Consider the following 57671-nt stretch of genomic DNA (forward strand, 5'->3'; position numbering starts at 1 on the left):
TCGCCGCAGACGGAATTTGTGCTTGCCGATCCGGCCGGGTCGGTGCTGGCGGACCAGGTTGAAAACGGACGCCATCACGATGCCGGATCGTGGCTGGTTGAAGGGATTGGCGAAGACTTTATCCCTCCGCTGGCGCACATCGAAGGGGTTAACCGCGCCTGGCGCATTACCGATCGCGAGGCGTTCACCACCGCCCGCGATCTGCTAAAAACGGAAGGGATCCTGGCAGGCTCATCCACCGGCACGCTGCTGGCGGCGGCGCTGAAATATTGCCAGGCGCAGACTACGCCAAAACGTGTGGTCACCTTCGCCTGCGACAGCGGCAATAAATACCTCTCGAAGATGTTCAACGACGACTGGATGCGCCAGCAGGGGCTGATTTCGCGTCCGCAGGCAGGCGATCTCTCGGACTATATTGCCCTGCGCCACGATGAAGGCGCGACGGTGACTGCCGCCCCGGACGACACGCTTTCCACCGTGCTGGCCCGCATGCGCCTGTACGACATCTCCCAGCTGCCGGTGCTCGATAACGACAAGGTCGTCGGCATCATTGACGAGTGGGACCTGCTGCGACACATCGGGGGAGATGCCGATCGCTTCTCACTCCCCGTGACGGCAGCCATGACGCGTCAGGTCGAATATCTGGATAAGCAGGCCCCGGAGAGCGCCCTGTACGCCATCTTTGACCGTGGCCTGGTGGCGATTATTTATGACGAAGATCGCTTTCTGGGTCTAATCACACGCAGTGATGTACTCACCGCCTGGCGTAACCGCCTGACAAAATAAAAGGAGCAAAAGATGAAAAACCTGGCCACCCTCAGCGTTCACAGCGGTGAGTATCACGACCCGCACGGCGCCGTGATGCCGCCAATTTACGCCACGTCGACGTTTGCGCAACCGGCACCGGGTGAACATACCGGCTACGAATACTCCCGGAGCGGCAATCCAACCCGCCACGCGCTGGAGACCGCCATCGCCGAACTGGAAGGCGGCACGCGCGGGTACGCTTTCGCGTCAGGGCTGGCAGCCATTTCCACCGTGCTCGAACTGCTGGATAAAGACAGCCATATCGTCGCCATTGACGACGTGTATGGCGGTACGTATCGCCTGATCGAAAACGTGCGCAAGCGCAGCACCGGGTTACAGGTGAGCTGGGTTAAGCCGGACGATGTAGCCGGGCTTGAGGCCGCCATTCGCCCGGACACCCGCATGATCTGGGTGGAAACGCCAACGAACCCGCTGCTGAAACTGGCCGACCTGGAGGCCATCGCGGACATTGCCCGGCGCCATAATGCGATCAGCGTGGCGGATAATACCTTCGCCTCCCCGGTCATTCACCGGCCGCTGGAGGCGGGGTTCGATATAGTGGTCCACTCCGCCACTAAATATCTCAACGGTCATTCAGACGTGGTTGCCGGGCTGGCTGTTGTCGGGGCAAATAAGGATCTCGCGGAGCGTCTGGGCTATCTGCAAAACGCGGTTGGCGGCGTTCTGGATCCGTTCAGCAGTTTCCTGACGCTGCGGGGGATTCGCACCCTCTCTCTGCGCGTTGAGAAGCACAGCGCCAACGCACTGGCAATTGCGCAATGGCTGGAGCAGCATCCGCAGGTAGACCGCGTGTTCTATCCCGGGCTGGCGTCACATCCCCAGTATGCGCTGGCACGCAGACAAATGGCGCTGCCGGGCGGCATGATCTCCGTTGTGATTAAAGGCGATGTGCAACGCGCGGCAGAGGTGATCCGTCATCTTACGCTCTTTACCCTGGCGGAAAGTCTGGGCGGTGTGGAGAGTCTGGTGAGCCAGCCCTACAGCATGACCCACGCCTCCATACCTCTGGCGCAGCGTCTTGCAAACGGCATTGTGCCGCAGCTTATCCGCCTGTCGGTGGGGATTGAGGATGCGAAGGATCTGATCGCCGACCTTCAGCAGGCGCTGGAAAAGTGAGCAAAAAACGGCGGGCGTTGCGCCTGCCGTCATAAGATGACATTAGACCTTAACGCCTTGATAACAAACTTATGTGAATCTGCACAGATTGTTTTGAAACGCTGTTTCCATTTTCCTTTTTACTGTAAATCAGCGTATAATGCGCGCCAAATCCCTGGTGAATGGTTTCAGCGCTTGGAATACAAAAAACAACGTACAACTTCTCCTCTCCTTCGTTGGGCTGGCACTCAGGCACACTTTCTTCTGCACGCTCATTTGATGTCACCTATTCTTAGTGCGTGTCATATACTCTTTCGCAACACAGGTTTGACTCCGCGGCGGTGCGCCCCCGGAGCGAGATTTCCATATCCTTCCCAACTTAAAGACTAAGACTGTCATGAAAAAGACGAAAATTGTTTGTACTATCGGCCCGAAAACCGAATCCGAAGAGATGCTGAGCAAAATGCTGGATGCCGGCATGAACGTGATGCGTCTGAACTTCTCCCACGGCGACTATGCTGAACACGGTCAGCGTATCCAGAACTTGCGCAACGTGATGAGCAAGACCGGGAAAAAAGCGGCAATCCTGCTCGACACCAAAGGTCCTGAAATCCGCACCATCAAACTGGAAGGCGGTAACGACGTTTCCCTGAAAGCGGGCCAGACCTTCACCTTCACCACCGACAAATCCGTTGTGGGTAACAACGAAATCGTTGCCGTGACCTACGAAGGCTTCACCAGCGATCTGTCTGTTGGCAACACCGTGCTGGTAGATGACGGCCTGATCGGCATGGAAGTGACGGCGATCGAAGGTAACAAGGTTATCTGTAAAGTGCTGAACAACGGCGATCTGGGCGAAAACAAAGGCGTTAACCTGCCGGGTGTGTCCATTGCGCTGCCAGCGCTGGCTGAAAAAGACAAACAAGACCTGATCTTCGGCTGCGAACAAGGCGTGGACTTCGTTGCTGCCTCCTTTATCCGTAAACGTTCTGACGTGGTTGAGATCCGTGAGCACCTGAAAGCGCACGGCGGCGAGAACATTCAGATCATCTCCAAGATCGAAAACCAGGAAGGCCTGAACAACTTCGACGAAATCCTCGAAGCGTCTGACGGTATCATGGTTGCGCGTGGCGACCTGGGCGTTGAAATCCCGGTTGAAGAAGTGATCTTCGCGCAGAAGATGATGATCGAGAAATGTGTTCGCGCGCGTAAAGTGGTTATCACCGCAACGCAGATGCTGGACTCCATGATCAAAAACCCACGCCCTACCCGCGCTGAAGCAGGCGACGTGGCGAACGCCATCCTCGACGGTACCGATGCCGTTATGCTGTCTGGCGAATCTGCAAAAGGGAAATACCCTCTGGAAGCGGTCAGCATCATGGCGACCATCTGTGAGCGTACCGACCGCGTGATGAAAAGCCGTCTGGATTACAACAACGACAGCCGTAAACTGCGCATCACCGAAGCCGTGTGCCGTGGTGCGGTAGAAACCGCTGAGAAACTGGAAGCCCCACTGATTGTCGTGGCGACCCAGGGCGGTAAATCTGCGCGTGCCGTGCGTAAATACTTCCCGGATGCGACCATTCTGGCGCTGACCACCAACGAAACTACCGCGCGTCAGCTGGTGCTGAGCAAAGGTGTGATCCCACACCTGGTGAAAGAGATTGCCTCTACCGATGATTTCTATCGTCTGGGTAAAGAAGTGGCTCTGGAACTGGTTGATTGTGGCCTGGCCCAGAAAGGCGACGTGGTGGTTATGGTTTCTGGCGCGCTGGTTCCAAGCGGCACCACCAACACTGCATCTGTCCACGTGCTGTAATATTTCACGAACAAATTATTGTTTTGTTAAAAAGCGTCCTTCGGGGCGCTTTTTTTATTCCCGCCTTTAACCAGAACTATTCAAAAAGCAAATCGGGTTTTTCTATTTAATCGCGATTTATCTAAGATGAATCCGATGAAAAATGCCTTTTTTAACATAGCTTTTTCGTCAAAATTGCCGATTTCGTTGCTTCTTTGAGCGAACGATCAAAAATAGGCGTAATCCCATCAAAAAAATATTCTCAACCCAAAAAACTTTGTGTAATACTTGTAACGCTACATGGAGATTAACTCAATCTAGAGGGTATTAATAATGAATCGTACTAAACTGGTACTGGGCGCGGTAATCCTGGGTTCTACTCTGCTGGCAGGTTGCTCCAGCAACGCTAAAATCGATCAGCTGTCTTCTGACGTTCAGACTCTGAACGCTAAAGTTGACCAGCTGAGCAACGACGTGAACGCAATGCGTTCCGACGTTCAGGCTGCTAAAGACGACGCAGCTCGCGCTAACCAGCGTCTGGACAACCAGGCTACTAAATACCGTAAGTAATAGTACCTGTTAATAAAATGGCGCACATTGTGCGCCATTTTTTTTGCCTTCGTCAAACCTCTACTGAAGCGCTTTCTCTCCCTCGCCTTCCGCCACCGCCGCTGAGACACGACTGTTCTGTACCGACAGGACAGAATTGCTGGCTGACGAACCATTGCCTGCTGAAACGGCCACCGGGATCCCCGCTCTGCGCGCCAGGGCTTTATCGATAAGCGTTTTATCGCTACCTGATTCCGCTGCAAAGGCGGTAAACGCCGCCGAGTGCGTGAACGGCACCGTCTGTGGGTTTTCACCCTCAGCCTGCGCCAGCGGCCTGTGCACTTCGATATAACGTTTGCCGTCCGGCTCGACGGAGAACTTCACCGGCTCATTGATGATCTGCACCCGCGTGCCGACGCGCACTTGCTCAAACAACGCTTTGATATCCGGCGCGTTCATCCGCATACAGCCCGAGCTGACCCGCAGCCCTACGCTGTCCGGCGCGCTGGTGCCGTGAATAAGATATTCCCCATTCCCGATGCCCAGACGCAGCGCAAAGCGCCCCAGCGGGTTATTTGGCCCTGCGGGTACCACAGGCGGCAGTTTAATGCCCTGGGCCAGTGAGCGCGCTCTGATGCCCGCTGTGGGGGTCCAGGTAGGGTTAGGGATTTTCTGACTCACACGGGTGGTGCTGACCGGTGTTTCCAGCCCAAGCTGACCAATACCCAGCGGATAGACCTGCACGATATTTTCGCCTGGCGGATAGAAGTAAAGACGCAGCTCCGCCAGATTCACCACAATGCCCTCGCGCTCGGTGTCCGGCAGTAGCATCTGGGAAGGGATGGTAATGACCGTTCCTGGCGCAGGGTTCACCGGTGCAATGGTATTATTGGTTTCAAGGATGAGCTGTGCGGCGGTATTAAAGCGACGAGCGATAGACTGAAGTTTATTGTCACCTTCCTGAATGGTGTATGTCTGGTTTTGCCCAATCAGGCGGCTGCCTGCGGGCGGTAAAGGATAATCAACCGCCCTGGCTGAATTAACAGCACTGAGCGAACCAAGGAGTAATAGAGTTATTAGAGACGCGCGCTTCATGCTGAGATTCCTTATTCACTGACCAAACGTCAGAAAGCTGAAAAACCAGCGAGGTGGAAACCACCCCGCGAAACAGAATGAATGCTGTTCTGTCAGTTTAGCTAAGGATTGCGGCTTTGGCGCGTATGGCGCGGATCATCGCTTCCAGCCCCTGGGATCGGGACGGGGTGAGGTGTTGAGTTAAGGCCATTTTTTCAAACCACGGGCGAACGTCAAAGGCGACAATATCCTGCGCCGACATCTGGTGATAAAGAATAAATACGACGGCAATAAGCCCCTTCACAATGGCGGCATCGCTGTCACCCTGTAATTCAATTACGCCTTCATCCGTCTGCTGCATCAGGATCCAGACCTGGCTCTGGCAGCCCTGAATGATGTTGTCCGGGTTATGCGCCTCTTCGCTGAGCGGCGGCAGGCGCTGGCCCAGCTCGATAATATAAAGGTATTTCTCTTCCCAGTTCGCGCAACGCCCAAAGTTGCGCAGCAATTTATCTCTGTCCGGCAAATCTGCCATCTCTCGCCTCTCCGTTAGCCAAGCAGCTGGTGAATACGTTTTAGTCCCGCCACCAGTCTGTCGACCTCTTCCGTTGTGTTGTACATCACCAGCGATGCGCGGCACATAGCCGGTACCTGATAATACGCCATCAGCGGCATCGCGCAGTGATGCCCGGTACGTACGGCGACGCCGTAATTATCAAGGAAACTGCCCACATCATAGGCGTGATGCTTGCCGAGGTTGAAGGCTATCACACCCAGACGGTCAGCAGGGCCATATAAGGTCAGTTCCGGGACGCTGGCCAGCTCCTGCAAGGCATAATGCATCAGCTGCTGTTCGTACTCCTGAATCGCCGCCAGCCCCGTTTCAGAGACGTAGCTAATGGCCGCGCCCAGCCCGATGATCCCGCCCGTGTTGGGCGTACCCGCCTCGAAGCGCCAGGGCGCACGGGCGTAGGTTGTGCCGTCCGTCAGGCTGACGGTGGCGATCATTGACCCGCCCCCTTCCCACGGCGGCATGGCCTGGAGAATGTCCTCTTTCACATACAACACGCCGATGCCCGTCGGGCCATACAGCTTGTGCCCGGAGAAGACGTAGAAATCGCAGTCCAGAGCCTGAACGTCAACCGCATGGTGCATCACCGCCTGGGCGCCATCAATCAACACTTTCGCACCAACCTGATGGGCTTTGTCGACGATCAGCGCCACCGGATTTTCCGTCCCCAGCACGTTTGAAACGTGGGTCACCGCCACCAGCCGCGTTCTGTCGTCCAGCAGGGCGTCCAGCTTTTCCAGCTGGAGCGTGCCGTCTTCATTCAGGGGGATCACCCGCAGTTGCGCCCCCACACGCTCACAGAGCATCTGCCAGGGCACGATGTTGGCGTGGTGCTCCATCTGGGTGATGATGATGTTATCCCCCGCGTGCACCTGCGCATTGCCCCAGCTGTTAGCCACCAGGTTGATCCCTTCGGTGGTGCCACGCACAAACACCAGCTCTTCCGGCGAACGCGCGTTGAGGAAGGCCGCAACCTGCGTGCGCACGTTTTCCATGCGCTGGGTCGCCTCGGCGCTCAGGGTGTGGATCCCGCGATGTACCGCCGCATAACCGTGGCGATAAAACTCGGCTTCCGCATCCACCACCTGATTTGGTTTTTGCGCGCTGGCCGCACTGTCGAGATAGGCCAGCGGCAGACCGTTCACTTCACGGGTCAGTACCGGAAAATCTGCCCGGACTTTCTCTACGGGAAATGTCATGCTTCGCCTCCAGGCAGCCGCTGACCGATACGGGCCAGCACCTGCTGTTTAAGTCCGCCATCGGGCAGCGCTTCCGTCAGCTCAGCCGCAAAGGCGTAAATAATCATCTTTTGCGCGGCCTGCTGGTCTATCCCGCGCGAGCGCAGGTAGAACATCTGCTCATCGTCAATACGCCCGACCGTCGCCCCGTGGCTGCATTTCACGTCGTCCGCATAAATTTCCAGCTGTGGTTTGGTGTCCACCTCTGCCAGACGTCCCAGCAAGAGGTTGTTGTTGGTCATCTGCCCGTCAGTTTTGATGGCGTGCTGCGCCACGTTTATCAGGCCGTTAAACACCGCACGTCCTTTGTCGCTGACGATGGTTTTGTGCAGCTGACGGCTGTTGCAGTAGCCTTTGTTATGCTCAAGCCAGGTGCGCGTGTCGCACACTTCTGACTTCACTGGCATCGCCAGGCTGTTAATACGTAGCGTAGTGTTTTCACCGTTCAGCTGGGTGCTGGTATTGTGGCGCAGCACCGCGCCGCCAAGCAGGAAGCTGTGGCTGTACGCCGCGGCATCCTGGCCCAGCAGAATATCGTTGTGGGCGAAGTGGTGACTGAGCGGATTCTCAAACGCCAGCTTGATGTGGTGCAGCTGAGCATTGGCCGCCACGTTCATCGTCAGACGCGAACCGGTAAAATGACGGGTGTCGTTAAGGCTGACGTAATGCTCGATCACCGTCGCCTCTGCCCCTTCTGCCAGCTCAAGATGGTGGCGATAGTGGGCGGTGTTAATCTCATCACCCTCAACGCCCTGGGTGATATGCATCAGCAGCAGCGGTTTCGCCGGACGCTGGTTACGCTTAACGCGAATATGGGTGACAGATTGCGACAGGCTCTCTGTCAGGTGCAGGAAGACTTCAGGCTGAACGGGCGCGTTCAGCGACTGACGTTCATCGTTAATGACGATATCGAACCCGCTCTCCTGCACGCTGTCGCTCAGCTCCGCACGGAACAGACCGTCGACAAATACCAGACGCACGGCATCCACGCTCAGCGCCAGCATGTCGCGCTGATCGGGGCTGACCTGCGCCAGACGGGTGACAAACTCGCCGTTCAGCAGGCCATCCAGCGGGGTATATTTCCAGTTCTCATGTTTACGCGTCGGTAAACCGAGAAGCAGCATCTGCTGGAGATGGTGCTGAGCCTGTTCAGAGCGCGCTCGACCCTGCGCTTCAAACAGCCGGTGCCACTGCTGAAGTGCATTACTGCTGTTCGGTAAGCCAGCCATAACCCTGCTCCTCCAGTTGTTTAACCAGCGTAAAGTCACCGGATTTCACAATGCGTCCCTGGTAAAGCACGTGGACATAGTCCGGTTTGATGTAATCCAGAATTCGCTGATAGTGAGTCACGATGATAAATGAGCGGTTGCCGTCACGCAGGGAGTTCACCCCGTCGGCAACGATCTTCAGGGCATCGATATCCAGCCCTGAATCGGTCTCATCGAGAATGCACAGCGCCGGTTCCAGAACCGCCATTTGCAGAATATCGTTACGTTTCTTCTCACCGCCGGAGAAACCCACGTTTACCGAGCGGGTCAACAGATCTTCCGGCATTTTCAGCAGCTTGATCTTCTCTTCCATCAGATCCTGGAAGTCAAAGCGATCCAGCGCCTCAAGGCCGCGATACTTGCGCACCGCGTTCAGCGCGGTTTGCAGGAAGAACTGGTTGCTGACGCCCGGAATTTCCACCGGATACTGGAAGGCCATAAAGATGCCCTCGCCGGCACGCTCTTCCGGCGACATCTCCAGCAGATCTTTGCCGTTAAACTCAACGGAGCCGCTGGTAACTTCATAATCTTCGCGTCCTGCCAGCGTCGCTGAAAGCGTACTTTTCCCGGAGCCGTTTGGCCCCATGATGGCGTGAACTTCACCCGGTTTGACGTCAAAATTGAGGCCACGCAGGATCTCTTTCTCTTCCACGCTAACCTGTAAATCTTTAATTCTTAACATGTGCTTTCCTTAACCGACGCTGTGTTCAAGACTAATGGCGAGGAGTTTCTGGGCTTCAACGGCAAATTCCAGCGGCAGTTCAGAGAACACGTCCTTACAGAAGCCGTTAACGATCATTGAAATCGCATCTTCTTCACTGATCCCGCGTTGCAGGCAGTAGAAAAGCTGATCTTCACCAATACGTGACGTAGTTGCCTCATGCTCAAGCTGGGCGCTGTTATTGCGGCATTCGACATACGGGAAGGTATGCGCCCCGCAGTCCGCGCCAATCAGCATGGAGTCACACTGGGTGAAGTTACGCGCGTTGGTTGCCGTCGGCATGATTTTCACCAGCCCGCGATAGCTGTTCTGGCTGTGACCGGCAGAGATCCCTTTGGAGATGATGGTCGATTTGGTGTTTTTACCGATGTGGATCATCTTGGTGCCGGTATCGGCCTGCTGATGACCGCTGGTCAGCGCCACGGAGTAAAACTCACCGATGGAGTTGTCGCCGCGCAGAATACAGCTCGGGTATTTCCAGGTAATGGCGGAGCCGGTTTCTGACTGAGTCCAGGACATTTTGCTGTTTTCGCCTTCGCACAGCGCGCGTTTGGTGACGAAGTTCAGAATACCACCGGTGTTGCCGTCGCCCGGGAACCAGTTCTGTACCGTAGAGTACTTCACTTCCGCATCTTTATGGATGATCACCTCTACCACCGCCGCGTGCAGCTGGTAGCTGTCGCGCACAGGAGCGGAGCACCCTTCGATGTAGCTTACGTAGCTGCCTTCATCGGCCACCAGGATGGTGCGTTCAAACTGGCCGGTTTTTTCCGCGTTGATGCGGAAATAGGTCGAGAGCTCCATCGGGCAGCGCACGCCTTTCGGCACGTAGATAAAAGTACCGTCTGACGCCACCGCCGCATTCAGTGCCGCGAAGAAGTTATCGTTACTCGGCACCACGGTACCAATATACTTTTTCACCAGCTCGGGGTGATCGTGAATGGCTTCACCAAAGGAACAGAAAATGATCCCCTGCTCCGCCAGTTTTTCACGGTAGGTGGTTGCCACCGAGACGGAGTCAAAAATGGCGTCTACCGCCACCTCTTTGCCTTCGCGCACGGGCACGCCGAGCTGATTAAACGCCTCTTCCACCTCTTTACTCAGGAAGCTGTTCTCCGCGCCGGTTTGCTGAACCGCGCCGGGTTGCGAGGCACAGGTATCATCACAGCTGCCGCAGGAGGGCGCGGAGTAGTAGCTATAATCCTGATAGTTCAGCTTATCGTAATGCGCTTTCAGCCAGTGGGGTTCTTCCATCTCCAGCCACGCGCGGAATGCGCTCAGGCGAAACTCCAGCATCCACTCCGGCTCGTTACGTTTCGCCGAAATGGCGCGCACGACCTCTTCGTTGATGCCTTTCGCCAGCTCATCGGTTTGCAGCTGCGTAAAGAAACCCTCTTTATAGTTGAGGTGTCCGCCGCTCCAGGTGTTTACATCACTCGTTGCTTCAGTATTACGAGACATAGTACCGCCTATACCCCAAAGCTTTCGCCGCAGCCGCATTCGTTCTGGGCTTTCGGGTTATGAAATTTGAATAACTGGTTTAAACCTTCCCGAACGTAGTCGACTTCGGTTCCATCGATAAACGGCATCGCCTGTAGCGCGACGTATAACTTTGCACCGTCGGTTTCAAAGACCAGATCGTCCTTTTCAGGTTCGGTTACGGTATCCAGCACGTAGCCAAATCCCGCGCAGCCAGTCTGCTTAACGCCTAAGCGTACGCCGAGGATGTCGGGATTTTTTGCCACCAGCTCATGAATATGCGCCGCCGCCGCGGGCGTCAGCGTTAAACCACGCCAGGCAAAATCGGCCGGATTGAAGGTTTCTGAATGCAGTTCCATAGGTCCACCTCATCTGATAAGCCACCAGGGCATAACACCATGTTAGTGATAACGATTATCACCTCAACCCCCTGCGAGCAGGGGCTTTGGGCTAAACCGCCCTTTTTGGCTACTTTCATTAAGCATAGACCCTGTGACGGGATGCGGATGGGATGGTTAGATTTGTTCAATGCATTGATAAATAATGCATTTCATAAGAAAGGCGGTAAGGTGACGGGCAATGATAAAAATTGTATTGGAAATACCTATTTTTGAGATAGCTATCTTCCAATAAGAAAGCTGACTCGAAAAGACAAAAAGGCCCTGACGGACCCCTTAACATCAGTGATGGAACGAAACGGCGAAACCCTGTTCACGCCAGTGGTCGAGCTGCTCCTGTTGACGAGGCGTAGGCGCTTTACCGGTCCAGACGAAGATTTTTTGCCCGGGGAAGAGTTCAGGACGTGGAGAATCAATCGGCTCAGCCAGCACGTCGATATGCCAGCCCTTGTAGGCAAGACGGGCCGCTTCCAGCCACAAATGCGTACGGTCGTCGCACTCCCACCCGACCAGCAGCGCATCCTTACCTGCTTTTTTTCGCGACTCACCCAGGCTTGCAACGGCAAACTCAATCAGGACACCGTCCAGCAGGCTCGCCATGTGACGCACCGTATTCTGGTCCTGGTTCATTCGCTGCCGCACAGGGGTGATGATGTTATCTATCAGAACATCCATCGCATGGTCACGGCGGAACTCGCCGATTTTGGCGCGCAGTTTTGCCGGACTGGCATAGCGCAGAACGGTTAACATCTCTTCCTGAAAAGATGCCCAGTTCCCCTGAGTCATTACTTCTGTATTTTCAAGAAGCGCTTTTACTTTACCGACCGAAACACCCGTTTTCATCAGGCGTTTGATCTCTTCGATACGCAGGATATCTTCATCGTCAAACTGACGATGACCCCCTTCGCTTCGCTGCGGCTTCAACAATCCATAACGGCGCTGCCAGGCACGCAGCGTAACGGGGTTGATACCGCATCGTTCGGCCACTTCGCCGATACTGTAATAGGCCATTAACTCCCTCACGCACAATACTTCCATACCTAACCAAACCAACCTTATCAGATTGTACAAATCATTTGTATAACTAACTCCTCGTTCTGAGACAAGTGAATGGCTCAACGAACCACTCACTCGTTAATGTATTGTTGTATAAATTTAGCCGTACGTACAGGTCACTCTTAACAGTTACGTACAGGTTTTTATAAATCGTACTTTTTCTCGGGCCAGGCAATCGCCGGTATGCCCCCCAGGCGCGGGCTGGCGAAAAGGTGTCCCTGGAACTGAGAAATCCCGGCAGATTCCAGCCACATCCACTCTTCAGCCAGCTCTACGCCTACCGCACAGAACAGAATTTCCAGAGACGCACAGCATTTAATGATCGCCTGAATAATAGCCTGACGCGGGCCGCTCTTGTGCACGTTGGCAATCAAGTCACGGTTAATCTTGATTCTGTCCGGCTGAAACTGGGCCAGCAGTTGCAGACCGGCGAATCCCGCGCCAAAGTGATCGATGGCCACGCTGATCCCGGCGCTTTTAAGCTGTCTGACCGCGCTGGTGAACTCTTCGAAGCGCGAGATCGCCTCGCTCTCGGTGAACTCGACCACAATTTGCTCCGGCACAAAACCGTTCGCCTCAATTGCCGTCAGTAAAAAATCGACGGCGCCAGGAACATTGACCAGCGTCATCGGCAGCAGATTAATGGACAACGTTTGAGTCTGTAGGCCCAGCGCGCTGGCCATCGACAAAGCCACCTGTTTACTCTTCAGATCCGATTCGTACAGCGCCTCACGCGACAGGTTGGCAAAATAGCTTTCCGGGGACTCACCGGACGGCGTGCGGATCAGGGCTTCCCAGGAAACTACCTGCTGCATAAACGGATCGACGATAGGTTGAAATGCGAAACTACAGTCCGCGCCCTTTGCCACTACTGTCGGCTGGGAGGATAACGGCGTATTTTCGGTGACAAACTCCCAGGCGTCAGCCGGAGGCAGCTCAAAGTAGTTGGCTTTTTCAGTGGCTTCAACGAAGGTGCGGAAAAATTGCAGGGCGCGATCGTTATAGGTCAGCTGATAGCGCGTTGTGCCTTTATCGAGTACCTGTTGCAGCACTTCGTCGGTATCGTACTGACGAAGGTCAAAGAGCTCCATACCCACGTTGCCAAAACGTCTTGAAGGCCCGTGATCGCTTAACAATTCGACCACGTTGTGATGCCGTGGGTCACGGCAGATGAGCTCATAGATCTCCTTAACGTTATCAGCGGGCCCTTCAAGTAACTGAAAAAAGTGTGTGCCGTTAAACAGCAAAATCCCCGTCACATCGAACTGGCGATTTCTACAATTTGCAGCAGCGACCATGTCTTCCAGCGCTTTCACTGGAACGTCCTCGCAGATATGACTGCGGTAAATGATGGTTGTGAGCATGCTAATCCTGAAGATTGAGGGGGTGACCACGAAAACACGTGGGGAAAACTCTGTTATAGCACATTAATTGCCCAATAAATAATTTACATCTCAACGATTTACACGGCTTTTTTGCGTCATTTACGGGCTTGTACAACTCTGCGACGCCGCTTCGGATTGTACAATATATCTTGTGAATACCGCAGTAAAACGTATAAGAATAAGTATCTGATAAATAATTATTTTATAAAATATATTATAAAATATTTAAAAAATTGTACATTTTAAATGTACAGATTTGAAAATTATGTATACCTTAAATGTAACGTTACTGATTACGAAAATTTACAGGAGCGAAACATGCAGCAGAACGGACACCTCGCAGACTCGGCAACAGCGATTGCGCAGTATTTCGAAAAAGCCGCGCTTCCAACCCAACAGGAAACATTGGGTCAGGTTGTTGTTGAAATCCTTAGCGACGGGCGAAATCTGAATCGCAAATCGCTCTGCACAAAACTGTTGAGTCGCCTTGAAAAGGCCAATGGCCCGGAAGAGGAACATCATTATCACATGCTTCTTGGCCTGCTCTTCGAACGTTAATGTCATGAACAGCAGTGATGCGGACAGACTGATCGACAAGCTTATTGGAGAAGCCGCTCTTTCACTTTTGAAGGAGCGCGGTCCCGTGACGACCGAGGGATTGGTTCAGCGTCTGCGTAACATGCAAGCATATGAAACGGATCCCCAGCGGCGGGAGACATTAGCGCGAGTGATAGCTGACATCAGCTCTGGCACAGTCGCTTTTAAAGGTCGCAGAACCGCACAAGGACGAATACAGAGAGAGGGATCTCTCAAAAATAACCGAGACAATGTAGTGCCGTTATTTGGAAATGGAAAACCGTCCGATCCTAAAAAGATACATTGACTACAACTTTACAGCTACGGTGAGAACAAATGAGACAAAATATTCAGCTTCAACCCGAATACCACTCCGCCTTTTTAGATAGCGCGTTGTCGGAGTATTTCCGTCACGCAGGCGATCGCTTTGCTGAAGAGTCTGCCATTTTTTCGACTGCGGTTCGTTGTGTTCTTGCTTCCGAAGGTCATTTGACCAACAAAGCGATCATTCTCTGGCTAATCCAGACGCTGGAATCCACCGACGATGTCGTTAAGGCGGATGTTATCCGCAAGACGCTGGAAATTGTCGTCGGTTACACCATGGACGATCTTTAACGCCTCCCCCATCCCTGCGGATAGCGTGTCATCGTCAATTGTGACGAACATACTGACGATGACACACCCTCTCTCCACAAACGCCCTGTTAATCAAGAACGCTGAATGTGGCATGGATCCTGCTTAGTCCGCTAAGGGACTGGGCTTTCCAGTAAACATTGCTTCATTTCTTAACAGGTCTGTTATTGATGAAAAAAATCGCCAGCGTCTGCCCCTACTGCGGTGCAGGCTGCAAACTAAACCTCGTCGTAAAAAATAACCGGATTATCCGTGCCGAAGCCGCTGATGGCGTAACCAATCAGGGCACGCTTTGCCTGAAAGGGTTCTACGGCTGGGACTTTCTTAACGACACACGGCTGCTTACCCCCCGTCTGACGCAGCCCATGATCCGCTACAGCAAAGGCGAGGCCTTTACCCCTGTTACCTGGGAAGAGGCCATTCGCTATACCGCTCACAGGCTTAAAAGCATCAAAGAACAGTATGGCCCTCGGTCCATTATGACCACGGGTTCCTCACGGGGAACGGGCAATGAGACCAACTATGTGATGCAAAAATTTGCCCGTGCGGTGCTGAATACTAACAACGTCGACTGCTGCGCCCGCGTCTGTCACGGTCCGTCCGTTGCCGGTTTACAGGAGACCCTCGGCAACGGCGCCATGAGCAATTCCATTAACGATATTGAAAACTCAAAATGCCTGCTGGTATTCGGCTATAACTGCGCCGACTCTCACCCCATCGTCGCCCGACGCGTGCTTAAAGCACGTGAAAATGGCGCTAAAATCATCGTCTGCGATCCGCGTCATATTGAAACGGCACGCATTGCCGATCTTCATCTTCAGCTAAAAAATGGCAGTAACATGGCGCTGGTCAATGCCTTTGGCTATGTCCTGCTGGAAGAGGAACTGTACGACAAAAACTACGTTGCCCGCTTTACCGAAGGGCTTGAGGCGTACCGGCTGACGGTAAAAGATTACGCACCCGAGCAGGTTGAACATCTGACGGGGATCCGCGCGCGGGATGTTCGTCAGGCAATGCGCATGTTCGCAGCGGCGCCTTCAGCAACGGTGATGTGGGGAATGGGCGTCACGCAGTTTGGTCAGGCGGTCGATGTGGTGAAAGGTCTCTCCAGCCTGGCGCTGCTGACCGGCAACCTGGGCCGCCCTGCCGTCGGCGTGGGTCCGGTTCGCGGGCAAAATAACATTCAGGGTGCCTGCGATATGGGCGTTCTGCCCAATATGTTCCCCGGCTACCAGGACGTCACTGACCCGGCGGTCAGACTGAAATTTGCCGATGCGTGGAAAATCAATGTCAACCGGATGGACGATCGCGTCGGGACGCGTATCACCGAAGTGCCACATCTCGCGCTGGAAGGAAAGATCAAAGCGTATTACATCATGGGGGAAGATCCGCTTCAGACAGAAGCCGATCTGGGACTGGTCCGCCGCGGCTTTGAGGCGCTCGATTTTGTGGTGGTTCAGGACATCTTTATGACCAAAACGGCAGAGGTGGCTGACGTGCTGCTCCCTGCCACCTCATGGGGAGAGCACGCCGGCGTGTTCACCTGTGCCGATCGCGGCTTCCAGCGTTTCGGCAAAGCCATTGAGGCCAGCGGCAACGTGAAGCGCGACTGGGAGATCATCAGCCTGCTGGCCACGGAGATGGGTTATCCCATGCATTACGAGGATAACCAGCAGATCTGGGACGAAATGCGCGAGCTGTGCCCCCTCTTCTACGGCGTGACCTACGAAAAAATGGGCGAGATGGGTCATGTGCAGTGGCCCTGTCCAACCCTCGATCATCCCGGCACTCCCTACCTGTACAAGGATAATCAGTTCGACACCCCCACTGGCAAAGGCCAGTTATTTGCCGCCCCCTGGCGCGCCCCGGCGGAGATACAGGATGCGGATTACCCGCTGGTACTGTGCACGGTGCGCGAAGTGGGTCACTACTCCTGTCGCTCAATGACCGGGAACTGCGCGGCGCTGCAAAGCCTGGCCGACGAGCCGGGCCGGGTGCAGATCAACCCGGCCGACGCGGATGAACGGGGGATTGCCGAGGGCCAACTGGTCTGGGTACGTTCACGCCGGGGTAAAGTGATCACGCGCGCCAGCATCAGCGAGCGCATCAATGCGGGAGCAATCTATATGACCTACCAGTGGTGGATTGGCGCCTGTAATGAGCTGACGCAGGATAATCTCGACCCGATCTCCAGAACGCCGGAAACGAAGTATTGCGCCGTGCAGCTGGAGGCGATCGAGGACCAGCGCTGGGCGGAGGATTTTGCGGCTTCCGCATACCAGACCATGAAGACGCGGTTGATCGCTGCGGTTAATGTTTAAATGCATTGCCGGGTAGCTATCGCTGCCCGGCCCGCTATCCGCTGCCGTTTTAGGCTATTTGTTGTGCATAATTATTTTCCAGGTAATCGCGAAGCAGGTTCGGACGGCTCTTTTTCTCCATCAGCCTTCTCAACAGTACGATCAGCTCGTAATCGCTTCGCAGATTAAATTTCTGCATCATCATATATTTATGGGTAAAGACCGTTTTTTCGCTCATCTTCAACGCGTTCGCGGTCTGCACCACCGACAGCCCCCGGTAAAAATTGACCATAATACGAATCTGTTGCCGGGATAACCCTTTATGCTGGCAGTCGAAACAGGTCTTTTTATTCAACGTGTAACCTGGTAATTGCGTCCTGAACCACGCGATAAACAGAACGCCGCTAATACGATCAAGCGACGCCCGGCGCGGAAGAAAAATAATGTCCTGAAAGCAGGAAGGCAGCGCCGAAAAACGCAGCTCATCGTCGACGAGACCTATCACAATTCCTTTTTGCCGGGCCAGTAACTCCGGAAAACAGGTCAGCGTTTCCCCCTGACATAATGAAAGAACAATAATATCGGCCTGGCTGACGTTTTCATTGGTCAGCGCCAGGTGAAATGTGATGGAGCGATGAAAGTTATGCTTAAAAAAATCTTCGAAAAAGCTCTGTAGCCCAGCCTGAAAAAACAGATCCGTTTCCTGAATCAGAATATTTAACATAGTTCACACCAACGTCTTTAAAAAAGGCTTATCACCGGCATTTAGTTGTACTGCATCGTCATCACCACAACCGCATTGATGCTTCCCGGCGTGGCGCCTCCCGGCATGGATCTTACCGAGGCCAACATAGCCATTGTCGCGGTTCTGTCCGCGGCAATGGTCTGGGTCATGCTGGTGCCTGTTCCTTTAAGCGCGCCGGTTTGGGCATCGCGCATGGCTATCGCCACATGCGTGGCCGAACCGCTGTTCATAAAATAGTCCGCACCCGCCTCGGGATCGGGGCTGCCGGTGAAAGTGACGGTCACACTCTGCGTTCCGGTTGGGCACTGGGTAAACAGCAGACTGAAAGGCACCGGATCCGATGTTGAGCCCGGCGTCGCCATATTGGTTGCCTGAATATTGCCCAGGTTGACATCAAGGCTGTTACTGCCGCCATTAAATATGCACGGCGACGCAACGATATTTCCCGTCACACCGATGTTGACGCTATCAGCGGAGCATACCTTCCCGCTGAGTAAGGCAAGTAAAAGCAGTGTCCTGCATCTTATTTTCATCTTCTTACCTGCTACTGGTAGGTCAAATTAAGGGTGGCGGAGGCATTCGCTGAACCTGACTCCACGCGGGTTAACGTCTGGTAATATCGGGCCGTTAATGGCAACGTCTCTTGCCCCCCCGGCAGACTGCCGCAAGAATAGTCGGCTGTTCATCACCAGCGGTGCACCGTTATAGATAAGCTGCACCCCCACCCCTTTCGCAGTGCCGGCATTTCCCTGCCCGGTTAAGGCCATCACGCTGGTATTGGCGCTGTCCGGGTTCTGTATTCCACTGAGCGAGACCGTAATATTGGTTCCGGCGGCGCAGGTCAGGCCCAGGTTTTGCGTGTTCTGTGCCCCCATCGGCGTGGTGCCCACCGTGGAGCCGAACGCCGAGGCGGGAATATCCCCTATCGGAAACGTCAGCTGGGCCGTATTCACCGTGCACGCCAGAGCATTGATGGTGCCGGAGGTGAGCTGCGTGGTCAGACCGTCACGGTAGAGGCCATCGCTTCCCTGAAGCGTCACGACGCCGATCGTCCCGGGGGTTAATACCCCCGATGAGACCGGGCCCGTCACCACCAGCTCAATCCTCCCGCCGTACCAGTCCACATAGGAGGTCTGCGCATTGTACGAGAACGTATTGCTCGGGTTTTCAAAATAGCCGTTGGAAGAAAAGCGTATCCCTATCCCGCTGACGTTCGTGTTGTAAACATGGTTGCCGTAGCTGCTCAACGTGGCGCCGTTGTAGCGCAGGCTGAATCCCAGCATCAGCGGATTAGTACACCCGGTAAGATAGGAGCCTGTGGCTGACGCCGCGCCAGAAAATACCACCGTGCCGACAGGCGCATCGCGCTGCACGTTGATCGTCCCCACGGACAGGGTTGAAAGCTGCGGGGTGATGGTGGTGCAGGTACCGGCACGAGCCATATTTGCCGCCGCGAGCAAACAGAGCAGCAGCATCGCGTTAAGACATTTCATGTTAGCGTTCCTGACGGCAGGTGGCGCGCATATCAGCGATCCCACCGTACGTTGAGTGATTCGGCAGCGTGAAATCAGCGCGGCATTGCTGACTGGATTGACTTCCCCATGTAGCGACTAACGTTCCCTGCTCGCGCATCCCGGTTAAATAGACCTGACCGCGATCGCCGACAATAAAACTGCCGCTGTCATCACCCACAAGGGTGACCACCGCCCCAAACGGAACGGCGCGGTCGTTGTCGGTCAAGGTCATCAGCACCCGGCGACCTGACTTCGGCAGATAATCGGCTCTCACCACCGCTCCCCGCGTCGGCGTCACCGTGCGAGTGTTGATCTCCAGCTCGACATCGTCCGGCATCGTTTCCGGGTCGAGGGTGAGATCGTTTTTCCGGTAGACAGAAAGGTTGCTCACGACCGTATATCCGCGAAAATCTGTCCGTACACCGGGCTGATTGCGGATATCCACGTCGTGGGCGCCAGGGGCTTTGATTAAGACGCTGGTCTCCCCCAGCGGCTGGGAAAGCGTGATGCCATCAGCATGGGCGAGAATGCCGCCTTGCAGCCCGTAATTCAGGCGTTCACTGTTTTTGTCATAACCATAACCTGCCGTGACTTCGCCATAGGTGCCTTTGTAGTCCGCGTTAACATTGCCGGTATAGCCCACACCCTCTGTTCCGTATCCCTGCTGTACGTTCCAGTTCAGGGCACGGTTCTCGAGCGCTACCCCGTTCAGGCCGACGTTATGCGTCGTCCCGTTATTCCCGCTGGCGTTCATGCCATAGTTAGCCCATGTCTGCGACAAAAATTTATCCAGCGGAATGCTGACGTTGAACGCCAGAAGCTGGTCATGGTCAGCGTTTTTTTGGCTGTCGCGGGTTTCTGACGCTGAGCGGACATTTTTGCTGTAAGTCCATGTCAGGCCATAGCTGATGTTGTGCCAGTAGTTGCTATAGCCGACGCTCCACGAAGCCATCGACTTACCGTCATTCCAGTAATCTTCCCGCGCCGCACTGAGGGTAAGCGCGCCCAGGTTGTCCCCCAGCGTCTGGCTCATCGTCAGCTCGGCACGGTTACGTCGCCTGTCCTGAAGCGCGCTGCTGTCGCCGTACGAATCGAGGACGTCCTGCATCCCGTAATAGCCGCGGGTCGAGTAGCGATACCCGGCAATCGAAAAGTTGGTCCCGGTATTGATAAAATTCTTGCTGTATCGGGCCCGCCACGACTGACCGTTTGTTTTCGCGGCATGCTCCGGCGTTGACCAGCCCTGAGTGACGTCTGCGGATACAGCCCCGAGATCGCCCATATTCTTGCCCACCCCCAGAGCCGCCGACTGGTACTTATCTGCCCCCTGGACGCCGCCATAGAGCGTAATACCGTGAGGGAGGCCGTAAATTCCGGTCAATTGCCCGAAGGGGGTTTTCTCCACGCTACGGTTATACGAGCGATACTGCCCGGCGGTAAGGGCATATTTCAGGCGCCCCTCCCGTTGCAGGACCGGCAGCGAAGCGTACGGCAGGGTGAAATGTTGCTCACTACCATCAGCTTCGACGATCGTGACATCAAGATCGCCCGCGCCGCCGGTGGGATACATATCCGCGATCTCAAACGCGCCCGGTGCCACATAGCTTTGGTAGATTTGATAGCCATTCTGACGCACCACGACCTGCGCGTTAGTTCGCGCAATACCGCGCACCACCGGCGCATAGCCTTTCAGGGAATCCGGCAGCATATCGTCGTCGGACGCCAGCTGGACGCCGCGAAACGGCATGCTGTCAAAGACATCGGCAGGCGCGGAACTGTCTCCGAGCGTAAGCTGGGCTTGCAGGGGAATAATCGCGCGCTGCATCAAGGTATATACGTTGTCCCACTTATCCTGGCCGGACGCATCGCGGGACCAGGTGGTGTAGTTGCGTAACCGCCAGGGACCGACGTTGATCCCCGGCCGCAGGTTTGCATACTGGCTGTCGCTGCGGGTGCCTGCCCCGCTTCTTGCCCGGCTGTTTGCCCCGCTCAGGCTGTAGTTGAGCATGGCCGCGGTAATGCCTTCATCCCACATATCCGGCGGAACGTAACCTCTCGCTGGCAGGTCTATAGCCGCCTGTGGAATGCTAATCGCCAGACGCTGGGCGCCAAACTGAAAATCCGCGCTGGCCTGTGGGATCGCCCTGAGATCGGCGCATTCACTTTCCCCGGCGGCGAGCTGCGGGAAAAGCGCCGTTTTCACGCCCCACGCTTTTAACTGCCCGATACTCAGGCACGGCTGCAACGTTTCACTGCCGTTAGCATCCTTCACTGCCATAAAACGAATATCCCGCGTTTCCAGCAGCCGATCGTCAAGAATAATATCAACGTGGTATGTCCCGGGTGCCTGCGAGCCGGATTCAAAGGCAGATAAATCCGCTTTTCCCATTCCGGGATTATCCAGCTCTACCAGTTCCGTATTAAACGTCTCACTGGCATACAGTGTGGGAGAGACACCAGCAAGCGCGAGGGCAATAAATATTGCCAGGCGCGCAGGCTGCATTGTATTCAATGCCATTGTCATGACGAACACCTGATTAACGCGTAAGGATCACAAACTTGCCCGGTGTAATTCGCCAGGGCTGCCATAATCGTTAATGACTTTAAACGTCAGCGTATTGCCACTGGTTCCGTTCGGTAACGGAAAACGGGCTGTGCCTGAAGGCATCACGTACGTGACATCGTCAAGTTTCTTATTACCCAACGTAATTTCATTGAAATTGATAACGTACGGCGTAGGGTTATTAACCTGAAGGGTATTTCCCGCACGACGCCAGGTTAATTTATTGGCTTGCTCCTCGGGGGTAGACGCACGAAGAGTCTCTGGTCGATAAATTAATTTGATGCGCGTTTTGACGGCAATTTGCAGCGAGTTCATCTGCTTTGAGGCTGAAGGAATAGCTTTAATGTTCAGCCAGAATAAACTCTCCTGCCCCTGAGGCAGTGAGCCGGTCATGACAATACGCTCAAGGTTCTTTTGCCCGCCGTCCAGCCGATACAGTGGTGGCGTAATAATAAAAGGCGCTTTACCCGATTGTTCATCCTGAACATCTATCCACGACTGGATTAAATAAGGAACGTTATCAGGATTAGTAATACCTATTGACGCCTCTTTTTTAGCCCCATCGAAAATAATACGGGTGCCGCCAATAATTACTCCTGCACTGACGGATGTTAATGTCAGCGGTAACAGCGCCATAGCCAGGCCCGTTGTCGTGATAAAACGCATTTTTTTTTACCTCATAAAACAAGGGGCCGGGCGGCCCCCTGCTGATTACTGCAATGACTTAGTTGTATACCACTGAGAAGTTTGCGACCGAGTTAGCCGGGCCCGCGGTCACGGATGCCGCGGTGGAGATATACTGCGCGTAGAAGTTCAGCGTATTATCAGCCGTACTGCTGAGCGGGTAGATATAGCTGTTGCTGCCGTGCAGCGGCAGATCGGCTTTATCTGCCGTCATCAGGTTAATCGCCACCCCGGTGGCCGCCCCCGCCACGGACGTATCAATCGCCAGCAGGCTGGCGTTGGTTAAATCCGGCGTGCCGTCAAAACGGACTTTTGCATTGGTGACCGTTACCGGACAGTTTTTCAAAATAATATTGAATTGCGTCGCAGCCGTTCTCGCCCCGGTTGTCGGGAATTCCGTTTTATAATAATCGCCTAATACCACCACCTGATTCTGGGATGCCACATCAACGTCGCAGGCAGAATCCAGAATATTCCCGTTAAAATTAACGGTACCGGCCGCTGCGAATGCATTGGTCATGGTGAGTACAGAACCTGCCGCTAACATTGCCATCATCAATTTTGTATTCATAATTTTATATCCCGTATTACTTTATTTATTACCGACATTCAGTTGCAGAAACAAAAGACCTTCCGACGAGTCAAAATTTATACAACTCTTTTTCCGCATACAATCAATTTTGAGGTCTAGCTGTAGACCCTCTTTTAACAATTACAAAACATATTCACTCGGAAACACCTTAAGAATAATGGCCAAAGTCTACTTTTAGACCTGAATAAAAAAGGTTTCAATTTCAATTAATTAAGACTCAAAAAAAATCGAGTCTATAATTAGACTCGCCGCAAACATTCCCTGACCTGCTGGTTTTTAAGATAATTCTTTATGCCGATCAAAAAATGATCGCATCAGTCAGTGAGGTTTCACATGAATACCCGTTTCGCGCCTGAGTCAGATATTGATAAGTCAACAGTGCTCGGCGCTAAGCCTTTTAAGCACATTGAAAAAATAATCGATAATGTTTTGCCGCATGCGGAGAGAAGCATTATTGCCAGAGGAGAAATTATCCATTATTGCTCCGGCGATACCCGTCAATGCTTTTTACTGTTGCATGGCAGCGTGGCGTTACACCGTCGCGGGGACGGTATCGTCTTAAATTCTGAATCCGCGCCATTTATACTCGGCGTGAGCAGCCAGTTATCGTCTGAACACCTGTACGTCAGAGCGCTGGAAACTTCAGAGGTGGCCAGCGTTTCGCTGGCGTGTTTCAATCATGTTGTCGCACAACAGAATTTATGGGAGCACTTCTCAAACCTGCTGATCTACACCGCATCGCGCGTCTACGAACATTGTGCCCAGATATCGCAAATGTCGGCTTATGACATTATCCGCTTTCAACTGGTTGAGTTGATGCAGGAGCCGGAAGCCATAAGACAAAACATTACCGCCGCGGCCTATATCAAAAGCCGCACCTATCTTTCACGCAGCGGCATTATGCGGATCCTCGCGGAGTTGCGGACGGGGAAATACATCACCATGGAGCGTGGCGTACTAGTTGAGATCCATCACTTACCCCGTAAGTACTGAGGCTGTATTTATCTCTGGAGAAGGTGGAAAAGAAGAGCGACACTATAGAGAGTACAGTCTCTTTCCAGGTTAACGCTATGTCTTCTGACAAACCATCGCATCGCGGCTCTCCCTATGCTCAGGAACTGATTTCTCATTTACAGCCGCACTGCGCCACGCATAAAACCGATCCCGGCGAGCAACTTGATCTCCAGGTTGACGGGCAGAGCATGTGTTATTTAATTCTTGATGGCACGGTCGCCATATACAGAAGAAGCGACGACATGATGCTTTCAACGGCGCGCAGTCCCGCCCTGTTTGGCCTCGCTAACCTGACGGACATTTATTTTAATGACTACCTCCGAACGGTAACGCCTTGCCTGATTGGTGTGCTCACGACCGATCGGGTGGCTGAAATTATCAAAGAGAAGGCGCTGTGGGGGCTGCTTTCTAATCATCTGATGTTTGTCTATAACCGCCTCTATCACAACGTCATGCCGAAAGGCGCGCCAACCGCGTACGAGATGATTCGCCAGCAGCTCGTGCTGCTGATGCAGGAAGATGACAGCTACCGACGCAGCGTGACGGCGGAAAGGTATATCAGGGATAAAACCCATCTTTCCCGCAGTGGCGTAATGCGGATCCTGGCTGATCTGAAAACGGGTGGGTTCATCGAAATGGAAGAAGGCCGGCTGATTAAAATTAACAAACTGCCTGCCAGATACTGAATGTCAGACACAAAAAAGGCCGCGCTTGCGGCCTTTTCTTCACTGCTTAATGGACGTGAACGCCCAACCGCCAGGCAAAGTAGATCTCTTCTTTCAGTTCGTTTGAAGAGAGCGCCAGCAAATCCGTAAATTCCAGCTCAAGCTGTTTCAGCTTTTTCAGGTACTGGGCGGGAGACAGATTGCTTTTATCGCGACGTAAATATTCAATTGCCAGCTGTGTTGGGGTTATTTCAGTATCCATGATGTCCTCGCTTATGTTCAAAACGTGACCAGTATATCACAATCAGGCGGCTAATTTTTGACCAAAAACAAGACATCCGGAAACTTTACACAACGGCCGTCGTCAGCCTGGATGAACAACACAGGCGATCCTGCTCGTCCAGAATATCAATCTGCCACACCTGATGACGGCTTCCGGCATGCAGCGCCCGGCAGACGCCGCGCACGCGCCCGCTGCGAACGGAGCGGATGTGGTTGGCATTGACCTCCAGACCCACCACCTTCTGCTCTCCTTCCGTACACAGGTAGCCCGCCACCGACCCCAGCGTTTCGGCCAGCACGACGGACGCGCCGCCGTGCAACAGGCCAAACGGTTGATGAGTACGGTTGTCTACCGGCATCGTCGCTTCCAGTTCGTTGTCGCCAATGCGCGTGAACTGGATATCCAGCAAACCGACCATGTTCTCCGCGCCCATGGCATTTAAGGCCTCCAGCGTGACCGCACGTTTCCAGATCATCCGATAATCTCCAGTAAAGCCTGCAATGGATGGCGGACGCCGTTACCTTCCACCCGTTTCACCTGGCTGCGGCAGGAGTAGCCCGTCGCCAGACAGCGGTTGCGTGGCAGGCGCTGCATCGCCTGATGCCACGACAGCTCGTAAATGCCGAGCGAATTAGCGTGGTTTTTGACTTCATGGCCGTAGGTTCCGGCCATACCGCAGCAGCCCACGTTAACGCTTTCCAGCTTCGCGCCAAACCGGGCAAAGATAGAAGCCCACTGGGCAGGCGCCGTCGGCAGCGCCGTCACTTCGGTGCAGTGCCCAAACAGATACCAGGCTTCTCCACTCACCTCCTGAGTGGGCGTTTGCGTCAGCACCGCAGGCAGCCACTCGTGCACCAGTAAGACCTGAAAATCACCGCGCTTATCGCCGAGCGTCTGCTTATATTCATCCCGGTAACAGAGCACCAGCGCCGGATCGACGCCCACCATCGGCATACTGAGCTGCGCCACGCGATTCAGAAAATCTGAAGTTTTCTGCGCGGTTTTCGCAAAGCGGGTGAGGAAGCCTTTAATGTGCTGCGCCTTGCCGTTCGGCGAGAACGGCAGCACCACCGGCTGGTAGCCGATTTTCTCGGCCAGTCGGACAAAATCGGCCACCACCTGCGCATCGTAATAGCTGGTAAACGGATCCTGCACCACCAGCACCACCTTCGCTTTCTGCTCAGGGCTTAATGCTTCCAGTTGTTCCAGGGTCATGTTCGCCGAGCGGTGCCCCACCAGCCGACGCTGGAGCGATGGCACCGACAGCAGCGGCAGATCCACCATGCCGATATGTTTTTCTGACAGTTTGCGCACCAGCGGCTGGTTGATAAAGAAGTTAAAGGTTTTTGGCGCACGGGCCATCAGCGGCGCGTAACTCTCCACCGTCGCCACCAGATGATCGCGCATCGGGCGCAGATAACGCGTGTGGTACAGCTGGAGGAAGCGGGAACGGAATTCCGGTACGTCAATTTTAATCGGGCACTGGGTTGAACACGCCTTGCACGCCAGGCAGCCGGACATCGCCTCTTTCACCTCATGCGAGAAATCGTATTCACCTTTGTTCGCATGCCAGCTGTTGCGGGTGCGTTCGATAAGCCCGCGCAGGCTGTCGCGTTTTTCCGGCAGCTCCTGTTCCAGCTTGAGCGGGTCAACGCCGCGGTCGGCCAGCAGGCGCAGCCATTCGCGCACCAGCGTGGCACGCCCTTTCGGGGAATGAATGCGGTTGCTGGTGATTTTCATCGACGGACACATCGGGCTTTTCACATCGAAGTTGAAGCACAGCCCGTTGCCGTTGCACTCCATCGCGCCGCGCCAGGAAGCGCGTACCGCAATCGGAATTTGTCGGTCATAGGTGCCGCGCTTGACGGCGTCCACCTGCAACATCGGCGCATCGATGCCCTCCGGCGGGCAGATTTTTCCCGGGTTGAGGCGGTTATCGGGATCAAAAGCGGCTTTCACCTTACGCAGCTCGGCGTAAAGTTGTTCGCCAAAAAACGCCGGGCTGTACTCGGCGCGGAATCCTTTGCCGTGCTCGCCCCATAACAAGCCGCCGTATTTGGCCGTGAGGGCCACGACCTGGTCGGAGATCTCCTTCATCAGGATCTCCTGCTGCGGGTCGCACATGTCCAGCGCCGGGCGCACGTGCAGCACACCCGCGTCCACGTGCCCGAACATGCCATAGCTCAGACCATGGCTGTCGAGCAGCGCGCGAAACTCCACAATATAATCAGCAAGGTGCTCCGGCGGCACGCAGGTATCTTCCGCAAACGGAATAGGCTTCGCCGCCCCTTTCGCGTTGCCGAGCAGCCCCACCGCTTTTTTACGCATCGCGTAGATTCGCTCGATGCCGGAGAGATCGTTACACAGCTGCCAGCCAATGACGCCGCCTTCCCCCTGGGCAATCAGCTCGTCCAGACGCTGGCAGAGCGTGCTTACCTGGCTCTCAATCTGCTCTGCGTCATCCCCGGCGAACTCGACGATGTTCAGGCCGAGCATCTCTTTATCCGGCACGTCGGTAATCAGTTCGCTCACCGAATGCCAGACGATATCTTCCCGGGCCAGGTTCAGAACTTTTGAATCGACGGTTTCCACCGACAGCGCCCGCGCCTCCACCATAAACGGTGCATTACGCAGCGCGGAGTCAAAGGAGTTGTATTTGACATTCACCAGACGGCGCACCTTTGGCAACCGGGTGATATCCAGACGCGCTTCGGTGATGAAGGCCAGCGTCCCTTCTGACCCGGTCAGTACGCGGGTAAGATCGAACTGGCTCAGATCGTCATTAAAGACATGGCGCAGATCGTAGCCCGTCAGGAAGCGGTTGAGCTTCGGGAATTTGTTGAGGATCAGTTCGCGATTTTCGCGGCAGCGCTCCAGCACGGTACGATAAATCCGTCCGCTGGTGGTGCTCTCTTTTGCCAGAGTTTCGGCCAGCTCGATCGGCATCGGTTGGGTATCGAGGATATCGCCCCCCAGCAGCACCGCCCGCACACCCATAACGTGATCGGAGGTTTTGCCGTAGACCAGCGAGCCCTGCCCCGAGGCATCGGTGTTGATCATCCCGCCAATGGTCGCGCGGTTACTGGTGGAAAGCTCTGGCGCAAAAAAATAGCCGTAAGGTTTCAAAAACTGATTCAGCTGATCTTTGATCACCCCCGCTTCCACTCGCACCCACCCCTCTTCCGGGTTGATCTCAATGATGCGGTTCATATAGCGGGACATATCAATGATGATGCCCTGGTTCAGCGCCTGCCCGTTGGTACCCGTCCCGCCGCCGCGTGGGGTAAAGACCAGGGTGCTGAAACGCTCCTGCGACGCCAGACGGGCGATGAGCGCCACATCGGCGGTAGAGCGCGGGAAAACGACGGCATCGGGAAGAAGCTGGTAAATACTGTTATCGGTCGCCATCGTCAGCCTGTCGGCATAATCGGTGGCGGTGTCACCTGTAAAACCCTGTTGCTCCAGTGCCTGCAAAAAATTAAGCACCAGCTGAACGACGCCCGGTGCCTGAGAAATCTGTGGGATCATTGCTGTCGACCCTAATGAGAATAGTGTGAAATCGTTTGCGTTGTGTCTGGAAAGTTTTATCACATTTTTTTCTTATGTGCTTCGTAGAATTACGGGCAAAATCCGCCTGTCAAAAATCGCTGAAATCACTAATGATTAGAGAGATGCGGTTTATATTCCCATCAGCCTTGCTGGTGTTCATTTAAGGAAAGTTTCGTTTATGGTCAATCTTCGTCAGCCCAGGGATGTCGCGCAGATACTGCTGTCGGTGCTGTTCTTAGCCATTATGATTATTGCGTGTCTGTGGATTGTTCGTCCTTTCGTGCTCGGATTTGCCTGGGCCGCGACCGTCGTCGTCGCAACCTGGCCTTTACTCTTACGTTTGCAGAAACTGCTGTTTGGTCGCCGCGGCCTGGCCGTGCTGGTGATGACGCTGCTGTTGTTCCTGCTGTTTATTATTCCCATTGCACTGCTGGTTAACAGCCTGGTTGACAGTAGCGGCCCGGTTATTCGCGCGGTCACCAGCGGTGATATGACGCTGCCGGATCTCGCGTGGCTGAACAGTATTCCTGTTGTGGGCGCAAAACTGTACAGCGGCTGGCACAGCCTGCTGGAGATGGGCGGTAGCGCCCTGATGGCCAAAGTGCGTCCGTACATCGGCACAACCACCACCTGGTTTGTGGGGCAGGCTGCGCACATTGGTCGCTTCATGATGCACTGTACGTTGATGCTGGTCTTCAGCGCCCTGCTGTACTGGCGCGGCGAGCAGGTTGCGCTGGGGGTGCGTCATTTCGCCACCCGACTGGCAGGTAAACGCGGCGATGCGGCCGTGCTGCTGGCAGCCCAGGCCGTCCGCGCGGTGGCGCTCGGCGTGGTGGTCACAGCGCTGGTGCAGGCTGTACTTGGCGGAATCGGGCTGGCGATTTCCGGCGTACCTTATGCCACCATTTTCACCGTCGTCATGCTGATGACCTGTCTGGCTCAGCTCGGTCCGCTGCTGGTGCTGGTTCCCTGCATTATCTGGCTTTACTGGACGGGGGACACGACCTGGGGCACGGTGCTACTGGTCTGGAGTTGCGTGGTGGGCACCATGGATAACGTGATCCGTCCCCTCCTCATCCGCATGGGCGCTGACCTGCCGCTGATTCTGATCCTGTCCGGGGTGATCGGGGGGTTAATTGCCTTCGGCATGATTGGCCTGTTCATCGGTCCGGTGCTGCTTGCGGTAACCTGGCGTCTCTTCTCCGCCTGGGTGCATGAAGTGCCGCCGCCGGGAACCGACCCTGACGTCATCTTAAGCGAACTTGAAGAACTGGAAGATAAGAACGCGCAGTAAGAACGTAGGCCGGGTGGCGCTAACGCTTACCCGGCCTACACTCTCCACAGCAATACTTAAACGTTGCTAAACTATTTATTCTCTGTGCACTGGTCAGACCCGCCTTTTCCTGCCTAAAACCGTCATTCTCTTCAAGAAATCTTTACCTGCCTTTAACTATTGAGACGAATCCGATCGACTCAAAATCCTGGCATGCCTACTATTAAGACACGGTTATAAATCAACACCTTGATTTATAAGCATGGAAATCCCCTGAGTGAAACAACGAATTGCTGTGTGTAGTCTTTGCCCATCTCCCACGATGGGCTTTTTTTTATCCTTTTTACGCCCGTGTAATGTCACAGCGGCTGAGCATGCGCCATTCCCCCGCCAGCTCCCGCGTCTCCCCGGTTACCAGCACGTTCACCACCTCGCGTATATCCGCCGAGGACGCGCCAACCTGTAGCTCAAATTCCCCTGGCTCGACAATCCGCTTCCCGTCCCGGCGGGTGAAATTAAACATCTCCACCGGCAGGGTAAAGGTCAGCGTGGCGGTTTCTCCCGGTGAAAGCGTAACGCGCTGGAACGCTTTCAGCTCCTGAAGCGGACGCACCTGCGTAGCGACCTTATCGCGTACGTACACCTGTACCACTTCGCTGCCGCTGCGCTCGCCGGTGTTGGTGATATCGACGCTTAACGCCACCTCTCCGTCGATCGGGACGCGGCTTTCCGCCAGGCGGGCCGCGCCCCAGCGAAACTGCGTCCAGCCGAGACCGTAACCGAACGGGTAAAGTGCGCCGAAATGGAACGCAAACGGCGTGCCGCCGCTTTTCAGCTTGTGGTTATAGTAGTACGGCATCGCCCCGGCGTTTTTCGGCACGCTCACTACCAGCCTGCCCTGCGGCTCCGCGCGGCCGGTTAAGACATCGGCAATCGCCCAGCCCCCTTCCTGCCCCGGCGCCCAGGCCATCATCAGCGCGGCCACCTTCTCTTCCAGCCCCTGAAGGTTATAAGGACGCCCACCCGTCATGACGACAATCACCGGCTTACCGGTTGCCACCAGCGCCTCCAGCAACTGTTGCTGCACGCCCGGTAGATCCAGCGAATCGGTATCCGAACCTTCCCCCACGGTGCCGCTCTGGAATAGTCCGGCGAGGTCGCCCACGCAGGCCACCACCACGTCACTCTCTTTTGCCGCGCTCACGGCGTCGGGGATCAGATCCGTGCGTTGTGAAACCGGCGATTGCTGCATCGGTTTACCGCCGCTGTCGCCCGGGAACACCGGCGCGCCCGCCATCCGTTTTTCGATAATGTGGCACCCTTTGGCGTAACGTATCTGCGATGCACCAAGGTACTGTTCCAGCGCCGCGCGCGGGGTAGTCACCTTCGAGGTCTCTTCAACCATATCGCTGATGATCAGATGAACCGGGAAGCTGTAGCCGCTCAGTAACGCCAGCGGATCGTCCGCCGTCGGCCCCACTACCGCTACACGGGGTTTTCCGCCGAGGGGCAAAATGCCGTTATTTTCCAGCAGCGTGATCGATTTTGTTGCCACCTCGCGCGCCACCTGCCGGGTCGCCTCATTCTGCAAATCGATACCGTCTTCGTCGGCGTACGGTTTTTCAAACAGCCCGAGACGGAATTTTTCACTTAGCACGCGCGCCACAATCTCATCCACTTTCGCCATTGAGATGAGCCCACGCTCTACCGCTTCAGCCAGATGACGCGCGCAGTCATCCTTCGGCAATTCCACGTCCAGCCCGGCGTTAAACGCCAGCGCCGCCGATTGTGCTGGATCGTGAGAAATCCCGTGGTGCTGGTGCAGCAGGCTGACGCCGCCGTAATCCGCCACGATAATGCCGTCGAAGCCCCACTGTTCACGCAGCACGGTGGTGAGCAGAAAATGGTCGCTGTGCCCTGGCTGATTATCAATGTCGTGATAGGCTGGCATCACCGAACCGGCGTTGGCCAGCTTTACCGCCATCTCAAACGGCAGCAGGAAGGTATCGTTAAGCTCGCTGAAACCGAGATGGACCGGCGCATGATTGCGCGCCCCTTCGCTGAAGGAGTGGCCGACGTAATGTTTCAGGGTCGCCAGCAGATCGCGCTTATCGCCCTGCAACCCCTTCACGTACGCCGTCGCCATCACCCCTACCAGCCACGGATCTTCCCCAAAGGTCTCTTCCGTCCGTCCCCAGCGCACATCGCGCGAGACATCCAGCACCGGGGCCAGCCCCTGCTGGCACCCGACAGACCGGGCCTCTTTGCCAATCTGCTCCGCCGCGCGCTGCACCAGCGCCGGGTCCCAGGTAGAACCGTAGTTCAGCGACGACGGGAACAGCGTTGCATCTTTGCACAGCAGCCCCACCAGACACTCCTCATGAAACAGCGCCGGAATGCCGAGCCGGGTCTCCTCCATCATCATGCGTTGCAGGCGGTTGGCGGCACGCACGCCGGTTTTTGCATCAACAATGTGCGTGCCGAGCGGGCGGGTGATCTGCCCGACGCCCAGCTTCAGCCTTTCGCTGAGGGACGCCTGTTCACTCACGCCGGCGAATTCATCGCTCAGATCGCTGCGCTCGCGGTGGTTGCCGTGTTCATCGAGGATCAGCCAGTACGCGTGCATCTGGGCAAATTTCTCTTCCGGCGTCATACGCGCCAGTAAATCAGCGACACGCTCGTGTACGGAACGTCCCGCGTCCTTGTAGATCGCAGTCATGGTTTACTCCTGTAGTGCGGATTGGGTTGCCGGGCTGAGCTGCCCCGCATCGTTTCGACTATCGCGTTTGCTGGCCAGCTCGCGGGCGATGCTGTCCACCAGCCGGCTGTTAAGTTTGTAGATGGCAAGGAGCGCCACCATGCAGAGGAACAGCACGCAGGGGATCAGGGTGAACAGGGCATTGATGGTTGCAAGAACGTGAGGCGCCTGGTTTGCCTGACCGGGAGCGTAATCCACCATGCCAAGCACCCAACCGACCACCGCCCCGCCCAGCGCCAGCCCAAATTTGATGGCAAACAGGGCGGTAGAAAAGACCAGCCCGTCCAAGCGGCGGCCGCTACGGTGTTCTTCGTAGTCCACCACATCGGAGAACATGGTCCATTGCAGCGGCGTGGTCAGGTTCTGAATAAAACTAAACACAATATTCAGACCGAATATCAGCCACACCTGCGAGGGCGGAATGAAGAAAATCAGCGCGCCAAAAATAACGAAAGAAATAATGGTCCACTGATAGGCACGCACCCGGTCAAATTTGCCCAGCAGGCGTTCAGATAATAATGCGCCGCTTAAGGAGGCCACCATGCCTGAAACAATAAAGGCAAAAACCAGTTCCGGACGTAACAGAACATAATTAACGTAATACATGGTCGCAGAGCCACGCGTCACGACGGCGGTTAACAGTAAAATATTAAACAGAAAAACAATTCGCCACTGGCTATTGGCGGCCAGCAGTTTTAAATCCGTCAGCATCGAGCCGGAGGTGTCATTGCGCGGCGAGTAACGCTCCCGGGTCATAAAGAAGCAGCAGAAGAATAAAACAATACCCAGCAGCCCCATCAGGCTCATGGCATAGAAATAGCCTTTTTGCACATTCCCCTGGCCTAATAATGAGACCAGCGGCAGCGCGATGACGGTTACAATCAACCCGCCGATAAACGACAGGCCAAAGCGCCAGGATTGCAGCGAGTGGCGTTCGCGCGGGTCGAGCGTCAGCGCGCCAGGCATGGCACAGTAAGGGACGTTAATCGCGGAATAGATCAGACTCAGGATGGCATAGGTTACGCAGGCATAGACAATTTTTGCCATCGCCCCGGCATCCGGTACGTAGAAGGTAATCAGGCAGCTCACGCCAAACGGAATGGCAAACCAGAGCAGCCAGGGACGAAAACGACCGTGGCGGGTCTGAGTGCGGTCCACCAGCGCGCCAATGCACGGGTCGACAAACGCATCGACCACGCGCACCACTAAAAACATGGTGCCCATAATGGCCGCAGGCAAACCGAATACGTCCGTATAGAAATAAGCGAGAAATAACGTTGCCGTTTGCCAGACCAGCGCGCTGGCCATATCGCCGAGGCCATAACCTATTTTATCTTTGGTACGTAATACAGAGGAGATTGTCATTGTTATTTGCCTTTTTATCAGGTTAAAACGTATTTCAACCAGTCGCGCATCATCCCGACGGATGTACGCGGTAAGGCTCAAGTATTAGCAACGCCCTGCCCGCTAACAATTGTCTAAATTAACAGATAAATTATGATATTTGGTTTTTTGCTTTATTTGTGATGGCGAGCATATTCGCAGGAAAATAAAAAAGGCGAGGACAGATATCCTCGCCTTTTTCAGGTTGTGCAGGTTTTACTTGTTCAGCTCTGCCAGGCTCAGCCAGGTCTGCACCACTGTGTCCGGGTTCAGGGAGAGGCTATCAATCCCCTCGTCCATCAGCCAGGCCGCAAAGTCTTCATGGTCAGAAGGACCCTGGCCGCAAATCCCGACATATTTACCCTGTTTCTTCGCCGCGCGAATGGCCATGGAGAGCAGCGCTTTCACCGCCTCGTTACGCTCATCGAACAGCTCAGAGACGACGCCGGAGTCGCGGTCCAGGCCGAGCGCCAGCTGCGTCATGTCATTCGAGCCAATGGAGAAGCCGTCGAAGTGCTCAAGGAACTGCTCGGCCAGCAGGGCGTTGGACGGAATTTCACACATCATGATGATCTTCAGCCCGTTCTCGCCGCGCTTCAGCCCCTGACGCGCCAGCTCATCCACCACCGCTTTCGCCTGATCCACGGTACGGACGAACGGGATCATGATTTCCACGTTGGTCAGACCCATGTCATTGCGCACGCGTTTTACCGCCTCGCACTCCAGCGCGAAGCAGTCGCGGAAGCTTTCCGACACGTAGCGTCCGGCGCCGCGGAAGCCCAGCATCGGGTTCTCTTCTTCCGGCTCGTAGCGTTCGCCGCCCACCAGGTTGGCGTATTCGTTGGACTTAAAGTCCGACAGACGCACGATCACGCGTTTCGGGTAGAAGGCCGCGCCGAGCGTGGCGATCCCTTCCGTCAGACGACCCACATAGAACTCTCTCGGCGAGTCGTAACCCTTCATCATCTCGCGGATTTCGTTTTGCAGTTTTGCGTCCTGGTCGTCGAACTCCAGCAGCGCACGCGGGTGCACCCCGATCATACGGTTAATAATAAATTCCAGACGCGCCAGGCCCACGCCTTCGTTCGGCAGACAGGCGAAGTCAAACGCGCGGTCCGGGTTGCCGACGTTCATCATGATCTTCAGCGGCAGGTCCGGCATGGTATCCACGCTGGAACTTTTCACGCTGAAGTCGAGGATATCGGCATACACGTAGCCGGTATCGCCTTCGGCACAGGAGACCGTCACCTTCTGGTCGTCCTTCATGCGCTCGGTGGCATCACCGCAGCCGACTACCGCCGGGATCCCCAGCTCACGGGCGATAATAGCCGCGTGACAGGTACGGCCGCCGCGGTTGGTGACGATGGCAGCCGCTTTTTTCATGATCGGTTCCCAGTCAGGGTCGGTCATATCGGTCACCAGCACGTCGCCGGGCTGAATGCGGTTCATCTCGCTGATGTCGTGGATCACTTTCACCGGACCGGCACCGATGCGGTGACCAATTGCGCGGCCTTCCGCGACAATTTTGCCCTGCGCGTGCAGGGTGTAGCGCTCCATGACCTGACCACGTGAACGGACGGTTTCCGGACGCGCCTGCACGATAAACAGCTTGCCGGTGTGTCCGTCTTTCGCCCACTCGATGTCCATTGGACGGCCATAGTGTTTTTCAATCTGCACCGCCTGCTTCGCCAGCTCTTCCACTTCGGCGTCGGTCAGTGAGAAGCGATCCCGTTGCTCCTGTGGCACATCTTCAATGGTGACCTGCTTGCCATGCTCTTGCGTCGGAGCATAGATCATGCGGATTTTTTTCGAGCCCATGGTGCGACGTACCACTGCCGGACGGTTAGCCGCCAGCGTAGGCTTGTGAACGTAGAATTCGTCAGGGTTTACCGCCCCCTGCACCACCATCTCGCCCAGACCCCATGCGGAGGTGATAAACACCACCTGGTCGAAGCCGGATTCAGTGTCGATAGAGAACATCACGCCGGAAGAGCCTACGTCGGAACGCACCATGCGCTGCACGCCTGCGGAGAGCGCGACGCCGCGATGGTCATAGCCCTGATGGACGCGATAGGAGATGGCGCGGTCGTTGAAGAGGGAGGCGAAGACGTGCTTCACCGCCACCAGCACCGCGTCATAGCCCTGAACGTTCAGGAACGTTTCCTGCTGACCGGCGAAAGAGGCGTCCGGCATATCTTCCGCGGTGGCGGAAGAGCGCACGGCAAAGGAGGCCTGCGCGTCGTCAGCGGAGAGCTGGTTGTACGCGTCGTGAATGGCTTTTTCCAGTTCCGGCTGGAAAGGTGTGTCGATAATCCACTGGCGGATTTGCGCGCCGGCTTTGGCAAGCTCGGTGACATCATCAATATCCGTTTTATCCAGCAGGTCGTAAATGCGCTGGTTTACACCGCTCTGGTCTAAAAACAGGTTAAACGCATCGGCGGTTGTGGCAAACCCGTTAGGTACGGAAACACCCATACCGGACAGATTTGTAATCATTTCACCCAGGGAGGCATTTTTGCCCCCAACTCTGTCTACATCATTCATGCCGAGTTGGTTATACCAAAGCACCAGCGGTGACGAGCCATTGTTGGACATCGAAACAATCCTTTTGTGATATTTGATCGGAGTAAGAAACACCTGACTACGTATTTATACTGGCATATTTATTTCCGCTAAAAAAACGGTGAATCGTGTAAGCAATTTAAATTTTCAACTTTTCGGACAGTTTCCCGGCACTCGCTAACCCGATGATTCCTATAGATTCCGGCAAAAACCATAGAAATAAAGCCGCTATTCGAAAAATGAAATCCACTTTTCAGGAAAATCAAAAACACCATTTCATTTTAAATTCAGATAAGTTCTTTGCTGTGAAATTAACTTTTTTAATTTATGCTTTCAGGCAATTACGTACGCTATTCAGGGTGGATAAAATGGATAATGCTGTCGATCGCCACGTTTTTTATATTTCTGATGGGACGGCGATAACCGCCGAGGTGCTGGGACACGCGGTGATGTCGCAGTTTCCGGTATCGATAAACAGCATCACGTTGCCGTTCGTGGAAAATGAGAGCCGGGCCAAAGCGGTCAAGGACCAGATCGACGCCATTTACCAGCAGACCGGCGTTCGTCCGCTGGTGTTCTATTCCATTGTGATCCCTGAGATCCGCAACATCATTTTGCAAAGCGAGGGCTTCTGTCAGGACATCGTGCAGGCGCTGGTTGCTCCCTTGCAAAGCGAGCTGAAGCTCGACCCGACGCCGATCGCCCACCGTACCCACGGGCTGAACCCCGGTAACCTGACCAAATACGATGCGCGTATTGCCGCCATTGACTACACCCTGGCGCACGACGACGGGATCTCCCTGCGCAATCTCGACCAGGCGCAGGTGATTTTGCTCGGCGTGTCGCGCTGCGGTAAAACCCCCACCAGCCTTTACCTGGCCATGCAGTTTGGCATTCGTGCCGCCAACTACCCCTTTATTGCCGATGATATGGATAACCTGGTGCTGCCCGCCGCGCTCAAGCCGCTCCAGCATAAGCTGTTTGGGCTGACCATCAACCCGGAACGACTGGCAGCGATCCGCGAAGAACGTCGCGAGAACAGCCGCTACGCCTCGATGCGCCAGTGCCGAATGGAAGTCTCCGAAGTCGAAGCGCTGTACCGGAAAAATCAAATTCCCTGGCTGAACAGTACCAACTATTCAGTAGAAGAAATTGCCACCAAAATCCTCGATATCATGGGGCTGAATCGCCGCATGTACTAATATGCTAGTACATTAATCCAGTTTCAGTTATTATCACGCCATCTTCGGGGCGACGTGCCCCGAACTTGAAATCAGCAGGGATTGGTTTAAGGTGATGCCCATCACTTCCCGGTAGTCTGCCGATGAAGCAAAAAATTTCTGAGACATTCCATGAACAAAACCGACGAACTGCGCACCGCGCGCATTGATAGCCTGGTCACACCGGCTGAACTGGCCCTGCTGCATCCCGTATCCGCCGAGGTGGCGGACCATGTGACGGCCTCCCGTCGCCGCATCGAAAAAATTCTCAATGGTGAAGACAAACGTCTTCTGGTGGTGATTGGCCCCTGCTCCATCCACGACCTCGACGCGGCAATGGATTATGCACAACGCCTTCAGACGCTGCGCGGCACGTATCAGGATCGCCTGGAGATCGTGATGCGTACCTACTTTGAAAAGCCGCGTACCGTCGTGGGCTGGAAAGGATTGATTTCCGATCCCGATCTGAACGGTAGCTACCGGGTGAATCACGGTATTACGCTGGCGCGCAAGCTGCTGTTACAGGTTAACGAGCTGGGCGTGCCAACTGCCACCGAATTTCTGGATATGGTGACCGGACAGTTTATTGCCGACCTCATTAGCTGGGGCGCGATTGGCGCACGTACCACCGAAAGCCAGATCCACCGTGAAATGGCGTCGGCGCTTTCCTGCCCGGTGGGCTTCAAAAACGGAACGGACGGCAATACCCGAATTGCCGTAGATGCCATCCGCGCGTCACGCGCCAGCCATATGTTCCTCTCCCCGGATAAAAACGGCCAGATGACCATCTACCAGACCAGCGGCAACCCGTTCGGACATATCATTATGCGTGGCGGTAAAAAACCGAATTACCATGCAGAAGATATTGCCGCCGCCTGCGAAACGCTGGCGGAATTTGACCTGCCGGAGCATCTGGTGGTGGATTTCAGCCACGGCAACTGTCAGAAACAGCACCGCCGCCAGCTGGACGTCTGCTAGGAAGTTTGCCAGCAGATCCGCAGCGGCTCGACCGCGGTGACCGGCATTATGGCGGAAAGCTTCATCAAGGAAGGTACACAGAAAATTGTTGCCGGACAGCAGATGGTGTACGGCCAGTCGATCACCGACCCGTGCCTGAGCTGGGAAGACAGCGAGCTGCTGCTGGAGATGCTGGCTTCAGCCGTGGACACACGCTTTTAAAATCCTGCCGGGTGACGCTGCGCTTACCCGGCCTACGGTACGTGCCCTTCTCCCTCTCCCCGTGGGAGAGGGTCGGGGTGAGGGCATCAGACCGCACCTCTCCCCCAAATTTGATCCCGTCACACAATTTTCACAAAAACGCTTGCCGTGAATTTGCAGTTTATTGATAATGATTATCATTGTTACATTGATTGTTATTTATAAACATTATGTCACCTACCGATAACAGCGCGGCAACGCCAACAAAAACACACACAGCACCGTCCCCTGCTCCTACCGATCGCCGAATCGACAGCAAAAGCCTGTTGGGTGAGGAGGGACGGGTCATTATCGAGCATGACGGCCAGCACTACCTGCTGCGCCAGACCAATGCCGGAAAACTGATCCTGACTAAATAAACCAGACAACACATTCGCCAGCCACCCAGGTGATCCCCAGGCAGCCAGCGCTTTTCAATTCTTATGGAGAGTTGCTATGCCACACCTGCAATCCGCGTCTTTACGCCCGTCTCTTCTGGCGCTGGCGATTGTCAGCACCCTGCCGGGCGTTACGTTTGCCGCCGCAGACGAAATCACCGTCACCGCCACCGGCAATGCCCGCAGCGCCTTTGAAGCCCCCATGATGGTGAGCGTGATTGACGCCACCGCGCCGGAAAACCAGACCGCCAGCTCCGCCGCCGACCTGCTGCGCAAGGTGCCCGGTCTGATGCTGGACGGCACCGGGCGCACCAACGGTCAGGACGTTAACCTCCGGGGCTATGACCGCCGTGGCGTGCTGATACTGGTGGATGGCGTGCGCCAGGGCACTGATACCGGACACCTGAACAGCACGTTCCTCGATCCGGCGCTGATCAAACGTATTGAAGTAGTACGTGGTCCTTCCGCCTTGCTGTACGGCAGCGGCGCGCTGGGCGGCGTAATTTCGTATGACACCGTCGACGCCAACGATCTGCTGGATGCAGGTAAAAACAGCGGCTATCGCGTATTTGCTACCGGTGCAACGGGCGATCACAGCATCGGGATGGGTGCCAGCGCCTATGGCCGCACCGATACCCTGGACGGTCTGGTCTCCTGGTCCAGCCGCGATCGCGGCGACATTCGCCAGAGTGACGGCGCGAGGGCGCCAAATGACGAATCCATCAACAATATGCTGGCGAAAGGCAGCTGGAAAATCGATCCGGCGCAGACGCTGAGTGGCTCCCTGCGCTACTACAACAACGACGCGCAGGAGCCGAAAAATCCGCAGACCACGGATGCCAGCAGCAGTAACCCGATGACCGATCGTTCCACCATTCAGCGCGATGCACAGCTTGGCTACCGCATTGCGCCAGCCGGAAACGACTGGCTGAACGCCGATGCGAAAATTTACTGGTCCGAAGCGCGGATCAACGCCCAGAACATCGACGCCAGCGGCGAGTTCCGTAAGCAGACTACCAAAGGCGGCAAAGTGGAAAACCGCACCCGCCTGTTCAGCGACTCCTTCGCCTCGCACCTGCTGACCTACGGCGGGGAATACTATCGTCAGGAGCAACACCCTGGCGGCGCGACCACCGGCTTCCCGGACGCGAAAATCGACTTCAGCTCCGGCTGGTTGCAGGATGAGATCACCCTGCGCGACCTGCCGGTAACGCTTCTCGGCGGGACGCGTTACGACAACTACCGCGGCAGCAGCGACGGTTACGACGACGTGGATGCGGATAAGTGGTCATCACGCGCCGGGTTAACCGTGAGTCCAGCCGACTGGCTGATGCTGTTCGGCTCTTACGCCCAGGCCTTCCGTGCGCCAACGATGGGCGAGATGTATAACGACTCGAAGCACTTCTCTATCGGCAGCTTCTACACCAACTACTGGGTGCCGAACCCGAACCTGCGTCCGGAAACTAACGAAACCCAGGAGTTCGGTTTTGGGCTACGTTTTGACGATCTGCTGCTCGCCAACGACGCGCTGGAGTTCAAAGCCAGCTACTTCGACACCAAAGCGAAAGATTACATCTCCACCACCGTCGATTTTGCGGCGGCCACCACCATGTCCTATAACGTACCCAATGCCAAAATCTGGGGCTGGGACATGATGGCAACCTACGCGACCAGCCTGTTCAACCTCGACGTGGCCTACAACCGCACGCGCGGGAAAGATACCGAAACGGGCGAATACATCTCCAGCATCAACCCGGACACCGTCACCAGCAAGCTGGATATCCCGGTGGCGCAAAGCGGCTTCTCCGTGGGCTGGATCGGCACCTTCGTCGAACGTTCAACGCATATCAGCAGCAGCTACAGCGAGCAGCCTGGCTACGCAGTGAATGATTTCTACGTCAGCTATAAAGGCCAGCAGCAGTTCAAAGGCATCACCACCACCCTCGTGCTGGGGAACGCCTTCGACAAAGCCTACTGGTCACCGCAGGGCATCCCGCAGGATGGCCGCAACGGCAAGATCTTCGTCAGTTATCAATGGTAATTCCCTTCGGGGCAACGATTCAGAAGGATAAGATTATGGGTCACTACACACGCTGGCTTGAACTTAAAGAAGAACATCCGGGTAAGTACGCCCGTGATATCGCCGGATTAATGCACATCAGCGAAGCAGAGCTGGCATTTGCGCGGGTTGGACACGACGCCTGGCGGCTGCGCGGTGAAATCCGCGAGATTCTGGCGGCGCTGGAGTCCGTGGGGGAAACCAAATGCATCTGCCGTAACGAATACGCCGTTCACGAACAAATCGGGGCGTTTACTCACCAGCACCTCGGCGGTCATGCCGGGCTGGTGCTGAATCCGCGCGCGCTGGATCTGCGTTTGTTCCTCAACCAGTGGGCGAGCGCGTTTCACATAAGTGAAACGACCTCCCGCGGCGAACGTCAGAGCATACAGTTCTTCGATCATCAGGGCGACGCTTTACTGAAGGTCTACACCACGGATCACACCGACGTTGCCGCCTGGGGCGACGTGCTGACCCGTTTTATCACTGCCGATAACCCCGCTCTGGCACTGAAGGCTGTCGAGGCCCCTGCGCATTCCGACGGTGCTGATGCAGGCTCGGTGGAGAAAGAGTGGCGCGCCATGACCGACGTGCATCAGTTCTTTAGCTTACTGAAGCGCCATAACCTGAGCCGCCAGCAGGCGTTTCGTCTGGTGAGTGACGATCTGGCCTGTCAGGTGGATAACAGCGCGCTGGCACAGCTGCTGGAGACGGCGCGACAGGACGGAAACGAAATCATGATCTTCGTCGGCAACCGCGGCTGCGTGCAGATCTTCACCGGTGTGGTGGAAAATCTGACGCCCATGAAAGGCTGGCTGAACATCTTCAACCCAACCTTTACCCTGCATCTGCTGGAGGAGACTATCGCCGAGACGTGGGTAACGCGTAAACCTACGGCGGACGGACACGTTACCAGCCTGGAGCTGTTTGCTGCGGATGGCACTCAGATCGCCCAGCTCTACGGGCAGCGTACCGAAGGCGAGCCTGAGCAGAGCCAGTGGCGCCGCCAGATTGATGCCCTGACGCCAGAAGGGCTGGCCGCATGAAAAACTGGTTCGCCCTGCTCTGCGCCCTGCCGCTGGTCGCCGTCGCCGCGCCGGAGAGAATTGTCGCCCTCGGCGGCGACGTGACGGAGATCGTCTACGCCCTCGGGGCGGAGTCTTCTCTGGTTGCGCGCGACAGTACCAGCCAGTGGCCGCAGGCAACAAACGCGCTGCCTGACGTAGGGTATCTCCGCCAGCTGAATGCGGAGGGAATTTTGTCCGTACGCCCGACGCTGGTGCTGGCAAGCGACCAGGCGCAGCCCTCTCTGGCGCTGAAGCAGGTTGAACAGAGCCACGTCCGGGTGGTTACCGTTCCCGGCACGCCTGACCTGCGCGCGATTGACGAAAAAGTGCGGGTGATAGCTCAGGCGACGCATCATGAGGCGCAAGGGGAAACCCTGCGCAGCTCGCTGCGTCAGGCACTGGCGGCACTGCCCTCAACACCGCTCAACAAGCGGGTGCTGTTTATCCTCAGCCACGGCGGAATGACCGCAATGGCGGCCGGGCAACAGACCGGCGCGGATGCGGCAATACGCGCCGCCGGGTTGCAGAACGCCATGCAGGGTTTTACCCGCTATCAGCCGCTTTCCCAGGAGGGGGTGATGGCCAGCCAGCCGGATCTGGTGGTGATTTCGCAGGACGGTCTTAACGCGCTGGGCGGCGAAGAAAATGTGTGGAAACTGCCCGGTCTGGCGCAAACGCCAGCGGGACGAAGCAAGCAGGTGCTGGCTATTGATGATATGGCCCTGCTGGGCTTCAGCGTCCGCACGCCGAAAGCCATACAACAGCTGCGTGCCAGAGCGGAGCAACTGCCCTGATGTCCCGGCGCATCACGTTATCGTTATGGCTTCTGGCGGGGTTGCTTACCGTCATGACGTTCATGGCCACCGGTGTTGGGGCGTTACGCCTGCCGGTGAACGTGCTGTGGAGCGGCAGCGATGAGACGCTACGCCAGATCTGGCTTACCATCCGTCTGCCCCGGGTGCTGCTGGCGCTGGTGATTGGCGGGTCGCTGGCGCTCGCCGGCTGCGTCATGCAGGGGCTGTTCCGCAATCCGCTGGCCGACCCGGGCCTGCTCGGGATCAGCAGCGGTGCGGCGCTGGCCGTCGCCCTGTGGGTGGTGCTCCCGCTCGCGCTGCCCGCGCTGGTGATGCTTTACGCCCCTATGCTGGCGGCATTTCTTGGGGCGCTGGCAGCCACTGGCGTGATCTTCCTGCTCAGCAAGCAGCGTGACCCCTCTCTGTCACGTCTGTTGCTGGTGGGTATCGCCATCAATGCCCTGTGCGGTGCGGCAGTGGGTGTGCTTTCGTGGGTCAGCAATGACGCCCAGCTGCGTCAGCTTTCACTCTGGGGAATGGGAAGTCTTGGTCAGGCACAGTGGTCAACGCTGCTCGCCGTGACCTCGCTGATGGTGCCTGCCGTTCTGGCGATCTGGCGTTGTGCCAGCGCATTAAATTTACTGCAACTGGGTGAGGAGGAAGCGCATTACCTTGGCGTGGACGTTGCCCTTGTACAGCGAATATTACTGTTATGCAGCGCCCTGCTGGTCGCTGCGGCTGTCGCCGTCAGCGGCGTGATTGGCTTTGTCGGACTCGTGGTGCCGCACCTGATGCGCATGTGGCTGGGCGCCGATCACCGGGCAACCCTCCCCGGCACGGTACTCGCGGGCGCATTACTGCTGTTGGTGGCGGATACGGTCGCGCGCACCCTGGTCGCTCCGGCAGAAATGCCGGTCGGCCTGCTCACCAGTATCCTTGGCGCTCCCTGGTTCTTATGGCTCATTTTTCGTCGTGGAGAACAGCATGGCTGAACGTTATACGGCTGAAAATCTTACTTTTACCCGATCTGGCCGCACGCTGACAGATAACGTTTCGCTGTCACTGTCGCAGGGAGAGCTGGTTACATTGATCGGCCCCAACGGCGCGGGGAAATCCACGCTGCTGCGGCTGCTGACCGGCTACCTGAAACCCGACAGCGGCGGCTGTTCGCTGGCGGGAAAAGCGCTGGATGAATGGCATCCGCAGACGCTGTCCCGCTATCGGGCAGTGATGCGCCAGCAGTCTCAGCCTGGATTTGACTGGCAGGTGGAGGAGATCGTTGGCATGGGGCGTGCGCCCTGGACGCGTCACCCGGAACCGTCGATTGTGCGTGAGGTGTTGCAGCTGACCGGTTGCCTGCCGCTGGCCGGCAGGCGTTATCATGCCCTCTCCGGCGGCGAGCAGCAGCGCGTCCAGCTCGCCCGCGCGCTGGCGCAGCTGTGGCGTGACGGAACGCCGCGCGGCTGGCTGTTTCTCGACGAACCCACTTCAGCGCTGGATCTCTACCACCAGCAGCATCTGCTGCGCCTGTTGAAATCGCTGACCCGTCAGGGCCATCTTCACGCCTGCGTGGTGCTGCACGATCTCAATCTTGCCGCATTATGGTCGGACCGGATCCTGCTGTTACACAACGGCAGGATTGTTTCTCAGGGCATACCGGAGACGGTTTTGCAGGCCGACGCGCTGGCACACTGGTACGGTGCGCAGGTGCACGTCGGCAGACATCCGGCGCACGCCGCACCGCAGGTTTTTCTCGCCCCTTAGCTTGAGCAGCTCACTTCCAGCCGCTTGCCCCAGTCCGGCGGGCGGCTGACATATTCATCCTCCCGGTCGGCAAACGGCGTGCGCAGGGCGATATGCAGCCGATGCAGCTCGGTATAATCCCCCTGCTCTGCCTGCTCAATGGCCCGCTGCGCCAGCCAGTTGCGCAACACCATCGCCGGGTTAACCGCCTTCATCCGCGTCTGGCGGGTATCGTCATCAATCTGTTCCTGCTGTAAACGCGTCCGGTAAACGGCAAACCAGTCATCAAACGCCTGACGATCGATGAACTCGTCGCGCAGCGGTGACGCGGCGCTCTGCTGCGCGGTCTGGCTCAGCATACGGAAGGTTCGGGTATAGTCGCTGCCTTCACGCACCATGATGGCAAACAGCCCATTCAACAGCGCGTTATCGCCTTTTTCCTGCGTCATCAGCCCCAGCTTGTTGCGCATTAACACACCATATTCCCGCAGCAGGATCTCCTGATAGCTGTCCAGCGCATCGTTCAGGGCATCGACGTCGATAAACGGCGACAGGCTTTGCGCAAGCCGCTGAAGGTTCCACAGCCCCACCGCAGGCTGGTTGTCGAAACGGTAACGCCCCTGATAGTCCGAATGGTTACAGATGTAACCCGGCTGATAGTCATCAAGGAAGCCGTACGGACCGTAGTCAAACGTCAGCCCTAACAGGGACATGTTGTCGGTATTCATCACCCCGTGGGCAAAGCCGACGGCCTGCCAGCGGGCAATCATTGCGGCAGTGCGCGCGACAATATCACGGAACCAGAGAACATAGCGGTCCGGCTCGTTTTGCAGGTGCGGCCAGTGACGGCGAAGGGCGTAATCGGCAAGCTGGCGGACCTTATCCGGCTCGCGGCGATAGTAGAAGTGTTCAAAATGACCGAAACGCAGATGGCTTTCCGCAACGCGGACCAGCATCGCTCCCTGCTCCATCGTTTCACGGGCCACCGGCGTGTCGCTGGTGACAATGGACAGCGCGCGTGAGGTAGGGTTCCCCAGGGCATGCATCGCCTCGGAAGCCAGACCTTCACGGATGGTTGAACGCAGCACCGCGCGGCCATCCCCCATGCGTGAGTACGGGGTTAGCCCTGCCCCTTTCAGGTGCCAGTCGAGCGTTTCGCCATTCGGCAGAAGCTGTTCACCCAGCAGGATGCCGCGGCCATCGCCGAGCTGTCCCGCCCAGACGCCAAACTGATGTCCGCTGTAGACCTGAGCCAGCGGCTTCATGCCCGGGAGCAGCGTTTCGCCGCCCCAGACGCCGGCGCCTTTTTCTGGCTGAAAAAGCGTCGAAGGGATGCCAAGCGAATCCGCTAATGCATCGTTATGCCAGATAAGACGCGCGTTCTGTAATGGCGTTGGCTTAAGCGCGGTGTAAAAGCCGGGTAATTCATCGTGCCAGTGAGCAGTAAAAGACAGGGTCATAAGTCCTCCTGCTTTAAGTGTAGAGGGTTTCCCTGGACGTAAACACGGGCGAAGAAAGGGGTTATTGCTGAACGAGAGTCGTGACCCGCTCTGCCGGGACGGCAGGCCACAGGCTTCCCTGCATTGCACCGAAATTGAAGGGCAGCACGCGTTCTAAGATGCCGTGATCGTCAATTCCCGAGACCATGACCGACTGACAATGCGGCGCGATCTGCCAGAGAATGGCGCGCATAAAAGGCTCAAACGAGAGTGCCGACGCGCGCTGCTGGATAAAGTTTTTATCCAGAATCACCCGTTTGAACAGACCATCATAAACCGGTTTAAGGGAAGATGCCCCTGCACCAAAGTTAGCCAGTACTAAGGGGAAATGGATCGCCATTCTTGCCAGACAGGGATCGTCTTTCCCGTTATTTAAACCTGGATAGTTCTCATTAACGGTAAACTCAAGAAACGGATATCGCTCAAGGATTGAAACAGCGTTCTCATTAGTTAATAAAAACTCAACAATTGCAGGTGTAATATTGATCCATGCAATTAACTGATGCTGAATAAAAAATAGCTTACAGGTATCGAGTAATTGCAGTTTCTCCTGAAACAGCGCTAATTCATCTTCCTGAGAAAGATGTGGGATAACCAGTTCAGTCGGGATCCGTACGTCCGCACCCACGCCAGTAAAGTTAACCAAAATCTCTAAACCTTTAAGCAAACCTGCACTATCACGCGCCGGAAGGAGTAAAAGTTCAGACTGGTAAGCATTATCTAGCGTAATAATCATCGCGCTTGTCCTGCATTAAAGATGAGAGAGAACATCCTGGAGCAATTGCAGGCACAATTCCACTGTCTTGATTTTAATAAGATTAATTTCATTCTTTCCGTATTAATTTTCAGATTTTTCCCTGAATCTAAATTAATTTTATCCTGGTTATTGAATAATAGCCAGTTTTAGATAAAACAGGCACATGCGGACATAAATAATTGGGCAAAAATTTAACTTTAATCAACCCGCAAGAAAAGCCTGACGTCTATTTTCACCGCCAGGCCCTCCGCACTGCATTTTTATGCAGCGGTTAAATACGTCTGGCCTGCCAGAAGTTTTTACGCCAGTAAACATTATCCAGAGAGGAGCGCATCACGCCACGGCTGGTCGAGGCATGAATGAACTGATTATCGGTATCATAGATGCCGACATGAAGGCCGCTTTCACCGGAGCCCGTTTTAAAAAAGACCAGATCGCCGGGCAGGAGCTCGTCTTTATCAATTTCAGTGCCGATTTTCGCCTGCATACGCGTTTCACGCGGAAGCTGGAGGTCAAATTTATCGCGGAAGGTCATCAGCACAAATCCCGAGCAATCCACCCCGCCCCGGCTCATGCCGCCGTAGCGATAAGGTGTGCCGCGCCAGTTGCTGAGCTGATCGTTCAGGCTGGCAATGACCGTAATGGAATCGGAAAGCCGTGGGTTGGGCGGAGGTGCACGATGGCTGCTGCATCCTGCAAGAAAGAGCGCCGCAACAAGGAGAAACCAGAATCGCATTTCAGACGAATCCTCTGCTTTTTTTGTTCTTTCGGTAATTTAGCGTGCATCTATGCAGCTGTGCAAGAAAGGTTATTCCTGCGCCGTGGAAATGAGCATCTTGTGGCCTTCAATATCCAGCCTCCGGAACGACATGTGGTAAGCGCTCGCAAGATTGGCGGCCGTCAGCACGCTGTCGCGCGTTCCGCTGGCAATCAGCTTGCCACGCGCCAGCAACCACACCCGATGCGCGTGGCGCAACGTATGGTTTAAATCATGGCTGCTCATCACAATGGCAATCCCCTTGCGACACAGCGCGCTGAGCAGGGTATCCAGCGCTGCCTGTTGGGCAACGTCCAGCCCACTCATCGGCTCGTCCAGCAGCAGCAACCGCCCGTGAGGATTTCCCGCCGGATGGATCTGAAGGATAACGGCCGCCAGACGCACGCGCTGCCACTCGCCGCCGGAAAGCTGATTTGCCTGCCGGGTAAGCTTGTCGTCTAACCCGAGTGCCGCAGCAACCTCGTTGAGTAATCCCACCTGATTTTTGTCAGGCAGATGCAGCGTCAGGTAGTGCCAGACGGGCATCGCAAAGGGCGGAACCTGCTGCTGAACCAGGTAGCTTCGACGGGAGGCAAGTGTAGCGGGTAGCCAGTCGCCGAGCGATTGCCCGAGGAAGGTAATATCCCCTTCCCCGCTGGTCAGCCCCGCCATGCACGCCAGTAGCGTGCTTTTTCCGGCGCCGTTTGGCCCAACCAGGTGAAGGATTTCACCTGCGTTGACTTCGGCGGTAACAGGCTCAAGACGCCCCTTGCCGGCAACGTCCGTGAGCTGCATCAGCAGCGTCATTATTTCGCCAGCGCCAGCTTGATTGATTCCATCACGATAGGATCTTCAGGCGTCATGTCTGGCGAAAAACGCTGCACGACCTCACCGTCACGGCCAATCAGGAATTTTTCGAAGTTCCACAGAATATCATCCGGATAGAGCGGCGCGCGGCCTTTACTTGCCATACGCTCATAGAAACCACTCTCTTCAGGCGCAACGGCGGTCGGCGCCGCGGCCACCAGTTTGGCATACAGCGGATGACGATTTTCCCCGTTCACATCAATTTTGCTGAACATCGGGAACGTCACGCCATAGGTTGTGCTGCAAAAGGTCTTAATCTCCTCTTCGCTACCCGGCTCCTGGCCCAGGAACTGGTTGCACGGGAAGCCGAGTACGGTAAAGCCGTCTTTTTCCCAGGCTTTATGAATGTTTTCCAGCTGTTCATACTGCGGCGTAAGGCCACATTTCGACGCCACGTTCACGATGAGCAGCACCTTGCCCTTGTAGCCTTCCAGCGTGGTTTTCTCGCCGTCAATGGTCGTCACTTCGGTATTCAGAATATCAGACTGCATAGCATTCCCTCAGGTTGACTTACAGGTTGTGTTTTAACGTCCAGCTTTTAATAGTAGCCAGATAAAGACCGGTGCGCCCAGCGTTGCGGTCACCACGCCTATGGGCAACTCAGCGGCCGTCAGGGCGAGCCGGGCGATGATATCGGCAATCAGCAGCGTTGCCGCCCCGGCAACCGCCGAGGCCGGGAGCAGGGTTCGGTGGTCCGTAATGCCGCACAGGCGCAGCATATGCGGGATCACCAGCCCAATAAAGCCAATCGCCCCCGCCAGCGCCACGCTTACGCCTACCATCCAGCCAATGGCGATAACCAGCACGTTGCGCCAGAATCCAATCGGCATCCCGAGCTGGCGAGCAGACGTTTCCCCCAGCGCGAGAATATTAAGCGGCTGCGCCTGGAACGCCGTCCACAGGATGACCGGGATCAGGAGCACCATCAGCCACCCCTGACGCCAGTCGACGCCACCAAATCCTCCCATCATCCAGTACATTAACTGGCGCAGATCGAAGGAGGTGGAGAAGTAGACGGCCCAGGTCATCAGCGCACTACAGATGATCCCCAACGCTACCCCGGCAAGCAGCAGCCGGCTGGTGGATAAATGGCGACGGGCAAAGCGCAGAAGGATAAGGGTGATCAGCAGCGCGCCAAGGATTGCGCTGAGGCTAATCCCCCAGGTGGAGAGTTCGCCTCCCCCCAGCATCACGGCGGCGATAAGCCCGACGCCTGCGCCATTCGAGACCCCGAGAAGTCCGGGTTCCGCCAGAGGGTTTTCAAATAATGCCTGCATGATCGTGCCGCACAGCGCCAGGGCAGCGCCGACTAAAAGGACCGCCAGCGTCCGCGGCAGGCGGATCTGCCAGACAAAGAGCTGTCCTTCAGGCGTAAACCAGCTTTCCGGCCCCAGCCACCGATCGCCCGCACACAGGCTGACGGTGGTGGCGACAATCAACAGCACCCCGAGCAGACACAGGCGGCGAAGATCGGAGCGGTGCTGGCGGCGGGCAAGATCAAGCATAGACGATAGGTTATCCGGTTGAGATATCATTGATTTTACGGCGGGTTTAGCAAATAGCGCAAAGAAAAAAGGCCGCGTGAGCGGCCTTTTTAGTTAGTTCATATTACTCTGCTTTGGGCGTTGCGTTTTCGACACGGCTTTTTAACTTCTGTCCGGGTCTGAAGGTCACCACGCGGCGGGCTGTAATGGGAATATCTTCCCCCGTCTTCGGGTTACGGCCCGGACGTTGGTTTTTGTCTCGCAAATCAAAATTGCCAAAACCGGAGAGTTTAACCTGCTCACCATTTTCCAGAGCACGACGGATCTCTTCGAAAAACAGCTCTACCAGCTCTTTGGCATCCCGTTTGCTAAGCCCAAGCTTATCAAACAGATATTCTGACATTTCAGCTTTTGTAAGCGCCATAGGTTCAATCCCTCAATGATGCCTGGAATCGCTCTTTTAATGCCTCTACACATTTGGCGACGGTAGCGGCAATCTCCTCTTCTTCGAGTGTACGGCTGGTATCCTGAAGGATAAGGCTAATAGCGAGGCTCTTGAAACCTTCTGCTACGCCCTTGCCGCGGTACACGTCAAATAAGTTTACGCCAACTACCTGATTTACGCCAACTTTCTTACATTCGGCCAAAATATCTGCTGCGGGCACATTTTCAGCGACCACAACCGCGATATCACGGCGGTTTGCCGGGAAGCGTGAGACGTCCTGCGCCTGAGGAATGACGCGGTCTGCAACCGGGTTCCACTCCAGTTCGAATACGATGGTACGGCCATTCAGATCCAGCTTACGTTCCAGCTCCGGGTGAACAACCCCAATGAAACCAACGCGTTTGCCGTCTAAATAGATCGCCGCACTCTGACCCGGATGCAGGGCTGGAATCGCTTCTGCGCGGAATTCAATTTCGGATAATTTACCGGTCAGATCAAGAATCGCTTCCAGATCGCCCTTCATATCGTAGAAATCAACCGTCCCTTTTGCCAGGTCCCAGTGCTCTTCAAAGCGGTTACCGCCGATGGCGCCGGCCAGCATGAGATCCTGACGGATGCCTAAATTCGCCTGAGTATCCGGTACAAAGCGCAAACCGCTTTCGAAAATACGTACGCGGTTTTGCTGACGGTTCTGGTTATAAACGACAGTGCCCAGCAGGCCGGTCCACAGGGACAGACGCATCGCTGACATCTCGCTGGAAATCGGGCTTGGCAGGATCAGCGCTTCCTGACCCGGGTGGATCAGCTGTTGCAGCTTAGGATCAACGAAGCTGTAGGTGATCACTTCCTGGTAGCCTTTGTCGTTCAGCATGGTTTTCACACGCTTCAGAGACAGATCGGCTTCGCGATGGCTGCCCATCACCAGACCCGCCTGCACCGGCTCGTCAGGGATGTTGTTGTAGCCGTACACGCGGGCCACTTCTTCCACCAGGTCTTCTTCAATCTCCATGTCAAAACGCCAGGATGGCGCAACGGCTTTCCACTCGTCCTGACCTTCAGTGACTTCGCAGCCCAGACGCGTCAGAATGTCGGTCACCTGCGCATCGGCAACGTGGTGACCAATCAGGCGATCCAGCTTGCTGCGGCGCAGGGTAATGGTCGCACGCTTCGGCAGCGTCGCTTCGTTGGTCACATCAATTACCGGACCCGCTTCACCGCCGCAGATGGCGATCAGCAGGCGAGTCGCACGCTCCATCGCTTTGTATTGCAGCGCAGGATCCACGCCACGCTCGTAGCGGTGAGAAGCATCAGTGTGCAGACCGTGACGGCGTGCGCGGCCGGTGATGGAGAGCGGGCTGAAGAACGCACATTCCAGCAGGACGTTTTGCGTCTCGTCGTTAACGCCAGAGTGCTCGCCGCCGAAGATCCCGCCCATCGCCAGCGCTTTGTTGTGATCGGCAATCACCAGGGTGTCAGCGTTCAGTTTCGCTTCGCTGCCGTCCAGCAGAACCAGGGTTTCGCCCTCTTTCGCCATGCGCACGACGATCCCACCTTCGATACGATCTTTATCGAACGCGTGCATTGGCTGGCCCAGCTCCAGCAGAACATAGTTGGTGACGTCGACGACTGCATCGATAGAACGGATACCGCAGCGACGCAGTTTCTCTTTCATCCACAGCGGGGTTGGCGCTTTAACGTTAATACCTTTCACCACACGACCGAGGTAGCGTGGGCAGGCCTCAGGCGCGTCTACCTGTATCGGCAGCACGTCACTGATGGTTGCCTCAACCGGAGCGATCTCCGGCACGTTCAGTTCAGTCTGGTTCAGCACGGCCACGTCGCGGGCCACACCGATGATGCCTAAACAGTCAGCACGGTTTGGCGTTACGCTGATTTCGATGGTGTTGTCATCAAGCTTCAGGTATTCGCGGATATCGGTACCAACTGGCGCATCCTGCGGCAGTTCAATAATGCCGGAGTGATCGTCGGAAATACCCAGTTCGGAGAAGGAGCACAGCATGCCTTCAGACGGCTCACCGCGCAGCTTAGCCGCTTTGATTTTGAAATCGCCCGGCAGCACCGCACCGACGGTCGCCACGGCCACTTTCAGGCCCTGACGGCAGTTTGGCGCACCGCAGACGATATCCAGCAGACGGTCACCGCCCACATTGACTTTTGTTACGCGCAGTTTGTCAGCGTTAGGGTGCTGACCGCATTCAACCACTTCGCCCACGACCACGCCGGTGAAGGCGCCAGAAACCGGCTCTACACCGTCAACTTCCAGACCCGCCATGGTGATCTGGTTGGAAAGCGCGTCGCTGTCCAGCGTGGTGTTCACCCATTCGCGTAACCACAGTTCACTGAATTTCATTGTTCTGTCCTGCCCTTATTTAAACTGTTTGAGGAAACGCAGATCGTTTTCGAAGAACGCACGTAAGTCGGTTACGCCGTAGCGCAGCATGGTCAGACGCTCCATACCCATACCGAACGCAAAGCCGGAATACACTTCCGGATCGATACCCACGTTGCGCAGCACGTTTGGATGCACCATGCCGCAGCCCAGCACTTCCAGCCATTTGCCGTTTTTACCCATCACGTCAACTTCCGCAGACGGTTCGGTGAACGGGAAGTAGGACGGGCGGAAGCGAACCTGCAAATCTTCCTCAAAGAAGTTGTTCAGGAAATCGTGCAGCGTGCCTTTCAGGTTGGTAAAGCTGATGTTTTTATCAACAATCAGACCTTCCATCTGGTGGAACATTGGGGTGTGGGTCTGATCGTAGTCGTTACGGTATACGCGACCCGGCGCGATGATGCGGATTGGCGGCTCCTGCTCCTTCATGGTACGGATCTGAACGCCGGAAGTCTGAGTACGCAGCAGACGGGTAGCGTCAAACCAGAAAGTGTCGTGGTCAGCACGTGCCGGATGATGGCCAGGAATGTTCAGGGCATCGAAGTTGTGGTAGTCATCTTCAATTTCCGGGCCAGTCGCCACGGTAAAGCCGAGCTCACCGAAGAAACTTTCAATACGATCGATAGTACGAGTCACCGGATGCAGACCGCCGTTTTCAATACGACGACCCGGCAGAGAAACGTCAATCGTTTCTGCCGCCAGACGCGCATTCAGTACTGCGCTTTCCAGCTCGGCTTTACGCGCGTTCAGCGCCTGCTGTACCTGCTCTTTGGCTTCGTTAATCACTGCACCGGCTGCCGGGCGCTCCTCTGCTGGCAGTTCACGCAGGGTAGTCATCTGAAGGGTCAAATGCCCTTTCTTGCCCAGATATTCGACGCGGACATTGTCTAACGCGGCAACATCTGAGGCCTGGTTAATGGCGGCCGTTGCACTGGCAACCAGCTCTGCGAGATGTGACATGGTTTTCCTCATTATGTCGGTGCAGACACCGAATTGTTGGACGTATTCTCTTAACTTCAGGCACAAAAAAAGCCTCCATCGGGAGGCTTATCTGGCGCTGTTTTTCGTTTCATCTTTCACGCGCTAGCCTCCTGAAGTCAGGTGCTAAAGTAAAAGAAGAAGCGGAAAATAGCAGCATTCATGCTTGCGTTACCTTGTAGGGTAAAAACCGTTAGACCTTATTGAAAAGCCTGCACGGATAAATGTCAATCTTCTGATGGTGTTAAATGAAAAGAGGAGGCAAAGCCCCCTCTCTCAACTGGCTTATGCCAGTGCTGCTTTCGCTTTTTCGACCAGAGCGGTGAACGCTACTTTGTCGAATACTGCGATGTCAGCCAGGATCTTACGGTCGATTTCAACAGAGGCTTTTTTCAGGCCGTTGATGAATTTGCTGTAAGAAATACCGTTCTGACGTGCTGCTGCGTTGATACGCGCAATCCACAGTTGACGGAACTGACGCTTACGCTGACGACGGTCACGGTAAGCGTACTGACCTGCTTTGATAACAGCCTGGAAGGCAACGCGGTATACGCGTGAACGCGCACCGTAGTAGCCTTTAGCTTGTTTCAAAATTTTCTTGTGACGTGCACGTGCAATTACACCACGTTTTACGCGAGCCATGTGTGCTCTCCTGTATCTATTCTAAGTTAAAAAAGTTAAACGTTAACGACTTATGCGTACGGCAGGCACGCGATGACCAGGCCCAGATCGCCTTTAGAAACCATGGCTTTTGGACGCAGGTGACGTTTACGCTTGGTAGCTTTCTTAGTCAGAATGTGACGCAGGTTAGCGTGCTTGTGCTTAAAACCACCTTTACCGGTTTTTTTGAAGCGCTTAGCAGCACCGCGTACGGTCTTAATTTTTGGCATTTTAATAACTTCCACTTCGCATTGTTAAATAAACGAAACATAGGCGAACAAAACCTATGGGGCCCGAAGGCTCCACAGATTTTGCTGCTTGAAGGCCTTACTGTTTCTTCTTAGGAGCGAGCACCATGATCATCTGGCGGCCTTCGATCTTCGTAGGGAAGGATTCGACTACTGCCAGTTCACTCAGATCGTCACGGACGCGGTTAAGCACTTCCATACCAATCTGTTGGTGGGCCATCTCACGACCGCGGAAACGCAGCGTGATCTTGGCCTTATCGCCATCTTCCAGAAAGCGAATCAGGCTGCGGAGTTTTACCTGATAATCGCCATCGTCGGTACCAGGACGGAATTTAATTTCCTTAACCTGGATAACTTTTTGCTTCTTCTTCTGTTCCTTAGAAGACTTACTCTTTTCATAAAGGAACTTGCCGTAGTCCATGATACGACAAACTGGCGGTTCGGCGTTAGGGCTGATTTCAACTAAATCTACTCCAGCTTCTTCAGCCTTTTCGATCGCTTCTCTCAGACTCACAATCCCCAGCTGCTCGCCTTCCAGACCTGTTAAGCGAACTTCCTGGGCGCGAATCTCGCCATTGATACGATTCGGACGTGCCGTTTGAACTCGTTTTCCGCCTTTAATACCTTATTCCTCCAGTTGTTGAAGACTGCGGCTGCGAATCTCTTGTTGCAGCTTCTCAATCACTTCACTTACGTCCAGGCTCCCCAGGTCTTTACCACGGCGGGTGCGAACGGCAACTTTGCCTGCTTCCACCTCTTTATCACCACAGACCAACATATACGGGACACGACGTAAAGTGTGCTCGCGGATTTTAAAGCCAATCTTCTCATTTCTCAAGTCTGCTTTTACGCGAATGCCCGCATTTTGTAGTTTCTGCGTCAATTCTTTAACGTAATCCGCCTGAGAATCGGTAATGTTCATCACCACTACCTGCACTGGCGCAAGCCAGGTTGGGAAGAAGCCCGCGAACTCTTCGGTCAGGATGCCGATGAAGCGCTCCAGTGAACCGAGAATCGCACGGTGAATCATAACCGGCACCTGACGCTCGTTGTCTTCGCCAACATAAGAGGCGCTTAAACGCTGCGGCAGGGAGAAGTCCAGCTGTACCGTTCCGCACTGCCATGCGCGATCGAGGCAGTCATACAGGGTAAATTCAATTTTCGGACCGTAGAATGCGCCCTCGCCCAGCTGGTATTCGAACGGAATACCGTTCTCTTCCAGCGCGACGGCGAGATCCGCCTCTGCGCGATCCCATGTCTCATCGCTGCCGATACGTTTTTCCGGACGCGTTGAGAGTTTGACCACGATCTTCTCGAAGCCAAAGGTGCTGTACATATCGTAGACCATACGAATACAGGCGTTAACTTCTTCACGGACCTGATCTTCAGTACAGAAGATATGCGCATCATCCTGAGTAAAGCCACGAACACGCATCAGACCGTGCAGCGCACCTGATGGCTCGTTACGGTGGCAGCTACCGAATTCCGCCATACGCAGCGGCAGATCGCGGTAGGATTTCAGACCCTGGTTGAAGATCTGAACGTGGCCCGGGCAGTTCATTGGCTTGATGCAGTATTCACGGTTCTCAGACGAAGTGGTGAACATCGCATCTTTGTAGTTGTCCCAGTGGCCGGTTTTTTCCCACAGCACACGGTCCATCATGAACGGGCCTTTCACTTCCTGGTACTGGTACTCTTTCAGCTTGGAGCGCACGAACGTTTCCAGTTCACGGAAGATAGTCCAGCCGTCGTTATGCCAGAACACCATCCCCGGCGCTTCTTCCTGCATATGATACAGGTCAAGCTGCTTACCGATTTTACGGTGGTCACGCTTAGCCGCCTCTTCCAGGCGTTGCAGGTACGCGTTCAGGGCCTTCTTATCGGCCCACGCGGTACCATAAATACGCTGCAACATTTTGTTGTTGCTGTCGCCACGCCAGTAAGCGCCTGCGATTTTCATCAGTTTGAAGTGATGACAGAAGCGCATGTTCGGCACGTGCGGTCCACGGCACATGTCGACGTATTCCTGGTGATGGTACAAGCCAGGCTTGTCATCATGAGCGATGTTTTCATCAAGAATCGAGACTTTGTAGCTCTCGCCGCGCTTCACGAAGGTTTCACGCGCTTCGTGCCAGCTGACTTTCTTCTTAATGACGTCATAGTTGGTTTCGGCGAGCTCGTGCATTCGTTTCTCGAGCGCGTCGATATCTTCCTGAGTCAGGGTGTGGTCAAGGTCAACGTCGTAGTAGAAACCGTTGTCGATAACCGGGCCGATTGCCATTTTGGTGTTTGGCCACAGCTGCTTGATAGCATGGCCTAACAGGTGCGCACAGGAGTGACGAATGATCTCCAGACCTTCTTCGTCTTTCGCGGTGATGATCGCAAGCGTTGCATCGCTTTCAATCAGATCGGACGCGTCTACCAGCTCGCCGTTTACGCGACCTGCGATGGTTGCTTTTGCGAGTCCAGGACCGATATCCAGGGCAACATCCATTGGGCTAACAGCATGGTCGAAATGGCGTTGGCTGCCATCA

General features: G+C 55.5%; 52 protein-coding genes, 1 other RNA gene, 2 pseudogenes and 1 other annotated feature (2 of these 56 only partly in view). Of the genes and pseudogenes, 20 read left to right on the forward strand and 35 right to left on the reverse strand.

Translation table 11 applies throughout. The annotated features are described in order from the left end of the window. The 4 genes from SK62_RS11710 to lpp form a co-directional block, all read left to right on the forward strand. A protein-coding gene (locus SK62_RS11710) for a pyridoxal-phosphate dependent enzyme (protein WP_047719403.1) crosses the window boundary here: on the forward strand, nt 1-786 show its 3' portion. The gene continues 585 nt to the left of window position 1, outside the view; only the last 786 of its 1371 coding nucleotides appear in the window; its start codon lies beyond the left edge, outside the window; it ends in the stop codon at nt 784-786. Between the two features lie 12 nt (nt 787-798). Then, the gene (locus SK62_RS11715; protein ID WP_017693564.1) at nt 799-1944 is read left to right on the forward strand and encodes a trans-sulfuration enzyme family protein; all 1146 of its coding nucleotides are present in this window, start codon (nt 799-801) and stop codon (nt 1942-1944) included. A 376-nt stretch (nt 1945-2320) separates the two neighbouring features. Next, nucleotides 2321-3742 carry a pyruvate kinase PykF gene (gene pykF, locus SK62_RS11720; protein WP_003857687.1) on the forward strand — a complete coding sequence of 474 codons (1422 nt, stop codon included), beginning with the start codon at nt 2321-2323 and terminating at the stop codon, nt 3740-3742. A gap of 312 nt (nt 3743-4054) precedes the next feature. Further along, the gene (lpp, locus tag SK62_RS11725; protein ID WP_001082307.1) at nt 4055-4291 is read left to right on the forward strand and encodes a murein lipoprotein Lpp; all 237 of its coding nucleotides are present in this window, start codon (nt 4055-4057) and stop codon (nt 4289-4291) included. 60 nt (nt 4292-4351) lie between these two features. On the opposite strand, the gene SK62_RS11730 is transcribed toward lpp, so the two are convergent. From SK62_RS11730 to SK62_RS11770, 9 genes are all read right to left on the reverse strand, one after another. Continuing rightward, the gene (locus SK62_RS11730) at nt 4352-5365 is read right to left on the reverse strand and encodes a L,D-transpeptidase LdtE (RefSeq protein WP_017693565.1); all 1014 of its coding nucleotides are present in this window, start codon (nt 5363-5365) and stop codon (nt 4352-4354) included. 97 nt (nt 5366-5462) lie between these two features. Next, entirely contained in the window at nt 5463-5879 is a 417-nt protein-coding gene (sufE, locus tag SK62_RS11735) for a cysteine desulfuration protein SufE (RefSeq protein WP_017693566.1), read from the reverse strand. Nucleotides 5880-5893: 14 nt separating this feature from the next. After that, the gene (gene sufS, locus SK62_RS11740; RefSeq protein WP_017693567.1) at nt 5894-7114 is read right to left on the reverse strand and encodes a cysteine desulfurase SufS; all 1221 of its coding nucleotides are present in this window, start codon (nt 7112-7114) and stop codon (nt 5894-5896) included. Continuing rightward, entirely contained in the window at nt 7111-8382 is a 1272-nt protein-coding gene (gene sufD, locus SK62_RS11745) for a Fe-S cluster assembly protein SufD (RefSeq protein WP_017693568.1), read from the reverse strand. The genes sufS and sufD overlap by 4 nt, the downstream gene beginning before the upstream one ends. After that, on the reverse strand, nt 8357-9103 hold the full coding sequence (gene sufC / locus SK62_RS11750) for a Fe-S cluster assembly ATPase SufC (protein WP_047719402.1): 747 nt from the start codon (nt 9101-9103) through the stop codon (nt 8357-8359). The genes sufD and sufC overlap by 26 nt, the downstream gene beginning before the upstream one ends. A gap of 9 nt (nt 9104-9112) precedes the next feature. After that, nucleotides 9113-10603, reverse strand: coding sequence for a Fe-S cluster assembly protein SufB (gene sufB, locus SK62_RS11755; RefSeq protein WP_003857739.1), 1491 nt, complete (start codon nt 10601-10603; stop codon nt 9113-9115). 8 nt (nt 10604-10611) lie between these two features. Continuing rightward, nucleotides 10612-10980: a Fe-S cluster assembly scaffold SufA gene (gene sufA, locus SK62_RS11760; protein WP_003857741.1), complete on the reverse strand. Its 369-nt coding sequence runs from the start codon at nt 10978-10980 to the stop codon at nt 10612-10614. Between the two features lie 321 nt (nt 10981-11301). After that, nucleotides 11302-12030 carry a MerR family transcriptional regulator gene (locus tag SK62_RS11765; RefSeq protein ID WP_033487124.1) on the reverse strand — a complete coding sequence of 243 codons (729 nt, stop codon included), beginning with the start codon at nt 12028-12030 and terminating at the stop codon, nt 11302-11304. Nucleotides 12031-12218: 188 nt separating this feature from the next. Next, a complete protein-coding gene (locus tag SK62_RS11770) occupies nt 12219-13439 on the reverse strand; it encodes a diguanylate phosphodiesterase (protein WP_039270953.1) in 1221 nt (406 codons plus the stop codon). Nucleotides 13440-13778: 339 nt separating this feature from the next. Here SK62_RS11770 and ycgZ point away from each other — a divergent pair, with 339 nt between their 5' ends. The 4 genes from ycgZ to fdhF all read left to right on the forward strand — a co-directional run bounded on the left by ycgZ (nt 13779) and on the right by fdhF (nt 16990). Then, nucleotides 13779-14018 (forward strand): regulatory protein YcgZ, encoded by a 240-nt coding sequence (gene ycgZ, locus SK62_RS11775; RefSeq protein WP_017384632.1) that lies wholly within the window; start codon nt 13779-13781, stop codon nt 14016-14018. A 4-nt stretch (nt 14019-14022) separates the two neighbouring features. Next, on the forward strand, nt 14023-14343 hold the full coding sequence (locus SK62_RS23185) for a hypothetical protein (protein ID WP_015570712.1): 321 nt from the start codon (nt 14023-14025) through the stop codon (nt 14341-14343). 29 nt (nt 14344-14372) lie between these two features. Beyond that, the gene (locus tag SK62_RS11780) at nt 14373-14651 is read left to right on the forward strand and encodes a biofilm/acid-resistance regulator YmgB/AriR (protein WP_003857748.1); all 279 of its coding nucleotides are present in this window, start codon (nt 14373-14375) and stop codon (nt 14649-14651) included. A gap of 188 nt (nt 14652-14839) precedes the next feature. Continuing rightward, nucleotides 14840-16990, forward strand: coding sequence for a formate dehydrogenase subunit alpha (fdhF, locus tag SK62_RS11785; protein ID WP_048249562.1), 2151 nt, complete (start codon nt 14840-14842; stop codon nt 16988-16990). Between the two features lie 49 nt (nt 16991-17039). Here the strand turns inward: fdhF and SK62_RS11790 are convergent, their stop codons facing one another. The 6 genes and pseudogenes from SK62_RS11790 to SK62_RS11815 all read right to left on the reverse strand — a co-directional run bounded on the left by SK62_RS11790 (nt 17040) and on the right by SK62_RS11815 (nt 23046). After that, entirely contained in the window at nt 17040-17693 is a 654-nt protein-coding gene (locus SK62_RS11790) for a helix-turn-helix transcriptional regulator (protein WP_045907493.1), read from the reverse strand. A 41-nt stretch (nt 17694-17734) separates the two neighbouring features. Beyond that, the gene (locus SK62_RS11795) at nt 17735-18247 is read right to left on the reverse strand and encodes a fimbrial protein (protein ID WP_047719400.1); all 513 of its coding nucleotides are present in this window, start codon (nt 18245-18247) and stop codon (nt 17735-17737) included. An 11-nt stretch (nt 18248-18258) separates the two neighbouring features. Further along, nucleotides 18259-19207, reverse strand: a pseudogene (locus tag SK62_RS11800) (fimbrial protein). 1 nt (nt 19208) lies between these two features. After that, on the reverse strand, nt 19209-21752 hold the full coding sequence (locus tag SK62_RS11805; RefSeq protein ID WP_023303537.1) for a fimbria/pilus outer membrane usher protein: 2544 nt from the start codon (nt 21750-21752) through the stop codon (nt 19209-19211). 27 nt (nt 21753-21779) lie between these two features. Continuing rightward, the gene (locus SK62_RS11810) at nt 21780-22457 is read right to left on the reverse strand and encodes a fimbrial biogenesis chaperone (protein ID WP_047719398.1); all 678 of its coding nucleotides are present in this window, start codon (nt 22455-22457) and stop codon (nt 21780-21782) included. Nucleotides 22458-22515: 58 nt separating this feature from the next. Continuing rightward, nucleotides 22516-23046 carry a fimbrial protein gene (locus SK62_RS11815; RefSeq protein ID WP_015570717.1) on the reverse strand — a complete coding sequence of 177 codons (531 nt, stop codon included), beginning with the start codon at nt 23044-23046 and terminating at the stop codon, nt 22516-22518. Between the two features lie 354 nt (nt 23047-23400). On the opposite strand from SK62_RS11815, the gene SK62_RS11820 reads away from it, so the two are divergent. Further along, nucleotides 23401-24060 carry a winged helix-turn-helix transcriptional regulator gene (locus SK62_RS11820; RefSeq protein ID WP_015570718.1) on the forward strand — a complete coding sequence of 220 codons (660 nt, stop codon included), beginning with the start codon at nt 23401-23403 and terminating at the stop codon, nt 24058-24060. 77 nt (nt 24061-24137) lie between these two features. After that, on the forward strand, nt 24138-24767 hold the full coding sequence (locus tag SK62_RS11825; RefSeq protein WP_017693577.1) for a helix-turn-helix domain-containing protein: 630 nt from the start codon (nt 24138-24140) through the stop codon (nt 24765-24767). A gap of 46 nt (nt 24768-24813) precedes the next feature. Here the strand turns inward: SK62_RS11825 and SK62_RS11830 are convergent, their stop codons facing one another. The 3 genes from SK62_RS11830 to SK62_RS22680 form a co-directional block, all read right to left on the reverse strand. Continuing rightward, a complete protein-coding gene (locus SK62_RS11830) occupies nt 24814-25008 on the reverse strand; it encodes a YdiH family protein (RefSeq protein WP_003857766.1) in 195 nt (64 codons plus the stop codon). 85 nt (nt 25009-25093) lie between these two features. Continuing rightward, entirely contained in the window at nt 25094-25504 is a 411-nt protein-coding gene (gene menI, locus SK62_RS11835) for a 1,4-dihydroxy-2-naphthoyl-CoA hydrolase (protein ID WP_023296356.1), read from the reverse strand. Then, nucleotides 25501-28557 (reverse strand): D-2-hydroxyglutarate dehydrogenase YdiJ, encoded by a 3057-nt coding sequence (locus tag SK62_RS22680; protein ID WP_047719397.1) that lies wholly within the window; start codon nt 28555-28557, stop codon nt 25501-25503. Before SK62_RS22680 ends, menI begins: the two co-directional genes overlap by 4 nt. Nucleotides 28558-28756: 199 nt before the next feature. On the opposite strand from SK62_RS22680, the gene ydiK reads away from it, so the two are divergent. After that, entirely contained in the window at nt 28757-29872 is a 1116-nt protein-coding gene (gene ydiK / locus SK62_RS11845; RefSeq protein ID WP_015570721.1) for an AI-2E family transporter YdiK, read from the forward strand. Between the two features lie 209 nt (nt 29873-30081). After that, nucleotides 30082-30189: antisense sRNA RprA (rprA, locus tag SK62_RS22290), an RNA gene on the forward strand. Nucleotides 30190-30194: 5 nt separating this feature from the next. On the opposite strand, the gene SK62_RS11850 is transcribed toward rprA, so the two are convergent. The 3 genes from SK62_RS11850 to ppsA form a co-directional block, all read right to left on the reverse strand. Then, on the reverse strand, nt 30195-32570 hold the full coding sequence (locus tag SK62_RS11850) for a glycoside hydrolase family 3 N-terminal domain-containing protein (protein ID WP_048249564.1): 2376 nt from the start codon (nt 32568-32570) through the stop codon (nt 30195-30197). A 3-nt stretch (nt 32571-32573) separates the two neighbouring features. Continuing rightward, entirely contained in the window at nt 32574-33974 is a 1401-nt protein-coding gene (locus SK62_RS11855; RefSeq protein WP_032103722.1) for an MFS transporter, read from the reverse strand. Between the two features lie 234 nt (nt 33975-34208). Next, nucleotides 34209-36587 (reverse strand): phosphoenolpyruvate synthase, encoded by a 2379-nt coding sequence (ppsA, locus tag SK62_RS11860; RefSeq protein ID WP_017384643.1) that lies wholly within the window; start codon nt 36585-36587, stop codon nt 34209-34211. Between the two features lie 335 nt (nt 36588-36922). Here ppsA and ppsR point away from each other — a divergent pair, with 335 nt between their 5' ends. The 8 genes and pseudogenes from ppsR (at nt 36923) to SK62_RS11905 (ending at nt 45053) form a co-directional block, all read left to right on the forward strand. Then, the gene (gene ppsR / locus SK62_RS11865; RefSeq protein ID WP_017384644.1) at nt 36923-37756 is read left to right on the forward strand and encodes a posphoenolpyruvate synthetase regulatory kinase/phosphorylase PpsR; all 834 of its coding nucleotides are present in this window, start codon (nt 36923-36925) and stop codon (nt 37754-37756) included. A gap of 150 nt (nt 37757-37906) precedes the next feature. Next, a pseudogene (aroH, locus tag SK62_RS11870) lies at nt 37907-38953 on the forward strand (3-deoxy-7-phosphoheptulonate synthase AroH). Nucleotides 38954-39162: 209 nt separating this feature from the next. Continuing rightward, a complete protein-coding gene (gene hemP / locus SK62_RS11880; protein WP_015570723.1) occupies nt 39163-39351 on the forward strand; it encodes a hemin uptake protein HemP in 189 nt (62 codons plus the stop codon). Nucleotides 39352-39427: 76 nt separating this feature from the next. Then, nucleotides 39428-41410, forward strand: a complete 1983-nt coding sequence (locus SK62_RS11885) for a TonB-dependent hemoglobin/transferrin/lactoferrin family receptor (protein ID WP_047719395.1) — start codon at nt 39428-39430, stop codon at nt 41408-41410. A 35-nt stretch (nt 41411-41445) separates the two neighbouring features. Beyond that, entirely contained in the window at nt 41446-42474 is a 1029-nt protein-coding gene (chuS, locus tag SK62_RS11890; RefSeq protein WP_047719435.1) for a hematinate-forming heme oxygenase ChuS, read from the forward strand. Beyond that, nucleotides 42471-43289: a heme/hemin ABC transporter substrate-binding protein gene (locus tag SK62_RS11895; RefSeq protein WP_047719394.1), complete on the forward strand. Its 819-nt coding sequence runs from the start codon at nt 42471-42473 to the stop codon at nt 43287-43289. Before chuS ends, SK62_RS11895 begins: the two co-directional genes overlap by 4 nt. After that, nucleotides 43289-44281 (forward strand): FecCD family ABC transporter permease, encoded by a 993-nt coding sequence (locus tag SK62_RS11900; RefSeq protein ID WP_047719393.1) that lies wholly within the window; start codon nt 43289-43291, stop codon nt 44279-44281. The genes SK62_RS11895 and SK62_RS11900 overlap by 1 nt, the downstream gene beginning before the upstream one ends. Next, the gene (locus SK62_RS11905) at nt 44274-45053 is read left to right on the forward strand and encodes a heme ABC transporter ATP-binding protein (protein ID WP_015570728.1); all 780 of its coding nucleotides are present in this window, start codon (nt 44274-44276) and stop codon (nt 45051-45053) included. The genes SK62_RS11900 and SK62_RS11905 overlap by 8 nt, the downstream gene beginning before the upstream one ends. On the opposite strand, the gene selO is transcribed toward SK62_RS11905, so the two are convergent. From selO to thrS, 14 genes are all read right to left on the reverse strand, one after another. Continuing rightward, on the reverse strand, nt 45050-46492 hold the full coding sequence (selO, locus tag SK62_RS11910; RefSeq protein WP_048249571.1) for a protein adenylyltransferase SelO: 1443 nt from the start codon (nt 46490-46492) through the stop codon (nt 45050-45052). The two genes, SK62_RS11905 and selO, sit on opposite strands and share 4 nt — an antisense overlap. A 61-nt stretch (nt 46493-46553) precedes the next feature. After that, on the reverse strand, nt 46554-47267 hold the full coding sequence (locus tag SK62_RS11915; RefSeq protein WP_032104825.1) for an EAL domain-containing protein: 714 nt from the start codon (nt 47265-47267) through the stop codon (nt 46554-46556). Between the two features lie 292 nt (nt 47268-47559). Next, nucleotides 47560-48024: an NlpC/P60 family protein gene (locus SK62_RS11920; protein ID WP_015570730.1), complete on the reverse strand. Its 465-nt coding sequence runs from the start codon at nt 48022-48024 to the stop codon at nt 47560-47562. Nucleotides 48025-48096: 72 nt separating this feature from the next. Beyond that, complete coding sequence (btuD, locus tag SK62_RS11925) at nt 48097-48852, reverse strand: vitamin B12 ABC transporter ATP-binding protein BtuD (RefSeq protein WP_032648060.1); 756 nt, start codon at nt 48850-48852, stop codon at nt 48097-48099. Next, the gene (locus SK62_RS11930) at nt 48852-49403 is read right to left on the reverse strand and encodes a glutathione peroxidase (RefSeq protein WP_017384653.1); all 552 of its coding nucleotides are present in this window, start codon (nt 49401-49403) and stop codon (nt 48852-48854) included. The genes btuD and SK62_RS11930 overlap by 1 nt, the downstream gene beginning before the upstream one ends. 33 nt (nt 49404-49436) lie before the next feature. Then, on the reverse strand, nt 49437-50417 hold the full coding sequence (gene btuC / locus SK62_RS11935) for a vitamin B12 ABC transporter permease BtuC (protein ID WP_032648058.1): 981 nt from the start codon (nt 50415-50417) through the stop codon (nt 49437-49439). Between the two features lie 103 nt (nt 50418-50520). Further along, nucleotides 50521-50820: an integration host factor subunit alpha gene (ihfA, locus tag SK62_RS11940; RefSeq protein ID WP_003857805.1), complete on the reverse strand. Its 300-nt coding sequence runs from the start codon at nt 50818-50820 to the stop codon at nt 50521-50523. Between the two features lie 4 nt (nt 50821-50824). Further along, entirely contained in the window at nt 50825-53212 is a 2388-nt protein-coding gene (gene pheT / locus SK62_RS11945) for a phenylalanine--tRNA ligase subunit beta (RefSeq protein ID WP_047719391.1), read from the reverse strand. 15 nt (nt 53213-53227) lie between these two features. Continuing rightward, nucleotides 53228-54211: a phenylalanine--tRNA ligase subunit alpha gene (gene pheS / locus SK62_RS11950; RefSeq protein WP_003857809.1), complete on the reverse strand. Its 984-nt coding sequence runs from the start codon at nt 54209-54211 to the stop codon at nt 53228-53230. 62 nt (nt 54212-54273) lie between these two features. Next, nucleotides 54274-54398: a sequence feature (Phe leader region), on the reverse strand. Further along, nucleotides 54349-54393: a pheST operon leader peptide PheM gene (gene pheM, locus SK62_RS22900; RefSeq protein WP_001386830.1), complete on the reverse strand. Its 45-nt coding sequence runs from the start codon at nt 54391-54393 to the stop codon at nt 54349-54351. It overlaps the preceding feature by 45 nt. Before the next feature lie 116 nt (nt 54399-54514). Then, nucleotides 54515-54871 carry a 50S ribosomal protein L20 gene (rplT, locus tag SK62_RS11955; RefSeq protein ID WP_000124850.1) on the reverse strand — a complete coding sequence of 119 codons (357 nt, stop codon included), beginning with the start codon at nt 54869-54871 and terminating at the stop codon, nt 54515-54517. Between the two features lie 50 nt (nt 54872-54921). Then, nucleotides 54922-55119 carry a 50S ribosomal protein L35 gene (gene rpmI / locus SK62_RS11960; protein WP_001124225.1) on the reverse strand — a complete coding sequence of 66 codons (198 nt, stop codon included), beginning with the start codon at nt 55117-55119 and terminating at the stop codon, nt 54922-54924. A gap of 97 nt (nt 55120-55216) precedes the next feature. Continuing rightward, a complete protein-coding gene (gene infC, locus SK62_RS11965) occupies nt 55217-55759 on the reverse strand; it encodes a translation initiation factor IF-3 (protein WP_023616141.1) in 543 nt (180 codons plus the stop codon). 3 nt (nt 55760-55762) lie between these two features. Beyond that, on the reverse strand, nt 55763-57671 hold the 3' portion of the coding sequence (thrS, locus tag SK62_RS11970) for a threonine--tRNA ligase (RefSeq protein ID WP_003857814.1). Its footprint extends 20 nt past the window's final position; only the last 1909 of its 1929 coding nucleotides appear in the window; its start codon lies off the right edge, out of view; the stop codon is at nt 55763-55765.

This window comes from Enterobacter sp. BIDMC109 (genome assembly GCF_001037885.1).
Lineage (GTDB): Bacteria > Pseudomonadota > Gammaproteobacteria > Enterobacterales > Enterobacteriaceae > Enterobacter > Enterobacter hormaechei_C.

Coding starts and splice junctions, on each gene's coding strand:
- ppsR (WP_017384644.1), top strand. CDS start 36,923: ATGGATAATGCTGTCGATCGCCACGTTTTTTATATTTCTGATGGGACG.
- sufB (WP_003857739.1), bottom strand. CDS start 10,603: ATGTCTCGTAATACTGAAGCAACGAGTGATGTAAACACCTGGAGCGGC.
- SK62_RS11770 (WP_039270953.1), bottom strand. CDS start 13,439: ATGCTCACAACCATCATTTACCGCAGTCATATCTGCGAGGACGTTCCA.
- SK62_RS11790 (WP_045907493.1), bottom strand. CDS start 17,693: ATGTTAAATATTCTGATTCAGGAAACGGATCTGTTTTTTCAGGCTGGG.
- SK62_RS11715 (WP_017693564.1), top strand. CDS start 799: ATGAAAAACCTGGCCACCCTCAGCGTTCACAGCGGTGAGTATCACGAC.
- sufC (WP_047719402.1), bottom strand. CDS start 9,103: ATGTTAAGAATTAAAGATTTACAGGTTAGCGTGGAAGAGAAAGAGATC.
- btuC (WP_032648058.1), bottom strand. CDS start 50,417: ATGCTTGATCTTGCCCGCCGCCAGCACCGCTCCGATCTTCGCCGCCTG.
- SK62_RS23185 (WP_015570712.1), top strand. CDS start 14,023: ATGAACAGCAGTGATGCGGACAGACTGATCGACAAGCTTATTGGAGAA.
- hemP (WP_015570723.1), top strand. CDS start 39,163: ATGTCACCTACCGATAACAGCGCGGCAACGCCAACAAAAACACACACA.
- fdhF (WP_048249562.1), top strand. CDS start 14,840: ATGAAAAAAATCGCCAGCGTCTGCCCCTACTGCGGTGCAGGCTGCAAA.
- SK62_RS11810 (WP_047719398.1), bottom strand. CDS start 22,457: ATGCGTTTTATCACGACAACGGGCCTGGCTATGGCGCTGTTACCGCTG.
- SK62_RS11850 (WP_048249564.1), bottom strand. CDS start 32,570: ATGACTGCGATCTACAAGGACGCGGGACGTTCCGTACACGAGCGTGTC.
- SK62_RS11830 (WP_003857766.1), bottom strand. CDS start 25,008: ATGGATACTGAAATAACCCCAACACAGCTGGCAATTGAATATTTACGT.
- sufA (WP_003857741.1), bottom strand. CDS start 10,980: ATGGAACTGCATTCAGAAACCTTCAATCCGGCCGATTTTGCCTGGCGT.
- SK62_RS11825 (WP_017693577.1), top strand. CDS start 24,138: ATGTCTTCTGACAAACCATCGCATCGCGGCTCTCCCTATGCTCAGGAA.
- SK62_RS22680 (WP_047719397.1), bottom strand. CDS start 28,557: ATGATCCCACAGATTTCTCAGGCACCGGGCGTCGTTCAGCTGGTGCTT.
- sufS (WP_017693567.1), bottom strand. CDS start 7,114: ATGACATTTCCCGTAGAGAAAGTCCGGGCAGATTTTCCGGTACTGACC.
- rplT (WP_000124850.1), bottom strand. CDS start 54,871: ATGGCTCGCGTAAAACGTGGTGTAATTGCACGTGCACGTCACAAGAAA.
- SK62_RS11815 (WP_015570717.1), bottom strand. CDS start 23,046: ATGAATACAAAATTGATGATGGCAATGTTAGCGGCAGGTTCTGTACTC.
- SK62_RS11765 (WP_033487124.1), bottom strand. CDS start 12,030: ATGGCCTATTACAGTATCGGCGAAGTGGCCGAACGATGCGGTATCAAC.
- pheS (WP_003857809.1), bottom strand. CDS start 54,211: ATGTCACATCTCGCAGAGCTGGTTGCCAGTGCAACGGCCGCCATTAAC.
- SK62_RS11930 (WP_017384653.1), bottom strand. CDS start 49,403: ATGCAGTCTGATATTCTGAATACCGAAGTGACGACCATTGACGGCGAG.
- ydiK (WP_015570721.1), top strand. CDS start 28,757: ATGGTCAATCTTCGTCAGCCCAGGGATGTCGCGCAGATACTGCTGTCG.
- btuD (WP_032648060.1), bottom strand. CDS start 48,852: ATGACGCTGCTGATGCAGCTCACGGACGTTGCCGGCAAGGGGCGTCTT.
- ihfA (WP_003857805.1), bottom strand. CDS start 50,820: ATGGCGCTTACAAAAGCTGAAATGTCAGAATATCTGTTTGATAAGCTT.
- SK62_RS11920 (WP_015570730.1), bottom strand. CDS start 48,024: ATGCGATTCTGGTTTCTCCTTGTTGCGGCGCTCTTTCTTGCAGGATGC.
- pykF (WP_003857687.1), top strand. CDS start 2,321: ATGAAAAAGACGAAAATTGTTTGTACTATCGGCCCGAAAACCGAATCC.
- SK62_RS11780 (WP_003857748.1), top strand. CDS start 14,373: ATGAGACAAAATATTCAGCTTCAACCCGAATACCACTCCGCCTTTTTA.
- SK62_RS11885 (WP_047719395.1), top strand. CDS start 39,428: ATGCCACACCTGCAATCCGCGTCTTTACGCCCGTCTCTTCTGGCGCTG.
- lpp (WP_001082307.1), top strand. CDS start 4,055: ATGAATCGTACTAAACTGGTACTGGGCGCGGTAATCCTGGGTTCTACT.
- SK62_RS11805 (WP_023303537.1), bottom strand. CDS start 21,752: ATGACAATGGCATTGAATACAATGCAGCCTGCGCGCCTGGCAATATTT.
- SK62_RS11915 (WP_032104825.1), bottom strand. CDS start 47,267: ATGATTATTACGCTAGATAATGCTTACCAGTCTGAACTTTTACTCCTT.
- menI (WP_023296356.1), bottom strand. CDS start 25,504: ATGATCTGGAAACGTGCGGTCACGCTGGAGGCCTTAAATGCCATGGGC.
- chuS (WP_047719435.1), top strand. CDS start 41,446: ATGGGTCACTACACACGCTGGCTTGAACTTAAAGAAGAACATCCGGGT.
- ycgZ (WP_017384632.1), top strand. CDS start 13,779: ATGCAGCAGAACGGACACCTCGCAGACTCGGCAACAGCGATTGCGCAG.
- SK62_RS11905 (WP_015570728.1), top strand. CDS start 44,274: ATGGCTGAACGTTATACGGCTGAAAATCTTACTTTTACCCGATCTGGC.
- pheT (WP_047719391.1), bottom strand. CDS start 53,212: ATGAAATTCAGTGAACTGTGGTTACGCGAATGGGTGAACACCACGCTG.
- SK62_RS11900 (WP_047719393.1), top strand. CDS start 43,289: ATGTCCCGGCGCATCACGTTATCGTTATGGCTTCTGGCGGGGTTGCTT.
- SK62_RS11820 (WP_015570718.1), top strand. CDS start 23,401: ATGAATACCCGTTTCGCGCCTGAGTCAGATATTGATAAGTCAACAGTG.
- SK62_RS11730 (WP_017693565.1), bottom strand. CDS start 5,365: ATGAAGCGCGCGTCTCTAATAACTCTATTACTCCTTGGTTCGCTCAGT.
- SK62_RS11895 (WP_047719394.1), top strand. CDS start 42,471: ATGAAAAACTGGTTCGCCCTGCTCTGCGCCCTGCCGCTGGTCGCCGTC.
- sufD (WP_017693568.1), bottom strand. CDS start 8,382: ATGGCTGGCTTACCGAACAGCAGTAATGCACTTCAGCAGTGGCACCGG.
- ppsA (WP_017384643.1), bottom strand. CDS start 36,587: ATGTCCAACAATGGCTCGTCACCGCTGGTGCTTTGGTATAACCAACTC.
- selO (WP_048249571.1), bottom strand. CDS start 46,492: ATGACCCTGTCTTTTACTGCTCACTGGCACGATGAATTACCCGGCTTT.
- SK62_RS11855 (WP_032103722.1), bottom strand. CDS start 33,974: ATGACAATCTCCTCTGTATTACGTACCAAAGATAAAATAGGTTATGGC.
- SK62_RS11795 (WP_047719400.1), bottom strand. CDS start 18,247: ATGAAAATAAGATGCAGGACACTGCTTTTACTTGCCTTACTCAGCGGG.
- sufE (WP_017693566.1), bottom strand. CDS start 5,879: ATGGCAGATTTGCCGGACAGAGATAAATTGCTGCGCAACTTTGGGCGT.
- rpmI (WP_001124225.1), bottom strand. CDS start 55,119: ATGCCAAAAATTAAGACCGTACGCGGTGCTGCTAAGCGCTTCAAAAAA.